The 57,671-nt window shown below is 39.6% G+C and carries 58 protein-coding genes and 1 riboswitch (1 of these 59 running past the window's edge); of the genes, 29 read left to right on the top strand and 29 right to left on the bottom strand.

The window, feature by feature from the left end; translation table 11 throughout:
- The 9 genes from IE199_RS20535 to IE199_RS20495 form a co-directional block, all read left to right on the top strand.
- A protein-coding gene (locus IE199_RS20535) for an isovaleryl-CoA dehydrogenase (RefSeq protein WP_189774524.1) crosses the window boundary here: on the top strand, window positions 1-207 show its final stretch. Its footprint begins 963 nt before the window's first position; 207 of the gene's 1,170 nt are visible here — the last part of the coding sequence; its start codon lies off the left edge, out of view; its stop codon occupies window positions 205-207.
- A gap of 76 nt (window positions 208-283) precedes the next feature.
- Window positions 284-1,891, top strand: a complete 1,608-nt coding sequence (locus IE199_RS20530) for a carboxyl transferase domain-containing protein (RefSeq protein ID WP_189774521.1) — start codon at window positions 284-286, stop codon at window positions 1,889-1,891.
- Window positions 1,892-1,899: 8 nt separating this feature from the next.
- Entirely contained in the window at window positions 1,900-2,718 is an 819-nt protein-coding gene (locus IE199_RS20525; RefSeq protein ID WP_189774519.1) for an enoyl-CoA hydratase/isomerase family protein, read from the top strand.
- A gap of 23 nt (window positions 2,719-2,741) precedes the next feature.
- Entirely contained in the window at window positions 2,742-4,769 is a 2,028-nt protein-coding gene (locus IE199_RS20520) for an acetyl/propionyl/methylcrotonyl-CoA carboxylase subunit alpha (protein ID WP_189774567.1), read from the top strand.
- A 3-nt stretch (window positions 4,770-4,772) separates the two neighbouring features.
- Window positions 4,773-5,675 carry a hydroxymethylglutaryl-CoA lyase gene (locus IE199_RS20515; protein WP_189774517.1) on the top strand — a complete coding sequence of 301 codons (903 nt, stop codon included), beginning with the start codon at window positions 4,773-4,775 and terminating at the stop codon, window positions 5,673-5,675.
- Window positions 5,676-5,718: 43 nt separating this feature from the next.
- Complete coding sequence (locus IE199_RS20510) at window positions 5,719-6,420, top strand: CoA transferase subunit A (protein WP_189774516.1); 702 nt, start codon at window positions 5,719-5,721, stop codon at window positions 6,418-6,420.
- 10 nt (window positions 6,421-6,430) lie between these two features.
- A complete protein-coding gene (locus tag IE199_RS20505; RefSeq protein WP_189774513.1) occupies window positions 6,431-7,087 on the top strand; it encodes a 3-oxoacid CoA-transferase subunit B in 657 nt (218 codons plus the stop codon).
- A 210-nt stretch (window positions 7,088-7,297) separates the two neighbouring features.
- A riboswitch (cyclic di-GMP riboswitch) is annotated at window positions 7,298-7,386 on the top strand.
- Between the two features lie 66 nt (window positions 7,387-7,452).
- Complete coding sequence (locus IE199_RS20500; RefSeq protein ID WP_229854886.1) at window positions 7,453-7,812, top strand: DUF3718 domain-containing protein; 360 nt, start codon at window positions 7,453-7,455, stop codon at window positions 7,810-7,812.
- A 267-nt stretch (window positions 7,813-8,079) separates the two neighbouring features.
- Complete coding sequence (locus IE199_RS20495) at window positions 8,080-9,183, top strand: patatin-like phospholipase family protein (protein WP_229854885.1); 1,104 nt, start codon at window positions 8,080-8,082, stop codon at window positions 9,181-9,183.
- Here the strand turns inward: IE199_RS20495 and IE199_RS20490 are convergent.
- Window positions 9,180-11,147: a monovalent cation:proton antiporter family protein gene (locus IE199_RS20490; RefSeq protein WP_189774509.1), complete on the bottom strand. Its 1,968-nt coding sequence runs from the start codon at window positions 11,145-11,147 to the stop codon at window positions 9,180-9,182. The genes IE199_RS20495 and IE199_RS20490 overlap by 4 nt on opposite strands.
- Window positions 11,148-11,398: 251 nt before the next feature.
- On the opposite strand from IE199_RS20490, the gene IE199_RS20485 reads away from it, so the two are divergent.
- Entirely contained in the window at window positions 11,399-12,292 is an 894-nt protein-coding gene (locus IE199_RS20485) for a GGDEF domain-containing protein (RefSeq protein ID WP_189774507.1), read from the top strand.
- 13 nt (window positions 12,293-12,305) lie between these two features.
- Here the strand turns inward: IE199_RS20485 and IE199_RS20480 are convergent, their stop codons facing one another.
- Window positions 12,306-12,959 (bottom strand): hypothetical protein, encoded by a 654-nt coding sequence (locus tag IE199_RS20480; protein WP_189774505.1) that lies wholly within the window; start codon window positions 12,957-12,959, stop codon window positions 12,306-12,308.
- Complete coding sequence (locus IE199_RS20475) at window positions 12,959-14,254, bottom strand: DEAD/DEAH box helicase (RefSeq protein WP_189774502.1); 1,296 nt, start codon at window positions 14,252-14,254, stop codon at window positions 12,959-12,961. The genes IE199_RS20480 and IE199_RS20475 overlap by 1 nt, the downstream gene beginning before the upstream one ends.
- Window positions 14,255-14,395: 141 nt before the next feature.
- Between IE199_RS20475 and IE199_RS20470 the strand changes: the two genes are divergently transcribed.
- Complete coding sequence (locus IE199_RS20470) at window positions 14,396-14,683, top strand: EF-hand domain-containing protein (protein ID WP_189774497.1); 288 nt, start codon at window positions 14,396-14,398, stop codon at window positions 14,681-14,683.
- A gap of 154 nt (window positions 14,684-14,837) precedes the next feature.
- On the opposite strand, the gene IE199_RS20465 is transcribed toward IE199_RS20470, so the two are convergent.
- The 13 genes from IE199_RS20465 to rnm all read right to left on the bottom strand — a co-directional run bounded on the left by IE199_RS20465 (window position 14,838) and on the right by rnm (window position 28,000).
- Complete coding sequence (locus tag IE199_RS20465; protein ID WP_229854884.1) at window positions 14,838-16,238, bottom strand: alanine/glycine:cation symporter family protein; 1,401 nt, start codon at window positions 16,236-16,238, stop codon at window positions 14,838-14,840.
- Between the two features lie 171 nt (window positions 16,239-16,409).
- On the bottom strand, window positions 16,410-17,813 hold the full coding sequence (gene pntB / locus IE199_RS20460) for a Re/Si-specific NAD(P)(+) transhydrogenase subunit beta (protein WP_189774495.1): 1,404 nt from the start codon (window positions 17,811-17,813) through the stop codon (window positions 16,410-16,412).
- Between the two features lie 9 nt (window positions 17,814-17,822).
- Window positions 17,823-19,367 (bottom strand): Re/Si-specific NAD(P)(+) transhydrogenase subunit alpha, encoded by a 1,545-nt coding sequence (locus IE199_RS20455; protein ID WP_189774487.1) that lies wholly within the window; start codon window positions 19,365-19,367, stop codon window positions 17,823-17,825.
- Between the two features lie 165 nt (window positions 19,368-19,532).
- The gene (locus tag IE199_RS20450; RefSeq protein WP_189774485.1) at window positions 19,533-20,999 is read right to left on the bottom strand and encodes an ABC transporter substrate-binding protein; all 1,467 of its coding nucleotides are present in this window, start codon (window positions 20,997-20,999) and stop codon (window positions 19,533-19,535) included.
- Window positions 21,000-21,008: 9 nt separating this feature from the next.
- Window positions 21,009-21,512: a YcgN family cysteine cluster protein gene (locus IE199_RS20445; RefSeq protein ID WP_189774483.1), complete on the bottom strand. Its 504-nt coding sequence runs from the start codon at window positions 21,510-21,512 to the stop codon at window positions 21,009-21,011.
- A 25-nt stretch (window positions 21,513-21,537) separates the two neighbouring features.
- Window positions 21,538-22,566, bottom strand: coding sequence for a lytic murein transglycosylase (locus tag IE199_RS20440; RefSeq protein WP_189774481.1), 1,029 nt, complete (start codon window positions 22,564-22,566; stop codon window positions 21,538-21,540).
- Entirely contained in the window at window positions 22,566-22,871 is a 306-nt protein-coding gene (locus IE199_RS20435) for a YcgL domain-containing protein (protein WP_189774479.1), read from the bottom strand. The genes IE199_RS20440 and IE199_RS20435 overlap by 1 nt, the downstream gene beginning before the upstream one ends.
- Window positions 22,872-22,915: 44 nt before the next feature.
- Entirely contained in the window at window positions 22,916-24,055 is a 1,140-nt protein-coding gene (rnd, locus tag IE199_RS20430; RefSeq protein ID WP_189774477.1) for a ribonuclease D, read from the bottom strand.
- Window positions 24,056-24,096: 41 nt separating this feature from the next.
- Window positions 24,097-24,960, bottom strand: coding sequence for a 23S rRNA pseudouridine(2605) synthase RluB (gene rluB, locus IE199_RS20425; RefSeq protein ID WP_189774475.1), 864 nt, complete (start codon window positions 24,958-24,960; stop codon window positions 24,097-24,099).
- Window positions 24,961-25,007: 47 nt separating this feature from the next.
- Complete coding sequence (gene scpB / locus IE199_RS20420; RefSeq protein ID WP_189774473.1) at window positions 25,008-25,604, bottom strand: SMC-Scp complex subunit ScpB; 597 nt, start codon at window positions 25,602-25,604, stop codon at window positions 25,008-25,010.
- Between the two features lie 6 nt (window positions 25,605-25,610).
- On the bottom strand, window positions 25,611-26,450 hold the full coding sequence (locus tag IE199_RS20415) for a segregation and condensation protein A (RefSeq protein ID WP_189774466.1): 840 nt from the start codon (window positions 26,448-26,450) through the stop codon (window positions 25,611-25,613).
- 17 nt (window positions 26,451-26,467) lie between these two features.
- On the bottom strand, window positions 26,468-27,088 hold the full coding sequence (locus IE199_RS20410) for an L-threonylcarbamoyladenylate synthase (protein WP_189774459.1): 621 nt from the start codon (window positions 27,086-27,088) through the stop codon (window positions 26,468-26,470).
- 39 nt (window positions 27,089-27,127) lie between these two features.
- Window positions 27,128-28,000: an RNase RNM gene (gene rnm / locus IE199_RS20405; RefSeq protein WP_189774457.1), complete on the bottom strand. Its 873-nt coding sequence runs from the start codon at window positions 27,998-28,000 to the stop codon at window positions 27,128-27,130.
- Window positions 28,001-28,330: 330 nt separating this feature from the next.
- Here rnm and aroF point away from each other — a divergent pair, with 330 nt between their 5' ends.
- From aroF to trpA, 7 genes are read left to right on the top strand one after another with little or no spacing between them, the layout of a single operon-like run.
- Window positions 28,331-29,347, top strand: a complete 1,017-nt coding sequence (aroF, locus tag IE199_RS20400) for a 3-deoxy-7-phosphoheptulonate synthase (RefSeq protein WP_189774455.1) — start codon at window positions 28,331-28,333, stop codon at window positions 29,345-29,347.
- Between the two features lie 5 nt (window positions 29,348-29,352).
- Window positions 29,353-30,963, top strand: coding sequence for an anthranilate synthase component 1 (locus IE199_RS20395; RefSeq protein ID WP_189774561.1), 1,611 nt, complete (start codon window positions 29,353-29,355; stop codon window positions 30,961-30,963).
- 2 nt (window positions 30,964-30,965) lie between these two features.
- Window positions 30,966-31,574 (top strand): anthranilate synthase component II, encoded by a 609-nt coding sequence (locus IE199_RS20390; protein WP_189774453.1) that lies wholly within the window; start codon window positions 30,966-30,968, stop codon window positions 31,572-31,574.
- A gap of 9 nt (window positions 31,575-31,583) precedes the next feature.
- Window positions 31,584-32,600: an anthranilate phosphoribosyltransferase gene (gene trpD, locus IE199_RS20385; protein ID WP_189774451.1), complete on the top strand. Its 1,017-nt coding sequence runs from the start codon at window positions 31,584-31,586 to the stop codon at window positions 32,598-32,600.
- Window positions 32,600-33,991, top strand: a complete 1,392-nt coding sequence (trpCF, locus tag IE199_RS20380) for a bifunctional indole-3-glycerol-phosphate synthase TrpC/phosphoribosylanthranilate isomerase TrpF (RefSeq protein WP_189774450.1) — start codon at window positions 32,600-32,602, stop codon at window positions 33,989-33,991. Before trpD ends, trpCF begins: the two co-directional genes overlap by 1 nt.
- Window position 33,992: 1 nt before the next feature.
- Window positions 33,993-35,195: a tryptophan synthase subunit beta gene (gene trpB, locus IE199_RS20375; RefSeq protein WP_189774441.1), complete on the top strand. Its 1,203-nt coding sequence runs from the start codon at window positions 33,993-33,995 to the stop codon at window positions 35,193-35,195.
- 3 nt (window positions 35,196-35,198) lie between these two features.
- Window positions 35,199-36,026, top strand: coding sequence for a tryptophan synthase subunit alpha (trpA, locus tag IE199_RS20370; protein WP_229854883.1), 828 nt, complete (start codon window positions 35,199-35,201; stop codon window positions 36,024-36,026).
- 46 nt (window positions 36,027-36,072) lie between these two features.
- Here the strand turns inward: trpA and IE199_RS20365 are convergent, their stop codons facing one another.
- The 4 genes from IE199_RS20365 to IE199_RS20350 form a co-directional block, all read right to left on the bottom strand.
- Window positions 36,073-36,300 (bottom strand): hypothetical protein, encoded by a 228-nt coding sequence (locus tag IE199_RS20365; RefSeq protein ID WP_189774433.1) that lies wholly within the window; start codon window positions 36,298-36,300, stop codon window positions 36,073-36,075.
- 14 nt (window positions 36,301-36,314) lie between these two features.
- Entirely contained in the window at window positions 36,315-36,488 is a 174-nt protein-coding gene (locus tag IE199_RS20360) for a hypothetical protein (RefSeq protein WP_189774431.1), read from the bottom strand.
- Window positions 36,489-36,568: 80 nt separating this feature from the next.
- Window positions 36,569-37,222, bottom strand: coding sequence for a hypothetical protein (locus tag IE199_RS20355; RefSeq protein ID WP_229854882.1), 654 nt, complete (start codon window positions 37,220-37,222; stop codon window positions 36,569-36,571).
- On the bottom strand, window positions 37,222-38,070 hold the full coding sequence (locus tag IE199_RS20350; RefSeq protein ID WP_189774427.1) for a MipA/OmpV family protein: 849 nt from the start codon (window positions 38,068-38,070) through the stop codon (window positions 37,222-37,224). The genes IE199_RS20355 and IE199_RS20350 overlap by 1 nt, the downstream gene beginning before the upstream one ends.
- A 75-nt stretch (window positions 38,071-38,145) precedes the next feature.
- On the opposite strand from IE199_RS20350, the gene IE199_RS20345 reads away from it, so the two are divergent.
- From IE199_RS20345 to IE199_RS20335, 3 genes are all read left to right on the top strand, one after another.
- The gene (locus IE199_RS20345) at window positions 38,146-39,279 is read left to right on the top strand and encodes a sensor histidine kinase (protein WP_189774425.1); all 1,134 of its coding nucleotides are present in this window, start codon (window positions 38,146-38,148) and stop codon (window positions 39,277-39,279) included.
- The gene (locus tag IE199_RS20340; RefSeq protein ID WP_189774423.1) at window positions 39,276-39,932 is read left to right on the top strand and encodes a response regulator transcription factor; all 657 of its coding nucleotides are present in this window, start codon (window positions 39,276-39,278) and stop codon (window positions 39,930-39,932) included. The genes IE199_RS20345 and IE199_RS20340 overlap by 4 nt, the downstream gene beginning before the upstream one ends.
- 190 nt (window positions 39,933-40,122) lie before the next feature.
- Window positions 40,123-42,930, top strand: coding sequence for a bifunctional aconitate hydratase 2/2-methylisocitrate dehydratase (locus IE199_RS20335; protein WP_189774421.1), 2,808 nt, complete (start codon window positions 40,123-40,125; stop codon window positions 42,928-42,930).
- Between the two features lie 52 nt (window positions 42,931-42,982).
- On the opposite strand, the gene IE199_RS20330 is transcribed toward IE199_RS20335, so the two are convergent.
- From IE199_RS20330 to IE199_RS20315, 4 genes are all read right to left on the bottom strand, one after another.
- Complete coding sequence (locus IE199_RS20330; RefSeq protein ID WP_229854880.1) at window positions 42,983-43,912, bottom strand: serine hydrolase domain-containing protein; 930 nt, start codon at window positions 43,910-43,912, stop codon at window positions 42,983-42,985.
- A gap of 301 nt (window positions 43,913-44,213) precedes the next feature.
- Entirely contained in the window at window positions 44,214-44,999 is a 786-nt protein-coding gene (locus IE199_RS20325) for a peptidylprolyl isomerase (protein ID WP_189774411.1), read from the bottom strand.
- A 146-nt stretch (window positions 45,000-45,145) separates the two neighbouring features.
- The gene (locus IE199_RS20320) at window positions 45,146-45,460 is read right to left on the bottom strand and encodes a hypothetical protein (RefSeq protein WP_189774409.1); all 315 of its coding nucleotides are present in this window, start codon (window positions 45,458-45,460) and stop codon (window positions 45,146-45,148) included.
- A gap of 129 nt (window positions 45,461-45,589) precedes the next feature.
- A complete protein-coding gene (locus tag IE199_RS20315) occupies window positions 45,590-46,201 on the bottom strand; it encodes a hypothetical protein (protein ID WP_189774407.1) in 612 nt (203 codons plus the stop codon).
- Between the two features lie 237 nt (window positions 46,202-46,438).
- Here IE199_RS20315 and IE199_RS20310 point away from each other — a divergent pair, with 237 nt between their 5' ends.
- The gene (locus tag IE199_RS20310; protein WP_189774405.1) at window positions 46,439-48,127 is read left to right on the top strand and encodes a M1 family metallopeptidase; all 1,689 of its coding nucleotides are present in this window, start codon (window positions 46,439-46,441) and stop codon (window positions 48,125-48,127) included.
- A 129-nt stretch (window positions 48,128-48,256) separates the two neighbouring features.
- Here IE199_RS20310 and IE199_RS20305 read toward each other — a convergent pair whose 3' ends face one another.
- The gene (locus IE199_RS20305) at window positions 48,257-48,619 is read right to left on the bottom strand and encodes a DUF4870 domain-containing protein (RefSeq protein WP_189774403.1); all 363 of its coding nucleotides are present in this window, start codon (window positions 48,617-48,619) and stop codon (window positions 48,257-48,259) included.
- Between the two features lie 212 nt (window positions 48,620-48,831).
- The gene (locus tag IE199_RS20300; protein WP_189774401.1) at window positions 48,832-49,707 is read right to left on the bottom strand and encodes a DMT family transporter; all 876 of its coding nucleotides are present in this window, start codon (window positions 49,705-49,707) and stop codon (window positions 48,832-48,834) included.
- A 145-nt stretch (window positions 49,708-49,852) separates the two neighbouring features.
- On the opposite strand from IE199_RS20300, the gene IE199_RS20295 reads away from it, so the two are divergent.
- From IE199_RS20295 to IE199_RS20275, 5 genes are read left to right on the top strand one after another with little or no spacing between them, the layout of a single operon-like run.
- Window positions 49,853-50,260 carry a thiol-disulfide oxidoreductase DCC family protein gene (locus IE199_RS20295; protein WP_229854878.1) on the top strand — a complete coding sequence of 136 codons (408 nt, stop codon included), beginning with the start codon at window positions 49,853-49,855 and terminating at the stop codon, window positions 50,258-50,260.
- A 7-nt stretch (window positions 50,261-50,267) separates the two neighbouring features.
- Complete coding sequence (locus IE199_RS20290; protein ID WP_189774399.1) at window positions 50,268-50,969, top strand: SDR family NAD(P)-dependent oxidoreductase; 702 nt, start codon at window positions 50,268-50,270, stop codon at window positions 50,967-50,969.
- Window positions 50,963-51,556: a CIA30 family protein gene (locus IE199_RS20285; protein WP_189774397.1), complete on the top strand. Its 594-nt coding sequence runs from the start codon at window positions 50,963-50,965 to the stop codon at window positions 51,554-51,556. The genes IE199_RS20290 and IE199_RS20285 overlap by 7 nt, the downstream gene beginning before the upstream one ends.
- Before the next feature lie 2 nt (window positions 51,557-51,558).
- Window positions 51,559-51,774 carry a TIGR02450 family Trp-rich protein gene (locus IE199_RS20280; RefSeq protein ID WP_189774395.1) on the top strand — a complete coding sequence of 72 codons (216 nt, stop codon included), beginning with the start codon at window positions 51,559-51,561 and terminating at the stop codon, window positions 51,772-51,774.
- Window positions 51,771-52,424: a flavin reductase family protein gene (locus IE199_RS20275; RefSeq protein WP_189774392.1), complete on the top strand. Its 654-nt coding sequence runs from the start codon at window positions 51,771-51,773 to the stop codon at window positions 52,422-52,424. The genes IE199_RS20280 and IE199_RS20275 overlap by 4 nt, the downstream gene beginning before the upstream one ends.
- Window positions 52,425-52,496: 72 nt before the next feature.
- On the opposite strand, the gene IE199_RS20270 is transcribed toward IE199_RS20275, so the two are convergent.
- From IE199_RS20270 to gshB, 3 genes are all read right to left on the bottom strand, one after another.
- Entirely contained in the window at window positions 52,497-52,928 is a 432-nt protein-coding gene (locus tag IE199_RS20270; protein WP_189774390.1) for a hypothetical protein, read from the bottom strand.
- Window positions 52,929-53,004: 76 nt separating this feature from the next.
- On the bottom strand, window positions 53,005-54,996 hold the full coding sequence (locus IE199_RS20265; RefSeq protein ID WP_189774388.1) for a flavohemoglobin expression-modulating QEGLA motif protein: 1,992 nt from the start codon (window positions 54,994-54,996) through the stop codon (window positions 53,005-53,007).
- Window positions 54,980-56,026: a glutathione synthase gene (gene gshB, locus IE199_RS20260; protein WP_189774386.1), complete on the bottom strand. Its 1,047-nt coding sequence runs from the start codon at window positions 56,024-56,026 to the stop codon at window positions 54,980-54,982. Before gshB ends, IE199_RS20265 begins: the two co-directional genes overlap by 17 nt.
- 241 nt (window positions 56,027-56,267) lie before the next feature.
- On the opposite strand from gshB, the gene IE199_RS20255 reads away from it, so the two are divergent.
- Both IE199_RS20255 and IE199_RS20250 read left to right on the top strand, forming a co-directional pair.
- The gene (locus IE199_RS20255; protein WP_189774384.1) at window positions 56,268-57,095 is read left to right on the top strand and encodes a LysR family transcriptional regulator; all 828 of its coding nucleotides are present in this window, start codon (window positions 56,268-56,270) and stop codon (window positions 57,093-57,095) included.
- Between the two features lie 16 nt (window positions 57,096-57,111).
- Window positions 57,112-57,543, top strand: coding sequence for a GNAT family N-acetyltransferase (locus IE199_RS20250; protein ID WP_189774383.1), 432 nt, complete (start codon window positions 57,112-57,114; stop codon window positions 57,541-57,543).
- Window positions 57,544-57,671: the final 128 nt, after the last annotated feature.

Genomic DNA, 57,671 nt, shown 5'->3' with positions numbered 1-57,671 from the left:
GATGCTGCCGGTGTAATTTTATATACCGCAGAACTTGCAACTAAAATGGCATTAGATGCGATCCAATTACTTGGCGGTAACGGTTACATCAATGAGTTTCCAGCAGGTCGTCTACTTCGTGATGCCAAACTGTACGAAATTGGGGCGGGCACCTCTGAAATTCGTCGCATGTTAATTGGCCGCGAATTATTCAACGAAAGCAAATAACTGTGACAGGCCGCTAACATAGCGGCCTGTATTTCAACCTTATTTTCACAGCGAAGTTAACTAAAAAGGTAACACTGTGGCTAAAATCATTTCAAAAATTAACACCCGAAGCCAAGAGTTCATTGATAATGTTGAACATATGCAGCTTCAAGTTAACGATTTAAAAGAAAAATTAGAACAAATTAAACTTGGTGGTGGCGAGCGAAGCAGAGAACGACATCTATCACGCGGCAAGTTACTACCTCGTGATCGAGTCAATGCGCTACTTGATCCAGGCTCACCGTTTTTAGAGTTGTCGCAATTAGCGGCGTTTGATGTTTACAAAGACAACGTACCAGCCGCAGGTATTATTACCGGCATTGGGCGTGTTGGTGGACAAGAATGCATTATTGTTGCCAATGATGCCACCGTTAAAGGCGGTACTTATTACCCGCTTACTGTTAAAAAACACCTGCGCGCACAAACTATCGCACAAGAGAACAATCTACCCTGTATTTATTTAGTTGACTCTGGCGGTGCCAACTTACCTAATCAAGACGATGTTTTTCCTGATCGTGAACATTTTGGTCGAATTTTCTTTAATCAAGCCAATATGTCGGCGCAAGCTATTCCACAAATTGCAGTAGTGATGGGCTCATGTACGGCAGGTGGTGCTTATGTGCCCGCCATGGCTGACGAATCTATCATAGTCAAAGAACAAGGTACTATCTTCTTAGCTGGCCCACCTTTAGTTAAAGCAGCCACTGGCGAAGTCGTATCAGCAGAAGATTTAGGCGGTGCTGACGTGCACTGTCGCACCTCTGGTGTTGCCGATCACTACGCTCAAAACGATCATCATGCCCTTGAACTCGCTCGAACCGCAGTTAAAAACTTAAATCGCGTAAAGCCAGTGAGTGTCAATATCGAAGCGGTACAAGAGCCCGCTTATGAAACCTCAGAAATTTATGGTGTTATTCCTAAAGACAGCCGTCAGCCTTTTGATATTCGAGAAGTCATCGCACGTATTGTTGATGGCAGTGAATTTGATGAATTTAAAGCGCTATATGGCACCACTTTAGTGTGTGGTTTTGCCAGAATATTTGGCTATCCGGTAGGTATTGTCGCTAACAACGGTATTTTGTTTGGTGAATCTGCGCAAAAAGGTGCGCATTTTATTGAGCTTTGCGCACAGCGTAAAATTCCACTGGTGTTTTTACAAAACATCACTGGCTTTATGGTAGGACAACAATATGAAGCCGGTGGCATCGCAAAACATGGCGCCAAAATGGTTACAGCTGTTGCCACCGCCAATGTGCCCAAATTTACCGTATTAATCGGCGGCAGTTTTGGCGCTGGTAACTATGGCATGTGTGGCCGAGCCTATGACCCAAGATTTTTATTTATGTGGCCAAATGCGCGTATTTCAGTAATGGGCGGCGAACAGGCTGCTGGTGTGTTAGCACAGGTAAAACGTGATCAAAAAGAAAAACTCGGCGAATCTTGGTCAGAACAAGAGGAAGCCCAATTTAAGCAACCGATCATCGATACCTATGAACACCAAGGTCACCCATATTATGCGTCTGCTAGGCTATGGGATGACGGAGTGATTGATCCTGCCGATACACGCCAAGTATTAGGGCTTGCCATATCTGCATCTTTAAACAAAACGATCGAAGATACCAAGTTTGGTATCTTTAGAATGTAGGAGGCAACATGAGTTTAACGACAGATTCTGTGTTATTTGAAGTAGACCGATATGGTGTTGCCACCGTGACACTTAATAATCCAGACAAACACAATGCCTTTGATGACAACATCATCGAACAACTACGCCAACTCTTTATCAATATTGCAGCCAGACGTGATATTCGTATTGTCATCCTTGCTTCAACCGGAAAAAGTTTTTCAGCAGGTGCTGATTTAGCTTGGATGAAGCGTATGGCTGGTTACAGTTATGAAGAAAACTTAAACGATGCCAATGCCCTTGCACAAATGTTAAAAGCGCTAAACTTTATGCCGCAAACTACCATTGCTAAAGTTCAAGGCGCTGCGTTTGGTGGCGCAGTTGGATTAGCAAGCTGTTGCGATATTGTTATCGCCAGCGACAAAGCCAGCTTTTGTTTAAGCGAAGTAAAACTTGGGTTAATTCCAGCAACCATTAGCCCTTATGTTGTCGCCGCTATGGGACAAAAAGCCTGTCGCCGTTATTTTCAAACGGCAGAGCGCTTTTTTGCAGACAAAGCGATGTCGTTAGGTTTAGTTGACGAAGTCGTTGCACTAGAAGAACTAGACTCTGCTGTCAACGCTATGGTACGTACATTACTGGCTAATGGCCCAGAAGCTGTACACCAAGCCAAACAACTCGCTTTAGATGTAGCAAACAGAGAAATCGATGAAGAGATCATTGGCATTACCAGTGAACGAATTGCCGCCATTCGAGTATCAGAGCAAGGACAAGAAGGTTTAACTGCCTTCTTCGAAAAGCGTTCTCCACAATGGATCACAGAAATCTCACCGGATCGCGAGAGCTAATACACATGACAATTTCAAATAAAATGTTCAGCAAAATTCTTATCGCTAATCGCGGTGAAATAGCGTGTCGAGTGATAAAAACGGCTCGTAAAATGGGGATCAGAACGGTAGCGGTTTATTCTGATGCCGATGCCAATGCACTGCATGTCAGCATGGCAGATGAAGCCGTATATTTAGGCCCTTCTCCTTCACGCGAAAGTTACTTACTCAGTGAAAAAGTTATCGCTGCTGCCAAGAAAACAGGCGCTCAAGCTATTCACCCTGGCTATGGTTTTCTTTCAGAAAATGCCGATTTTTGTCGTCTTTGTCAGCAAGAAAATATCACCTTTATCGGTCCACCTGTTGGCGCGATTGAAGCCATGGGTTCCAAATCAGCTGCAAAAGCCATCATGGAAAAAGCACAAGTACCACTGGTACCAGGCTATCATGGTGATGATCAGTCAGAAGCTGTGATTAAAAAAGCGGCCGATGACATGGGCTACCCTGTACTGTTAAAAGCAACCGCAGGTGGCGGCGGTAAAGGGATGCGCCAAATTTGGAGTGAAGCTGAATTTGCGGATGGTTTTGCCGCAGCCAAGCGTGAAGCAAAGTCGTCTTTTGGTGATGACACTATGTTAGTTGAAAAATACTTAACTCAGCCTCGCCATGTCGAAATACAAGTATTTTGTGACAATCACGATAATGCGGTCTATTTGTTTGAGCGTGACTGTTCAGTTCAACGTCGTCATCAAAAAGTGATTGAAGAAGCACCTGCCTTTAAGATGAGTGAACAGTTGCGTGCACAAATGGGTGAGTCGGCGATAAAATCGGCCAAGGCCATTGGTTATCGTGGCGCTGGTACAGTAGAGTTTCTTCTAGACGTGGACGGTTCATTTTATTTCATGGAAATGAATACCCGTTTACAAGTTGAACACCCAGTGACTGAATTAATCACAGGGCAAGACTTGGTAGAGTGGCAACTCCGTGTTGCTGCGGGTGAAAAATTACCTAAATCACAAGATCAACTTGCTATTCACGGCCATGCTTTTGAAGCTCGTATTTATGCTGAAGATCCTAACAATGATTTTCTTCCAGCTACCGGTACGTTAAATTTTTTACAACCGCCTGAAGAATCTCAACATGTGCGTGTTGATACTGGTGTAAGACAAGGTGACGACGTTAGCGTTTATTACGATCCTATGATCGCCAAACTTATCGTTTGGGACGAAAACCGTGAAAAAGCGTTACAACGTTTAACCAAAGCGTTAACCGAATATCAAATAGACGGTGTTACCACCAACATCGACTTTTTATATAACCTAGCCACTTGCCAATCATTTGTTGACCAAGAAATTGACACTGGTTTTATTGAGAAACATCACGACGAAATTTTTCATGACGACCAAGTGACGCTAAACGACGAATTACCAATGGCCGCTTTGTATGTTGTATTATCACAAGCAGAGCAAGCTAAACAACAAGCCGTTGATAGCGCTGATCCACATTCACCATGGAATCAAACCAGCGCTTGGCGATTAAATGAAGCACATTTGCATAAAATCACCCTCGCACACAATGAGCTTGATTATCCAATTACCATTGAGCAAAAACGCGGTGGCACAAGTAGTTATTATTTGATCTCGATCGACCACCCTGCTTTTAATGGTAAAGTGACTGATTGCCAGGGACGTATCGAAAATAACACCTTAAAAATCAGTATTGACGGCTACCAAAGTCAAGCGACTATTTCGCGTAATGGCGACAACATTAGCTTGTATCGCCCCAATGGTGTATTTAATTTTACATTGGTGCGTCCAGATTGTGGCTTAACCGATTTGGATGATAATCACGGTGGGTTAACTGCGCCAATGAACGGTACTATGGTCAGTGTACTTGTTTCAAAAGGCGATAAAGTAACAAAAGATCAGCCACTGATGATCATGGAAGCGATGAAAATGGAGCATACCATTAAAGCGCCAAGTGATGGCGAGATTGACGATGTATTTTATCAAGCGGGAGACATGGTTGATGGTGGCAGTGAACTGGTTAAATTCACGGCTATGGAGGATTAGACCATGTCATTACCTAGTAGCGTTAAAATCGTTGAAGTAGGCCCTCGTGATGGTCTACAAAACGAAAAAACCTTGATCAGCGCCGATGATAAAATAGCACTCATCAACAAATTAGCTGACGCAGGTCTCAGTTATATTGAATCTGGCAGTTTTGTTTCACCTAAATGGGTGCCACAAATGGCGACATCTTCTGATGTATTTAAGGGTATTAACAAGCAAAGCAGCATTACCTATGCGGCACTTACACCTAATATGAAAGGGTTTGAAGCCGCCATTGATGCCAAAGCTGATGAAGTGGCCATTTTTGGCGCAGCCTCTGAAGCTTTTAGCCAAAAAAATATCAACTGCTCTATCGCTGAAAGTCTAGCTCGATTTGAATCAGTGATTGAAGCGGCAAAGGCCAACAACATTAAGGTTAGAGGTTACGTATCTTGTGTCGTTGGTTGCCCGTATGATGGTGATATCGCACCAGAGCAAGTTGCTGATGTTGCTGAAAAATTATACCAAATGGGCTGCTATGAAATATCGCTTGGCGATACGATTGGTGTAGGCACCGTAGACAGTGTACAAAAGATGTTACAGGCAGTTAGCGCCCGTATTCCCAAGCAACATTTAGCCGTGCACTTTCACGACACCTATGGTCAGGCGTTAACAAATATTTACACTGCATTACAACACGGTATTTCTGTCGTTGATAGTGCCGTTGCTGGATTAGGCGGATGCCCTTATGCTAAGGGCGCTTCAGGCAATGTAGCAACCGAAGATGTTGTTTATTTATTGAATGGTTTACACATCAAAACTGGCGTAGACTTCGAAAAATTATTAGCAGCCGGTTGGTTTATTAGTGATAAATTAGGCAAATCGCCTGTATCAAAAGTTTCCAATGCATACCGAGCAAAAGTGTAAGTACACGTTTGCTTGATAATATTTATTTACCAAGGAGTAAATCATGGCGGGTTTTGACAAAGTAGTCTCTAGCTATGAAGAAGCACTAGCAGGTTTAGAAGATAACATGACTGTTATCGCTGGCGGATTTGGCCTTTGTGGCATTCCAGAAAACCTGATAGCAGAAATTAAACGCAAAGGCACAAAAGGCCTAACTGTTGTGTCAAATAACTGTGGTGTTGACGATTTTGGTTTAGGTGTTTTATTACCCAACAGACAAATTAAAAAAATCATCGCATCATATGTTGGTGAAAACGCCGAATTTGAGCGCCAAATGATGAATGGCGAGCTTGATGTAGAACTAACACCACAAGGCACTTTAGCAGAAAAAATGCGCGCTGGTGGTGCTGGTATCCCTGCATTTTTTACCGCTACCGGTTACGGTACACCAGTTGCAGAAGGTAAAGAAGAGCGTGAATTTAATGGTCGTCACTTTATTTTAGAAGAATCAATTACTGGTGATTTTGCTATTGTAAAAGCTTGGAAAGCTGACCGTTATGGCAACTTAGTATTTAGGAAGACAGCAAGAAACTTCAACCCTATGGCTGCTACAGCTGGCAAAATTACCGTGGTAGAAGTTGAAGAAATTGTCGAGCCTGGCGAGTTAGATCCTGATCAAATTCACACACCAGGTATTTATGTTAATCGTTTGATTCAAGGCACGTTTGAAAAACGTATTGAACAACGCACAACAAGAAGCGCATAAGGAGACACTCATGGCATTATCAAGAGAACAAATCGCGCAGCGTGTTGCTCAAGAACTACAAGACGGTTATTACGTTAATTTAGGCATAGGTATTCCAACGTTAGTTGCTAACTACGTGCCAGAAGGCATGGAAGTGATGCTTCAATCTGAAAATGGCTTACTAGGTATGGGACAATTTCCAACTGAAGAAGAAATTGATGCAGATCTAATTAATGCTGGCAAACAAACCGTTACTATGGCTAAAGGTGCTTCAATTTTTGATTCAGCAGAATCTTTTGCCATGATCCGCGGTGGTCACGTAGATTTAACCGTATTAGGTGCTTTTGAAGTCGATGTTAACGGCAATATTGCTTCGTACATGATCCCTGGCAAGCTTATCAAGGGTATGGGTGGTGCAATGGATTTGGTCGCCGGTGCCGATAATATTATCGTTACTATGACCCATGCATCTAAACATGGCGAGTCTAAACTTCTAACAGACTGTACTTTACCGCTAACAGGTAAAGGCTGTATTAAAAAAGTTTTAACTGATCTTGCTTTTATTGAAATTAAAGACGGCAAATTCCACTTGCTTGAACGCGCACCTGGTGTATCAGTAGAAGAGATTCAAAAGTTAACTGCAGGTGAGTTGATTGTGCCAGAACATGTCCCTGAGATGACATTTTAAGCCACAATAAATAGAAATAAACTAAGGGGCAGCTTGCCCCTTTTTTCTTTATTAACCTAAAAAATGTAAACTTTCGGCGCCGATTACACTGTTCAAGATGTTGTTAAATAATTGTTATATCAGCACATTAATGTATATCTACTGTTTTTATAACCAGACAAACTTACACAATACTTGATTTTGACACACTATTTCGCGATACTGAAAGAGACAAAGAAAAGGCAAAACACGCGAAAACGTGTTACGCAAAACCACCGGTCTAAGGGTAATTTATTACCTATGACAGCGGAGTTACCGAGTTCAATTAGGTACGTCCTGTGGTTTTTTCTTTTAATAAACTCATTAATGCATTTAAGGTTATTAAAATGAAAAAATTATTACTAGTTTCTACTATTACTGCTTTAACAATGACGTCTATTGTTTCTGCGCCGAAAGCACAAGCTAACAATGTAGCGCAAAGCCTATGTGAATACGTGGCTGCTGACGACAAAAAGCGTATGCGTACATTTTTAAAGACAAATAAAATTAAAATCCGTTCGGTTTTTAATGGTATTGAATGTAATGGTAAAAACTTACTGGTATTTGCATCAGAAAGAGGTTCTGTTGAAACAGGTTCTTTGATTGTAAGTAAATTACCGAAGAAGATTGTTTCTGACAATCTCGCAGATATCCAAAATGGAGCGCAACCATTGATAGATGCAGCTAACGAACGCGTTAGCAGCTAAAATTATTTTTTAGTAGGCGTTATTTGATTTCAAGTAATTTGTTTTACTAGCTAATAATTCTTCTGTCGAACCAAAAAGCCAGCGTTTACGCTGGCTTTTTTTATCCATTTAATTGCTTGGTTTTAAGCGCTTTTCACTCTAAAATTAAGGTAAGTGTGTTGAGCTAAATTTGCGTTTTTGTTCTAAATTCACACGGTTGACAAATACTTATATGTAGAGATTGAAGCAATTAAATCACGTTACAATAACAATAAAAATGCCTTAGTATTGACAGGAGGTGGCGCTCGAGCTGCTTATCAGGTTGGAGTACTGAGTGCGATATCCAAATTTTATCCGAGGCATTACCCTTTACCCTTCCCTGTTATTTGTGGCACGTCAGCAGGTGCTATAAACTCAACTGCGCTTGCTTGTTATGCATCATGTTTTCAATTGGGCACTAAAAAGCTTGAATGGGTGTGGAAAAACCTCACAACCGAACGCATCTACCATAGCGATCCTATTCGAGTATTTGGCCATATATTCAGAGGCTTTCTCGCAGGCTTTCAAGCCGATTACGCCAGTAAAACTGCCAGGAGCTTGCTAAACAATACCCCGCTAAGACAACTATTAGGAGAGGTTTTAGACTTTAAACGGATAGATACCAACATCATCAACGGTTATTTAAACGCTTTATCTATCACTACGTCGAGCTATACAACGGGTGACTCTATCAGTTATTACCAGTCTGATGCTCTTATTCCCCCATGGTTTCGAGCTAAAAGGCGTGGAGTACCAAGCCATATCACCTTTGAACATTTGATGGCTTCTTCGGCCATTCCAATGATCTTCCCATCAGTAAGGATACGCAACGAACATTTAGGTGACGGATCAATTCACCAATTATCGCCTTTAAGTCCAGCAATTCATTTAGGCGGTGAAAAGCTGTTTGTTATTGGCGTAACCCAGCCAAAAGATAAATTGCATCTGCATGAAAATAACCCTCATCCTCCAACGACCTCTACCATTGCAGGTCATTTGCTTGATGGTATTTTCGCGGATTCATTGCAAAGTGATCTGGAACGACTCAACCGCGTTAACCAAACGCTGTCAATGATCCCTGCAGATCAGAAGCGTCAAGAAGGATTAAAGCCCATTGAAACTTTTGTGATTAACCCTAGCCAAGATTTTAATACCATAGCAGTTGAACATTATTCACGTTTACCGCTAGCTATTAGAATGCTATTTCGCAGCATAGGTATCACAAATGACGCGGAATCAAGTTTTATTAGTTACCTGCTGTTTGATCACTCTTATTGTAAAGAATTGATTAACGTTGGTTATATGGATGCAATGAATCAAGAGCAGAAAATTAGGGAGTTTTTGTCAAGCTAACCACCTTCGTGCATATAGCGCTCAACTCGCTCTACACGTCTTGGCTTGCCTCGAATGACTAAAGTGTCTTGTGCCTGCAAAATAGTATTTTCATCTGGCTCTTCTGATTCATTACCATTTCGTCTTAACGCTACTATAACCACTCTACGAGCAACAAGGTTTAACGAACGAAGCGATCTTCCGACGGCATAAGAGTCGTCAGTTAAATTAATTGCATTGGCAAACTCAATTCTCTCGATCCCCTCAGGGCTCATGTCTGTATGTTCACCTTGGAAAAAGCCATGTAAATGACTGTAATGACTCTTACGTTCTTTTTGTACGCGCCTCATAATGCGAGAAAAAGGTACACCAGTAAGGGAAAGGACTTGTGAAACCAACATCAAACTGCCCTCTAGACTTTCAGGAACAACCTGATCAGCACCGGCATTTTGTAAGCTTTCCAATTGATCGTCATTACGTGTTCTTACTAAAATAGGTACGTTAGGTGATAAACTTCTTACCTTCTGAATCACTTCAATAGATTGTTTATCTTCGCCAAACGCAATAACCACTAACTTGGCTTTATGTAACTTTGCAGCTTCCAATAACTCTGTTTTTCTTGAAGAGCCAAATAGTACATTTTCGCCTGCTTCTCTGGCTTTAGTTGTTCTTAGCGGATCTATGTCAATTGCAACGAAGTCAATATTTTCTTGTTTTAAGAAACGACTAACCGTTTGACCAATGCGTCCAAAACCACAAATAATGACATGTTCATTAAGCTCGACGTTAGTGGGTAGCTCGTCTAATCCTTGAATATCAACCTGCTTTTCATTGCTCAGCCATTTTCCCCAATCTCTGGCATGTTCTACCATATAGGGTGTAATCGCCATACTTAATATACCTGCTCCCAGTAAAATAGATGCAATGTCGCTTGGAAGAACATTCAATTGTGTTGCAAGAGCGATTAATACAAAACCAAACTCCCCCATTTGCGCCAACATAATGCCACTAGCCCAACCATCTTTGGCAAGTTCACCTGCTTTGACGGCAAGCATTTTAATCACCAAGACTTTTACTAACATAAAGCCTGCTAGCAATGTAAACATTACAATTGGAGAAGAAAAAACTACATTAAGATCAAGCTTCATCCCTACTGTGATAAAAAATAGGCCTAATAAAATATCACGATATGGTCTTATATCTGCTTCTAGTTGATGTTTATATTGACTTTCGCCCAACATCATTCCCGCTAAAAAGGCACCTAGAGCCATAGATAACCCAAACCATTGCGTCAACGCTGACGCCACTAAGGTAACCAGCAGTGTGGTTAACACAAACAATTCATCCGTACGAACCTGTGCCACTAGATTAAATATTCTTGGCAAGATCCATTTACCTACAGACATCAATATACCAACTACAAAAACACCTTTTACTAAGGCAACAAGTAACGCTGACGCCATAGAGCCTTCTGTTGCTGGTGCTAACATAGGAATAATTATTAATAAAGGAACAACAGCAACATCTTGAAACAGCAAGATAGCAACCGAAATCTGCCCTGACTTTCGTTTCATCGCGCCAGATTCGCTAAGTTGCCGAATGACAATTGCAGTAGAGGACAATGCTAATATCCCGCCGATGACAAGTGCACTACTGAATGATTGACCCAAAAGCATTGCAACTAACGTAAAAAACAAAAGTGAAATTGCTACTTGTAAGCTACCAACCGACAAAACTAAATGGCGCATTGCCATCAATTTAGGTAGTGAAAACTCTAAACCTAAAGTAAAAAGCAAAAATACTATGCCAAGTTCTGCAAAATGCTCATAGTCGACATTTTCTTGGGTGAAGCCAAATCCATGTTCACCCACTAAAACACCAGCAACTAGATAGGCTAATATTGCCGGCAAATGCAGTTTTCGAAAAAGCCACACGATGAAGACAGCAGATGTTAATATTGCAACAATTTCAAGGTGAGTAGACACAAAAAACCTAATAAAAATAAAAACTAACTATAATTTATAGTATAGCCAAATAGTTGCTCTTACAAAGATAGTTTTAACGTTTTATTGTGCGGCAAATATTAACCGCCAAAAATTTGCCTTTTTCCTCTTGCAGCCCTTTAAAAATGTAAATGTCATGTATTCATAAAACCTAATTCTTTGTTAATTTTAGTTATTTAAAATTAGGCTTAATTTTTGCATTAAAAAATCGATGGTTTTTTTGAGGTATTCAAATGCAAACGCTTAATCTAGTTGAAAACAGCAATATTGATTTTAATGCATTTAAAATTTTTACAGAGCAAGACAAAGTTGCGACGGCACGCAAGCTTGCTTTAGCAGAGCAATTGCAAACGAGCTTAGAATTAAATGGATTACTCAATATTTTTTCAATGGAAGTAGCTAAGTATGCAGATTTTTCAGGGTTATATTTTAAAAATGATGAACTTAGTGCCGAAGCCCGTGGTAGTCATTTAGGTAAAAATGAGCGTAGATTTGAGTTACGCCTAAACAATGATTACATTGGCACATTAACTTATGCCCTGAATAGCCCTATTAGCCTAACAAACTTCGACATTTTAACCGAGCTGCATCAATTATTGATCCATCCGATAAACAATGCAGTGAAATATCAACAGGCGCTTAAAATGTCCATGCAAGATGCGCTGACGTCATTGGGAAATCGCCGATACTTTGACGAGCAGTTAAAACGTGCCATGCATCATGCAAATCGCCAAGGTTCAAAAGTGGCATTAATGATTGGCGATCTAAATAAATTTAAACAAATCAATGATACACATGGTCACCATATTGGAGACAATATTTTAAAACGTTTTGCTAGCGTATTGCGTCAAAGTGTACGTGATTCAGATAGCGTGTTTAGATTTGGTGGTGACGAGTTCGTTATTCTTATTGAAGATGCAGATACTAATTCAATGTCGATCATTTCACATAGAGTTCATTCACTCATCGCACAAGATTCATTGTTAGCACAATACCAAGTGTCAACTTCTCTTGGTGCAACTTTAATGACTCGATCTGATACTGAAGATTCATTTTTTGAACGCGCAGATCAGCAACTTTATGCTAATAAGATGGCGCAAGGAAATTCGGTTTATCAAATCAAATAAATGAGTAACAACCCTATTTTTGATTTAAGGCTAATAGCGCTAATTTTCGCTCACTGGGCGTCGCTCCAATTTGCAAACGGCAAAAGCGCACCGCTTTGGCAAATTGCTCTTTCCCCATAAACGACAGCACCTGGCTTAAATACTTTTTGTGAAGACCAAAGGTTCTAGAATAGTGACTGATCGCATCGTCTAGACAAGGAAACTCAACACCATCAAAGATAAATGGCTCCGGTACTAAATATTGAAGGTCATCAATATTGACCCCAGCGATTTCAATTGGCCAACCAATAAAATTTACTCGCTCTCGCGCTATTTCATACATCATCCATGCGGAGCGCTTAAAACTTTCGAAATTACCACCTTCAAATTCAGCTTCTTCTAACTCTTGTTCAGTCCAATTAATGCCTATAGCTAAATGATCGTGGTACTTTCTCATCAACCCCTGTTTGACGTCTAACCTTATATGCCAAATGTTTTCAGCCGTTGATTGGTTAGCGATGACCTTGCATTCTTTGCAAGTGTTAAGCGACAAAGCCGGATGGACTGGCTCTATGATGTAACGAGTTGACGGTGCAAATAAATAATTGCAGCAACTTGGCTCACCACAGAACCAACATACGTGCCGATATTCAAACGGAGTTTCAATTGGTTGGCAAACATTCATCATTATTTACGACGAGTTTTTTTCACCTGCGATTTTACTTTTCCCTTCGACGGAACGCTTTTTGAACTGCGCTTTTTTTCTATCGCAATATTTTTATCTCGCGTTTTTTGATAGCGATTTTTATCAGTATTAGGTTTAGCTTTTAACGGCTGTCTACTTTCTTTAGTAGCATCAAACTCATAACCAGGTACGATAATTCGCTGAAACTTGCGGCCGATCAATGACTCGATATTACCAAGAAACTTTTCATCTTTAGGGCTTACTAAAGAAATAGCGACACCTGATTTGCCAGCTCTACCCGTGCGACCAATACGATGCACGTAATCTTCGGCTAAAAATGGTAAATGAAAATTGACCACGTATGGCAGATCGGGAATATCTAATCCTCTCGCCGCTACATCAGTTGCAACCAATACTCTTACTTCACCAGAAGTAAACTGCTCTAGCGCTTTGTTTCTTGCACCCTGTGACTTTTCACCGTGACACAAGGCCGTTTTAATACCATCAAGCTTTAATTCTTTTGCCAGTTGATTGGCACTTTCTCTTGTCCCAGCAAACACCATGACTTGGCGCCAATTATTAACACCTATTAATTCACTTAGTAACTCTCGCTTTCTTTGTTCGCTAACCCAGTAAACATGCTGTTTTACTTTACCTGAGGTTGTATTTTGCTTAGCAACTTCAATCGTTTTGGGATGATGAAGAATTTGTTTTGCTAATGACGTGACTTTATGTGAAAACGTGGCCGAAAACATTAAGGTTTGCGGATGAACCTTAATGTGCTGAAAAATACGCTCTATATCAGTTAAAAAACCCATATCAAGCATACGGTCAGCTTCGTCTAATACAACATGCTTTACTTGTCCAAGCTGTACATTACGCAAAGCAACATGTTCTAGTAATCTGCCAGTGGTAGCAACTAGGATATCAACACCATCTTTTAACATATTCGCTTGTGTCGCCATTTTAGCGCCACCATAAATAACACCGGTTTTAATCGGCATAAACTGCGCGTACTTACTTATGTTTTCAGCAACTTGCATCGCTAATTCACGTGTTGGCGTTAAAATTAATGCACGAACCTGTCCGTCTGCCTTTTCTGATTTATTAACAATATCTAGTAAAGGCAAGGTAAATGCTGCCGTTTTTCCCGTGCCCGTTTGTGCACACGCTAATACATCTTTTCCAGAGCGAATCACCGGAATAGCGCTTTGCTGAATTGGTGTTAAGGTTTTATATCCACAAGCCTTTACACCCTCTAATAAATCAGCTGATAAGCCTATTGCATCAACACTCACACGTTCACCATTTATTTCAATTCAAATTGGCGCGAATTATAGCAAGATTATTCTCAATGTTTGCACATTTACGCCTAAATTCTTGAACATTTACGGCTTATCTTGTGTTTTAAACCAAGAAAACGCCATTTGGACTCCAGATTGAAAACGAAAATTTACTTACCGCTGAGTTTATTGACCTTATTGTTGATTTCAAACAGTGCATCATCTCAAGCGCATGAAGGCAAGTTACTGACGACCAACCCCATTGAGCTGTTTAAACAAATTGATATCAATGATGATAGTAAAATTTCACTAGACGAATTTAAAAAACACCATTTAAACGAACAACGTGTTGAGCGGCACTTTCAACATCTTGATAGCAATAACGAAGAAAATTGCAACCGCAAAAAGGTCAACCATGTCATCAATAAAACGCCTTATTTATAGGGCGCAAATGAAAATAAAAGCTTGGCGAGTTAACGGTAATTCGACCTTGAAACGATATGATGTTTTTAATGAGGTTTTAAAAAACTCAACAGGCATAGTTAATTTACCTGTTGAGTTAATAATTATCGAAATTAGTGAAAAGGAACTGAAATAATTACTGCCAAATTCCTTTTGTTAATCTCAACTTACTGTGTTCTTCTTTATTTGGCTGATAAAAAGGCAAGGTGTTGTTTTTCATTTGCTGATGATAATCTTTGGTAACACTGACGATAACTTTGGACAGCAAAAATAGTGCAGTCACATTGACAATCGTCATAAGACCTGTCGACATATCTGCTAATGCTATCACTTGCGGTAAACTAGCCACTGAACCAAAAACTAGCATAGCTAGAAAACCTAGTCGTAAAAACCAGTGCCCCAACATATTATCCATGTTCAAATACTTCAAGTTGTTGTCGGCATAGGCAAAGTTAGCAACTATTGAGGTAAAGCCAAAAAACAAAATAGCTATAGAAATAAAGTCACTGCCCCACGCCCCTACTTGAGCGGCTAAGGCTTGCTGGGTAAGTTGAATTCCTTCAAACCCTTGTCCACCATCGTCAAACAATAAAATTAGCAATGCAGTACAAGTACAAATAACAATGGTATCAAAAAATACCGCCAACATTTGTACATAACCCTGTGATGCTGGGTGTGGCGGATTTGGAATTGCTGCCGCTGCTACATTGGGTGAACTCCCCATACCAGCTTCGTTTGAGTACAGACCCCTTTTAACACCTTGCACTATCGCTGCACCAACTAAACCACCTCCAGCTTCTTGTAAACCAAATGCTGATTCTATGATGTTGATTAAGATCCCAGGCACTTTATCGTAGTTAATAAAAATAACGATCAGACAAATGCAAAAGTATGTGATCCCCATAAAAGGCACGGCTAATTCAGCAAAACGTGCAATATTTTTAAGTCCGCCAAATATTATCCAGGCGGTGGCAATGGTAATTATAATGCCTGTAACTAACGGTTCGATACCAAACGAACCAGCAAATGCATCAGTTATAGAGTTTGCTTGCACTGAACTAAAAACAAAGCCGTAACCAAAAAACAAACACAATGAAAAAGTGATTGCTAGTGGCTTACTGCCAAGCCCCTTACTCATGTAATACGCAGGACCACCTCTGAAATTACCATTTCGATCTTTTTCTTTATAAAGTTGCCCTAATAAACTTTCAGAAAAAGCCGTTGCCATACCTACTAGTGCAATTAACCACATCCAAAATACGGCGCCTGCGCCACCTAGTGAAATAGCAACGGCAACTCCCATAAGATTACCCGTGCCTATGCGAGCCGCTAATGATGTACACAACGCTTGAAAAGATGATATGCCATGGTTATTGCTTTGACGACTTGATTTAAGCAAAGAAAACATATGGAAGAAATGACGAAATTGAATGGCTTTTAAACGGAAAGTGAACCAAATACCACAACCAGTCAATAAATATATAAGAATGCTGCCCCACAAATAACCGTTAAGGGTGCTAACAAAATCAAAAATCACTTTTATTCTCTATAATAAGTTTGTTATAGCTTAACAAAATTCCACTTAACAATCATGATTGAAAGCACTCATCGGGTCACTTCACTTTATATCAGTTTCCAAACACGACAAACAAAATAAGTTAAGCGTAAATACTTAACTTATTTTGCTATACAATAAAGCTTTTGAGCACTAATCGAGCGACTGTATTATCTTTTCTACTGACGCTTTAGCATCACCAAAAAGCATCTTGCTGTTCTGCTTAAAAAATAAAGGATTTTGCACACCAGCATAACCCGTGCTCATTGAACGTTTAAACACTACAACGTTTTTAGCATGCCATACTTCCAATACTGGCATACCTGCAATTGGGCTACCAGGATCTTCCGCAGCTGCAGGGTTCACCGTATCATTAGCGCCTATCACTAGTACAACGTCGGTATTTTGAAAGTCCTCATTAATCTCTTCTAAACCAAGAACAATATCGTAAGGCACTTTCGCTTCTGCCAGCAATACATTCATATGACCTGGCAATCGGCCAGCAACCGGATGAATGCCAAATCTAACTTCTATGCCTTTAGCTTTTAATTTTTGTGTAAGCTCATAAACAGGGTACTGAGCTTGCGCAACTGCCATACCATAACCTGGGGTTATAATGACAGTTTTAGCGTGCGAAAGTATACTAGCTACCTCTTCGGCTTGTGCTTCTACATGTTTCCCGTAATCTTTATCTCCATCAACCACAACATTTGTGCCAAAGCCACCAGCGATGACACTAATAAAAGAGCGATTCATAGCCTTGCACATAATGTATGACAAAATAGCACCTGAAGAGCCAACCAAGGCCCCCGTTACAATAAGCAAGTCATTGCTTAACATAAAACCCGCTGCTGCTGCTGCCCAGCCAGAATAGGAATTTAACATAGAGACGACAACTGGCATATCAGCTCCGCCAATGGACGCTACTAAATGCCACCCAAATATCAAGGCAATGATTGTCATCAGGTACAGTGCGCTATCTGAGCCATGCTGCGCTATAAATACTATCATTAGCGCCAAACAGACAAGACCCGCTAGGAGGTTAGCTTTATGGCGGTGTGGTAACATCAAAGCGGCTGAATTGATCAACCCTCTAAGTTTGCCAAAAGCAACGACTGAACCCGTAAAAGTAACTGCCCCGATAAACACTCCAATAAATACTTCCCCTAAGTGAATCGCAGCACTAGTGCTTTGATGTGCAGTCAATTGGCTGACGGATTCCATATGCTCATAATAGCTGTTAAAACCGACCAATACGGCGGCTAAACCAACAAAGCTATGTAAGATAGCGACAAGCTCAGGCATTTGAGTCATTTCGACTTTTTTTGCCAAGTGCATTCCAATTGCGCCACCAATGACAATAGCCAAAATAATTAGTCCAGTGTTTTCAACATTGGGATCAACAATAGAGGCCAACAAGGCGATAGTCATGCCAATAATGCCATAGGTATTGCCTGATTGAGCCGTTTCTTGCTTACTTAGGCCTGATAGACTGAAAATAAAAAGTAACGCAGCAACAATATATGCCGCTGTAATTAAACCTGGTGAAAGTGTCATATCAAGCCCCTACTTCTTAAACATTTTTAACATACGTTTGGTCACTAAAAAGCCACCAAAAATATTAATTGACGCAATTAATATCGCGATAAAGGCAAGAAGTTGGACAAGAAGACTTTCAGAGCCAATCTGTAACAACGCCCCAACAACGATGATCCCTGATATGGCGTTAGTTACACTCATCAAAGGCGTGTGAAGTGCATGAGTAACATTCCACACAACGTAATAACCAATCACACAAGACAAAACAAAAACGGTAAAGTGTGACAGAAAATCACTAGGTGCAACGCTCGCTATCCACGCAAAGGCTGAAGCAGCTATTAACATGGCAATCGGTTTTGCCTTTGAATTGGAAGTTTCAACCTCAGCTGTTGCGTTTGCCGTGTTATTGTTTGCAGGTTCAACTTTTTTAACTGGCGCAGCACTGACTTGAATTGGTGGAGGCGGAAACATTATCTCTCCATCTTTAACCACCACCATGTTCCTTATGACAACATCTTCAGTATCTATCAAAACATTGCCTGGTTGGTCTGATACTAAAAGCTTCATCAAGTTAACGAGGTTATTGGCATAAAGCTGGGAAGACTGATTTGGTAATCTTGAAACTAGATCGGTATAACCGATTATTTTTACGCCATTTTCTGTCACCACTTTACCCGCTACCGTAAGCTCGCAATTACCACCTCCTGCAGCAGCCAAATCAATGATGACGCTGCCAGTTTTCATGGTTTTAACCATCTTTTCGGTAATAAGCTTAGGCGCTGGTTTTCCTGGTATCATCGCGGTAGTGATAATAATATCAACTTCTTTTGCTTGCTGTGCAAACAAAGCCATTTCGGCGTCAATAAAGGCTTTACTCATTTCTTTTGCATAACCATCACCTGAGCCAGTTTGCTCTGACTCTTGATAGTCCATCTCAAGAAACTCCGCCCCCATACTCTCTATTTGTTCTTTCACCTCTGGCCGAGTATCAAACGCTCGAACTACCGCCCCTAAACTACCAGCGGTACCAATGGCTGCTAAACCTGCGACCCCTGCACCGATTACCATAACTTTTGCTGGTGGTAAATTTCCAGCAGCGGTGATCTGGCCAGTTAAAAAACGTCCAAAATGATGAGTAGCTTCAATAACCGCTCGATAGCCAGCAATATTAGCCATGGAACTAAGCGCATCCAGTGATTGTGAACGCGTCATTCTAGGCACCATATCCATCGCCAATGTATCGATAGATTTAGCTTTTAGTGCCTCGATTAACTGTGGTGACTGCGCTGGTGCAATAAAGCTAACAAGTGTCGCTCCTTCATTCATTAAATCGACTTCTTCGAGTGTTGGTGCATTGACCTTAAAAATTATATCTGATTGCCAACATTTGCCCTTAGTTACAATTGTCGCACCAGCTTCTTTAAAGTCATCGTCAGAAAAGTCAGCCTTTTGTCCTGCTGTTTTTTGAATACATACCGTAAAGCCTTGTTTAATTAAAGCCTTAACACTTGTAGGAGATGCGGCTACTCTATTTTCACCACGAGTTGATTCTTTCGGAACACCAATGATCATCTTACACCACCCTGTTTTTCTTGTTATTGAATAAGGGAAATGATCTTTATGTCTTCATCACAGCCAAGATAGCATGTTATGACTATTTAAAGACAATAACAAAGATATACACCCTCCTAACAGTTAACCAAACTCTGGATATATATCAAGCACTTTGTTCATTTTTTATTCTTTCTTACTAATTTTACCTTGCATTCTTTCCAGTCTTTTTAGTTCCAACTCTTTGGTCACTTTATCTACATCGCGATGCTCTAAAAATCGAGCGAGCGCAGCTTTAGTAAACTCCGCCATTTCATAACTTAACTCCCTGTCTAAGAATTGAAAAACATGAGTTGCTTGAGATAGGGATTGGGCAGATTTTTTTACATGAACACTTGTCGTTTGTTCAAAATAAGACAAAGGAGAGATAGTAGACATCGCTTGATTAAGAACTTTTTGATGTGCTGGTTCAGCAAAAAATTCAATTAATTTAGCGCAGTATTTCTTTTGCTTTCCAGCTTTGGTTAAAGCGAGTACAGACATGGGCGCCAGAATACTATTCTCACCGGTGATATTCATTTCGGGAAAAGTAAAAAAGCCTATTTTGTCTTCTTGGAATGCTTTTAAATCACTTAAAGAGATGGTTCCTATTAAATTCATGCCAATAACATCCCTATATAGTAATGGCATCAAATTATCACCAGCATACTTAGCGTGTTCTTGGTAAAAATAGCCTTTATTAAGCATATTTTTCCAGTGTTCAAAAACACTTTTTACTTGTGGTGAAGTAAAAGGAAGATTTTCCTTTACAAGCAGCTCATAGGCATCGGGCCCATTAATGCGTAGCATTAAATAATCAAACCAACCCGCCACTTGCCATGGAGGATTACTGCCCAAGCCTATTGGTACAATGCCATTTTTCTGTAAGGTTTCTAACACCAAGTTAAACTGTTGCCAGTTTTCTGGGACATCGATATCCAATTTTTCAAATAGTGTTTTTTTATAGAATATCTTCCAAGTGTACAAACTTATAGGTAAACCATAAATTTCACGATCAAACAATACTTGCTGCTTAGTTGATTCTGGTAAAAGCACATCAAGATTTTGTGTGGTCCACAACGTTGAAATTGGCGATAATTCGCCTTCCTTAGCTAACATAAACAAACGTTTGCCAGCATACCAATTTAACACATCAACATTTGGCGCTATTTTTAAGAACTTTTGGTACAGCTCAGGGTAATTTCTAGCATTTAGAATACGCAAACGCACTTTAATCTGTTTGTTTTTTGCTTCAAATTTATTCAGTAAATTACGTATCGCCAACTCTTGCTCATCTGAGTGGGCCAACATGGCAAAATTGATCACCTCCTCTTCAGCATGTGCCTTTGAAATGTTGACATTAACAATCAGTGCAACCGACAAACATACTTGAAATAAGAAGTGTTTTTTAGAGTAGCTATTTTTGTTTTTAGCAAATTGAGCGAGTATTATACTCTTGTTTTGAGAACGTGAATTAAAGCAGAACAGATAGATAAAAGATAAAGATTTAAAACAGCAAAAACTTGCTAAAAGACTTGAAGATACTACACGTAAGCTAGTACATACAAAAGCAAACCTAGAATAACCTCTATAAACTTTGCTTTTGCATGTCATAGTTAATCCTTAATCAACACTGTTCAGTGGCCAACGAACAATATAGTCTTCAAAGAAATCGAGGTCAACTTCAGCATCTGAAATCACCTTCCCTCTTACCGACATACCAGCCTTATGCATGGCTGATTTTTTCCCTTTATGTAATAAAGGATGCCACGAGGGTAAACCCTTTCCTTCTTTAAGCCGTCTATACGTGCAACTTGGCGGCATAAAAAAAACATCATCCAGATTTTCCTGTGTTAATTGAACACAGTCTGGAACCAATTTAGTGCGTTGATTATATTTAGTACACTGACATGTTTTATCATTTAGTAAATGACAAACAATATTCGAATATACCATTTGTTCGTTATCAGCCATAAAATCGGTCGGTTGCAAATCATTGCCTTCATCGATATCTTCATCATCGATAAATTTATGTAAACAACATTTAGCGCAACCATCACATAAAGACTCCCATTCTTGTCGAGTCATTTCTGCGAGCGATTTAGTTTGCCAAAATGGATCAGTCATAATTTCTCCCTACCATTTACCTTGTCTATTTAATAGGAGGAAACTTAATGCGATCCGACAAGTGTCCTACTGAACTTACAAAATACAGAGACCAATTCCAGTGCATCAAACTTTTATAGTTATTGTAGGCCAAATATACACGACCATTTTCATCATCAGGGTAAACTAGCGCAGCTTTAATATCAACAGCAGGTAAATCTGTGCCATCAGCTCGTCGAATACCCAAAGCTTGCCACTGAGCCAAAGTTTTACGCTTCGTTTTCCAGTCTGCTTGCCACTTGCGCTTTCCACCCGATAAATTCATCGCGAGTTGGTGATCAAAGTTTTCAGGTAGCTTTACTTGCCGACCCCATGTGAAGCCGCCATTCCATCCCTCTTTAGATAGATAATTGGCAATAGAAGCAAACACGTCAGCCGTATTTGTCCAAATGTCTTTTTTGCCATCACCGTCACCATCAACGGCAAAGGTTAAAAAAGAGGTTGGCATAAATTGGTTTTGTCCCATTGCACCTGCCCATGAACCTTTCATATTGTCTGCGTCAATATGTCCTTCTTCTAGAATTTGCAATGCAGCCCACAGTTCTTTCTTGAAAAATGCTTCGCGACGCCCTTCGTAGGCTAATGTGCTCAAAGCTGATACAACATTAAAATTGCCAGTTATCTTGCCAAAATTAGTTTCTACGCCCCAAAGCGCAATAATAAATCTTGGTTGAACTCCATATTTAGCTTCTATTTGTTTTAACAAAGCTTCATGTTCTTTATAGCGAGCACGTGCCCTATCAACTTTCCATTGCGGCAAACGTTTTGGTAAATAGGTATCAAGTGTTTCTACACGTTCGGGTTGGTTTCGATCTGCTTTTACCGCACGTCTATATAACTTTGGTTGGCTAAATGCTTGGTTTACAGTTGCTTGTGAAAAACCTTTTGCCAGCGCTTCTTTTTTTAACGCTTGAACATAGTTCTTAAAGCCTTCGTCTGTGAGCTCTTTGGCTTCAATAGAAAATAGTGGGCTAGTAAAAGCAATAAAGCCCAACGACAGTAGTATCTTTTTCATTAAACTGAGTCATCTCCTTTATCTTGTTTTCCTTCCTGCTTCATCGCTGCTTTGTGCTCAGCAAGTAAATCTTCTTTAGGTGGCGGAAGTTGCAGATAAAAGCCATTATCAGTTAATTCTTGTTTAACTTTATCAATGTTGGCGATGGCTAATTTATTACGCGAAGCAAGATTAATCACTGTAACTAAGGTTGGTGTACCAAACATAGACATCAATGTCTCAGGTACGTCAGAAAAGTTGTCGCGTTGTTTAACATAAAGAAAAGTGCTCTCTTTTTTGGCACTCTTATATACAGCACATAACATAGTTAATCTCTTTAGCTTTTCATTAACGGTTAATTCAATTGTAACTAAGATAAGTTTGCAAATTGCAGTTTGGCTGACGCAATTAAAGCTTCACCTACAATGGCAAAACGCCAACCAGATAACAACTCAACATCTTTCTCTATGGTGTTTTGTTTATAATACCAAGACATAAATTGGTTGATCTGTTTTTTAGATGCTAAGTTTTCGGCTGGCAGATCTAGCTTGCTCGAAGTAGCGCCAACAAACTCTTTAATTTTTTTGTAGTTTTGTTTATAGCCGGGATATGCATCAATGCGTTTAATTCGCTGAGGGAAGTCGCTTTCAGTTACTTTTGCTGCTTGTCTTAACACCGACAAAATATTTTTACCACGATGGCGCACATCGAGTGTATCAACGCCATTCAACCTAGCCATAGCACCAATACTAATAGGCGCATATTGTGCGCAAGCGGTTAATGTTGCATCTTTGGCAACAAAACTTAGTGGTAAATCGCGCGACGTTGCTTGTTCAAAGCGCCATTTTGCTAAAAACTTTAAGTTGTTAAGTTGTGAAGGTTGAAGCTTCCACGCCATTTTCACTTGCGTATAAAGCGTTTCTATATCCACCGTTTGCATCTTTTTGTTAATTAGCAACTGTGTTTCTTCCATCACAGCATGTTGCCATTGCGTTTTTTCAAGGTCGGCCATTAATCGTGGGAATAACTGCACCAAATGAATAACATCTGCTTTGGCGTATTCCATTTGGCTCTCACTTAGAGGACGCTTGGTCCAGTCGGTACGAGAGTCAGATTTATCCAATGATAAACCAAGGTAGTGTTCTACCATATTGGCATAACCAAGGGATAATCCATGACCTAGAAAGCTCATCACGATTTGGCTATCAATAACACCTTTGGGGTTGCACTTCCCTTGTTGAATAAATATCTCAATATCTTCTGAACATGCATGAAGCACTTTAGTGATATCAGGATTATTGATGAGATCCCAAAATGGTGTGAGGTCGTCAATAGTTAAAGGATCAATGAGCACGACTTGCTCACCATCACTCACTTGAATTAAGCCAAGTTTTGGATAAAAAGTGCGAGTGCGTACAAATTCAGTATCCACTGCTAACACTTTTTGCTTGGAAAAATATTGGCAAATATCTATTAATGCTTGTTCATCTGATATGAAATGTTCTTTCACTCAACCACTCATTATTGTTTGCTCTAAGGGAGAAACGCAGATTAACTTCTGCGTCGTCTTGTTTGTTTTATTGTTCGTTGGTGATGTTTTTTAACACTGCGACGAATGCGACGTGCTTTAGCATTATCAATTGCTTTATCATCAACCTTAACTTTGGTTTTATCTTCAAATTTTAAATCAACTAACTTTCTGTAGTAGTTGACCTCGTTGAGCGGTAACTCAATCCAACCCCCCAGTGGCAACTGACGTCTTAATTCTAAATCGCCATACCTTACGCGGATAAGTCGACTTACTTGCACATCTTGGCTTTCCCAAAGTCGTCTTACTTCACGGTTACGACCTTCAGAAATGACCACATGAAACCAATGATTGCGACCTTCACCACCACGATAAAAGATCTGTTGGAATTTCGCTGGACCATCCTCAAGCTTAACACCATCTTTTAAGCGTTTTAACATAGCATCGTCAACTTCGCCAAATACACGCACCGCATATTCACGTTCAACTTTACGTGACGGGTGCATTAGACGATTGGCAAGTTCACCATCTGTGGTGAATAATAACATGCCTTGCGTATTGATATCTAAACGACCAACCGCTATCCAACGACCTGATTCCAGTGGAGGTAAACGATCAAATACTGTAGGCCTGCCTTCTGGATCTTTTCTTGTACACATTTCGCCTTCAGGCTTGTTGTACATTAAAATACGACAAACTTCCTGCTCGGCAGCTTGAACATTAACTGAATGACCGTCTAGTCGGATTTGTTCTGAGCCTTCAACTCGATCGCCCAATTTGGCTACCTTGCCATCTACACTTACTCGGCCAGCGCTTATCATGGCTTCCATTTCGCGGCGTGACCCTTTGCCCGCTCTCGCTAAGACTTTTTGTAATTTCTCAGACATAGGTTATTTCTCGTCGGCAGTAACATTCCCATTTTAGTTCAAAATGGCTAAGTCTCTGCCTCATTTTTCAAGGTTATTTGGTCGGCTATTATATCCTGCATCGCATCATCCATGATAGTAGAATCTGCAACTGGCATTAATTGTGGTAACTGTTTCAACGATTTGAGTGAAAAGTAATCAAGAAATTGCCCTGTTGTTGCGTATAGCGCAGGCCTACCAGGCACCTCTTTGTGCCCTACAGTTTTAATCCAGTCTCTTTCTTGTAAGGTTTTCATGATATGACTGCTGACTGCGACACCTCGAAGATCTTCAATTTCGCTACGAGTAATCGGCTGTTTATAAGCGATAAGCGACAAGGTTTCTAAAATAGCGCGAGAATACTTTGCTGGTTTTTCTTTGGTCACTTCGGCTAGATGTTCACTGACTTTTTCATTTGCCTGAAAACGAAAGCCAGTATTGACCTCAACTAAATTGACACCGCGCTTAGCATAGTCATTTTTAAGCTCGTCAATAATACTCAAAATAGTTGATGTGGTGACTTTTATGCCCGCCAGTGATTGCGATTTGATTCGGCTAATTGACAATGGTTTGTCGGCTGTAAAAATAGCTGCTTCAATTAAGTTTTTGATCTCTGAACTGTTCATACCCGCTTAAACCGCTTGTAAATTTTGTTTTAATCTCAGATGAATTTCACCAAATACTGACGCTTGTTGACACTCAATCAACAGTTCCTTGATTAACTCTAACATAGCTAAAAACGTAACTACAACGCCGTGTTTACCCTCGCTAACCTCAAACAATTGACTAAATGGCAGAAAGCTTTTTTCTTCAAGTTGCCCTAATTGAGTTAAAATTTGTGACATGCGTTCGCGGGTTGATAAAGACTCTCGTGTAATATGATGATGTTCAAAGGCTTGACTGCGTTTAAGTACATCTTGAAATGCCAACACTAATTCTTTTAATTCAACATCAGGATGATTTTCAACCAAGTTATCAACATCTGCTAACGGCAACTCGACAACAAATACATCTCTATCAAGTCTTGGTAATTGGTCAAGATCTTCAGCCGCTTGTTTGTACATTTCATATTCTTGCAAACGACGAATTAGTTCAGCGCGAGGATCGTCTTCTACTTCTTCAACTTGTTGTTTTGGTAACAAAAGGCGTGATTTAATTTCAGCAAGAATTGAGGCCATGACTAGGTATTCAGCCGCCAACTCCATATTGAGGTCTTTCATCAACTCAACATATTGCATGTACTGCTCAGTAATGGGGGCAATTGGTAAGTCTAAAATGTCGAACTTTTGTTTTTTAATCAAATACAGTAATAAATCAAGTGGCCCTTCAAATGCTTCAAGGATCACTTTAAGCGCATCAGGTGGAATAAAGAGATCTTGTGGTTTCTCTACCATGGCTTCGCCACGAATAAAGGCTAGTGGCAACGACTGTTGTTGCATCTCTCCTAAACTAGGATTTTGAAAGTCTGCCATGATGCAATGCTCTGCTGCTATTCAAACGGCGTAGGGTCGCCTTCACCAACACGAATAACTTCTCCATCACCTTCAGAGAAATCAACCACAGTGGTAGGCTTTTCACCTAAGTGTCCGCCATGAATGATTAAATCAACTTGGTGTTCAAGATCATCACGTATTATTTCTGGATCATATTCTGCAAACTCTTTACCCGGCATAATGAGCGTCGTCGACATAAGGGGCTCTTCTAATGCTGCTAGTAAAGCTTGCGCGATATTATTATTAGGCACGCGAATACCAATGGTGCGCTTTTTAGGGTTCATTAAACGTTTTGGCACTTCTTTACTTGCTTTAAAAATAAAGGTGTAGGCACCAGGAGTGTTGTTTTTCAACAAACGAAAGGCTGTATTATCTACTCTGGCGTATTCTGACAATTCGGATAAGTCACGACACACTAAGGTAAAGTTGTGATCTTTATCAATGTTACGAATGCGACAAATACGATCAAGAGCCTTTTTATCGCCAATATGGCAACCAAGGGCATATCCAGAATCGGTCGGATAAACAATTACGCCGCCATTTTTAACAATATCAGCAGCTTGCTTCATCAAACGCCCCTGCGGGTTATCAGGATGCACGTAGAAAAATTGACTCATAGCAATTCCTTCACATTAAAAATGACAATAAACGTAGTTTTATTGCCACAACGTCCAGATGGGCGTTGATTTTTCGGGTAAGACGAGATTACGCCCCAAATCTGACCATTTACTTGGATAATGAAAATCAGATCCTAAGGACGCATGTAATTCATATTCTAAACAAAAGCTTAGCATTAAATCCCGCTGTTGGTTATTCATTTGTGGTAAAACAATTTCTAAACCATCACCGCCCGCTTGTTTAAATTCTATTACCAGTTTACGTAACCATTTCGTGGTCATGTCATATCGAATGGGGTGCGCCATCACAGCTGTCCCACCTGATTGATGGATAACGGCTATCGCCGTTTGAATATCACACCAATTAGGTTTTACGTAAGCTCTTTTACCCTTACCAATATATTTGTCAAACGCCGCTTGTAGATTATTTACCACTCCATGTTGATATAGAGCTTTAGCAAAATGTGCTCTGGTTATAGAGCCTTCACCCGCTAAGCCTTTTGCTTTTTCGTATGCCCAATCAAAACCACATTTTGTTAACTTATTACCGATATCAATCGCTCTTTGTTCTCGTGATGCTTGTTGCGAGGCAACCAAGCGTTTTAATTCATCACTATCTTTGTTGATATTTAAACCAACAATGTGGATTTCAAAATTGTGCCAACGGGTAGAAATTTCGATGCCGTCCACTAAAGTAATCGGATAATTTTTGTCTTTAATATAACTTTCTGCGATATCCAAGCCAGCGGTTGTGTCGTGATCTGTGATGGCTAAAACATCAATTTGAAAGTTAACCGCCCGTTCAATCAACTCTTGAGGAGTTAAGCCACCGTCGGAACAGTTAGTGTGGCTGTGTAAGTCAACTCGCCCATTAAACATTTCGGTAAAATTATCGGTTGACTTTAATGGCATAATGGGTTCTTCTATAGGGGATTTTTAGCAAACGCATTGTAAATGGGAAACGGCAATTAGCCAATCAAAATCATGAAAACAATGAAAACTACATTAACAAACATTTGGTGGTGGCATAACTCAACATAGTGGGTTGTGATCGTTTGCTATTATTTGCAAAAAATTTTTCGAAAGACCCGCATAGTTACGCTAAGCGGGTTTTTCATTTTATGGCTCAAAAACTTAAGAGAACATTCATGTTAACAACGAAAGTAAAAAGTTGGTTTATCTGGTGGCTTCAGCCAATTTACGCCGGTTGACCCTTGTATTATATAAATTAGGAATTTAAAAATGATAATTGTGTTAAAAGCAGAAGCATCTGAACAGGATGCTAACGAAATATTAGATAAAATTGCCAGTCTTGGCTTAAAGCCTCTCTATATGCCAGGTGTTGAACGCACCGTATTAGGCGCATTAGGTGACGAACGAGTGCTTCGTCAACTTCACTTAGACGCCTACCCTATGGTTGATGAAATCAAACCTATTCTAAGCCCATACAAACTTGTTAGCCGAGAGCTACAGGCTCACGACTCTGTAATATCAGTAGGTGGAGTTAAAGTTGGTGGCAATACTTTTTCCGTTATTGCAGGCCCTTGTTCTGTAGAAAGTGAAGAGCAGCTCTTTGGTATTAGTCAAATGCTCAAACAACAAGGCATTACTATGCTGCGAGGCGGCGCCTTTAAACCACGCACTAGTCCCTATTCATTTCAGGGGTTAGGTGTTGAGGGGTTAGAGCTACTAAAAGCGGCAAGAGAGGAATTTGGCCTTAAAATCGTTTCCGAAATTATCGATCCTAATGACGCTAAATTAATGCATGATTACATCGACTGTTATCAAATTGGCGCCCGTAATATGCAAAACTTTCGTTTACTTGAAGCCGTTGGAGAGCAATCAGACAAAGCCGTATTACTAAAACGAGGCATGAGCGCTACCATAGAAGAATTATTGTTGGCGGCGGAATATATTATTAATGCCGGTAATCCTAATGTTATTTTGTGTGAACGCGGCATTCGCACGTTTGAAACAGCAACCCGCAATACATTAGATTTAAATGCCGTTGCCTATTTAAAACAAAAAACGCATTTGCCTGTGCTTGTTGACCCGTCACACGGCACCGGTGTTAAATCGTTAATTAACCCTCTTTCAAGAGCATCGGTTGCAGTAGGTGCTGACGGTATTATTGTTGAGACCCACCTCAATCCTAAAGAAGCATTATCTGATGGCCACCAAGCCTTAACCGCCGATGACTTTGCGACTTTGATGGCTGACATTAAACCTTTTGTTGCTGCAACAGGTAAATCATTATGAAAGCTATGTTAAATCCAGCACATTTACAAAAAATTGGTAAGGTGACCACCTTAACCAGTAAAGCAAAGTATCAGCCTGATCCACTAACGCTATATAAAAAGCTATGTGGTAACAAACACAACAATTTATTACTGGAATCAGCTGAAATTGATAAAAAACATCAACTTAAAAGCTTATTATTGGTTGATGCAGCCGCTAAAGTAATTTGTCATGGCAATACGGTTACCTTCACGCCATTAACCGTTAATGGTGAATCAGCATTACTTTTTGCCGAGCAACAACTTAAAGATAAAGCAGATATTCAAGTTAAAGATAAAATATTAACGGCAACATTCCCTGCTGTAGATATTAATTTGGACGAAAAAAGCCGCTTAATGGCCACTAATGCTTTTGAAGGTCTAAGACAATTTACCCGAATCGACAACGACAGCCATCATCCATTTGCCGTGTTTTTAGGTGGCGCGTTTGCTTTTGATATGATCGCTAACGCTGAAGTTTTACCTGAGGTTGATAATGGACCAAACACCTGCCCTGACTTTGTGTTTTATTTGGCTGAAACCTTAGTGGTGATCGACCATGAAAAACGCTCAAGTGAAGTCATCGGCAATGTGTTTTCTGGCGAACATCAGCAAAAGTGTCACTTTGAAATTGCTAGACGGTTATCTGACATCAAAAACCTTGTTGAATCAGACATTGCACCACCACAAGTAGAAGAAGCACACGCTCGTGATATTGTGGTAGCCACTGATATTAGCGATGAAGCATTTTGCCAAAAAGTTGAACATTTAAAGGAACATATTCGCGCCGGTGATATTTTCCAAGTAGTGCCATCAAGAACGTTTAGTTTATTGTGCCAAGATACTTTCAATGCATATCTTTGTTTGCGAGAAAGCAACCCTAGCCCTTACATGTTTTATCTGCAAGATGAAGACTTTTGCATGTTTGGTGCATCACCTGAATCAGCCATAAAATATCAACAATCAACAAGGCAAGTGGAAATATACCCCATTGCAGGAACAAGGCCACGAGGTTTTACTGCCAATGGTCAGTTTTCCGCGGATTTAGATTGCAGAATCGAACTTGAACTTAGACAAGATCAAAAAGAATTAGCAGAACATATCATGTTGGTCGATTTAGCCCGCAATGACGTCGCTCGCGTTAGCAAACCGGGTACACGTCATGTGGCTGATTTACTTAAGACTGATCGTTATTCACATGTCATGCATTTAGTTTCTCGCGTATGTGGCGAATTATCCGATGATTTAGACGCCCTACACGCCTATCAAGCTTGTATGAACATGGGTACATTATCAGGAGCACCAAAAGTACGCGCCACTGAATTAATTCGTCAATATGAAGGCAAACGTCGTGGCAGCTATGGTGGTGCCGTTGGTTATATTACTGGCGAAGGTGATATGGATTCTTGCATCGTTATTCGTAGCGCCTTTGTCAAAGATAATGTCGCGCATGTGCAAGCCGGCGCTGGTGTAGTCTACGACTCAAAGCCTCAAGCGGAAGCTGACGAAACACGTCAAAAAGCCCAAGCGGTGATCAATGCTATTAAAAAATCGGCTCGATTAGTCAATGTATCGTCAAACACTAAGGTAGGAGCTTGATCATGACAGCTAAAGCAAAAATATTTATGCTCGATAACCTAGACTCTTTTACCTACAACCTAGTAGATGAATTTCAAGTATTAGGTTTTGAGCCGATCATTTATCGCAACACTATCAGCGCGGACTATATTTTGGCACAAATGGCAGCCTGTGAAGAACCCGTGTTGTTAGTGTTATCACCAGGGCCTGGTGAACCGAAAAATGCCGGTTGTTTAATGGAGTTAATTAACAAAGCGATTGGACATTACCCTATTCTTGGTATTTGTTTGGGGCATCAAGCACTTATTGAGCATTACGGCGGTGACGTTGTTCGAGCTCCTGAAATTGTACATGGTAAGGCGTCTAGCGTAACCCACAATAATCAGGGTGCCTTTGTCGATATTATTCAGCCATTACCTGTGGCTCGTTATCATTCATTAATTGGCAGCAATTTGCCTGTAGAACTTGAAACTACCGCATTTTATCAAACTGACCAAGGTGAAAAAATCCCTATGGCGATAAGCCATCAGCGCGATAAAGTGATTGGCTTTCAATTTCACCCTGAATCTATCTTAACAACATTTGGCAGCACTTTGCTTGCACAAAGCATCAATTGTTTAACCCAAGATTAAGGGCAGATCATGAATCAAGTATTACAACAATTAGTTGAAGGTAAACACTTAGAACAATCAAGTGCTGAGCAGTTTTTTGCTCAAGTGATGCAAGGACAGGTTGCACCTGAGCTATTAGCATCGGTTTTAACTGCGTTAAAAATTAAAGGTGAAACACCAGAAGAGATTGCCGGTGCTGCCGTTGCGGTACGCGAATATGCAACGCCTTTTCCTTTGCAGTCATACGGTGTTAGCGATTGCGTAGGTACAGGCGGTGATGGTGCAAATACCATAAATATCTCCACCACTGCTACTATTTTAGCGGCAGCGTGCGGTATTAAAATGGCAAAACATGGCAACCGCAGTGTATCGAGTATGTCGGGCTCTGCCGATTTATTAGAAGCCTTTGGTGTAAATTTAATGATGTCACCAGCGAGGGCAAGTCGTTGTATTGAGGAAGCAAACTTATGTTTTCTTTATGCACCAGCGTATCACCCTGGCTTTAAATATGCGGGTCCTGTTCGTAAAGCTATGGGTATTCGTACTTTATTTAACATTCTTGGCCCTTTGGTTAACCCTGCTAAACCTGAAGTTATGTTATTGGGTGTTTACACGCCAGAGCTGATTGAAACCATGGCAAAAAGTTTAATGTTAACTGGTGTTAAACGTGGGTGGGTGGTACACGGCAGTGGCCTAGATGAAATTGCCCTGCATGGTGAGACAACAATATGTGAGATAAAGGACGGAGTGCTTAATCATCAAACGATTTCTCCGGAAGATTTTGGTTTATCACGTTATACCTTAGAAGATATTAAAGGTGGTACACCACAGGAAAATGCCGATATCATTAAGGCCATTTTATCTGGTAAGGGTAAACCTGCTCACAATAGTGCAGTCATCATTAATTGCGCTGCTTTGTTGTACCTACACAATAAAGCATCAAGCTTAAATGAAGCAGCCGCGATTGCACGCGAAGTGTTAGCGTCAGGCAAAGCGTTACAAAGCCTTGAACAACTAGTTGCAATTTCAAATCAAGAGGATGCCTAATGGCCAATGTATTAGCAAAAATTGTTGCCGATAAACGTGAAGAAATTGCGCAGCTAAAAATTGATAAACCACTAGCAACCTTCGTTGATTTGTTAAAGCCTACTGAAAAAAACATGTATGCGGCTCTTGATAGACGCCAAGGTAATAACCATGCAGGTTTCATTTTAGAATGTAAAAAGGCCTCACCATCTAAAGGTTTAATTCGCCCAGACTTCGACGTTAAAGCAATTGCGCAAATTTACGATAAATATGCTGCTGCCATTTCGGTGCTTACTGATGAAAAGTATTTCCAAGGCAAGTTTGAATATTTGCAAACTGTCACGGCATCTGTAGATTGTCCAGTGCTTAACAAAGACTTTTTTGTCGACACGTATCAAGTGCACTTAGCGCGCTATTATGGTGCTGACGCTATTTTATTGATGTTAAGTGTGCTTAATGATGACGAATACAACGAATTGGCTGAAGTGGCCAAGCAATACAATTTGGCCATTTTAACCGAAGTATCAAACGACGAAGAGTTAGAGCGAGCGATAACACTCGATGCAAAACTCATCGGTATTAATAATCGTAACCTACGCGATCTTTCAACTGATATTTCACGTACTTTTGATTTTGCGCCAAAAATTCCAGACGATAGAATTATTATTTCTGAGTCAGGCATTTACACTAACGATCAAGTTCGAGAGCTTGCCCCAGCGGTACATGGCTTTTTAGTGGGCAGTTCGATCATGGCGCAAGATGATATTGACTTAGCTTGCCGTAAACTCATCTTTGGTGAAAACAAAGTTTGTGGTTTAACTGCCCCAGAATATGCACAAGCAGCTATTGAGGTTGGTGCGCAATATGGTGGTTTGATCTTTGCAGAAAAATCACCTCGTTACGTTACACCTGTGGACGCTGCCAATATCGTAGAAACAGCACCATCGCTAAATTATGTTGGTGTATTTGTTGATAGTGACATCGAGTTTGTTGTCGCCATGGCAAACAACTTAAACCTGTTTGCTGTGCAATTACATGGTAATGAAAACATCGAATACATTGAAAAGTTACGACAAGCTTTACCGGCACAATGCCAAATTTGGCGAGCGGTAAAAGTAGAACTTGATGTTCCGCCACTTAACAACTTACAGGTTGACCGCTATGTATTAGACGGTAAAAACCCTGGCAGTGGTCAGGCATTTTCATGGCAACTGTTAAATGACACTGAACAAGCGTTATCAACAAGTTTCCTTGCTGGCGGTTTAAATACAGAAAATATCGATCAAGCGATTGAACAATTAACCACACAAGAATTATTTGGTTTGGATATTAATTCGGGTGCCGAAACAAGTCCAGGCGTTAAAAGCCGTGAAAAACTACAAGAAATTTTCACGCAAATACGGAATTATTAACATGACTACAGAACAAAATAATAAGCAAATTTCTGCCTATTTTGGTGAATTTGGTGGAATGTTTGTTGGCGAGCTTTTGGTGCCAGCATTGGAACAACTTGAACAAGCATTTGTCGACTCTCAGCAAGACGAAGCTTTTTTAGCCGAGTTTAATGATTTATTGGTCAATTACGCTGGTCGTCCTACACCACTGACCTTAACTAGAAATTTATCTAACAACCCGTTAGCTAAAATTTACCTAAAGCGTGAAGACTTGTTACACGGTGGCGCGCATAAAACCAACCAAGTGTTAGGCCAAGCACTGCTCGCCAAACGCATGGGAAAAACTGAAATTATCGCGGAAACGGGTGCTGGACAGCACGGCGTAGCAACCGCAATTGCGTGTTCACTGTTAGGGCTTAAATGTCGCGTTTATATGGGCGCAGTTGATTGTGCACGTCAACAACCTAACGTATTTCGTATGCGATTAATGGGTGCTGAAGTTATCCCTGTAACAGCAGGAGCTGGCACATTAAAAGATGCGGTAAACGAAGCATTACGCGATTGGTCAGCAAATTATGACTCAGCGCATTATTTATTAGGCACTGCAGCAGGTCCTCATCCGTTCCCAACGATAGTACGTGAATTTCAAAAAATGATCGGCGAAGAAGCCAAAGCACAATTGCTAGAGCAAGAAGGTCGACTACCTGATTATGTACTGGCTTGTGTTGGTGGAGGTTCAAATGCCATCGGTATGTTTAATGATTTTATTAAAGAGCAAGACGTAAAACTCATTGGCGTGGAGCCAGGTGGTAAGGGTATTGAAACTCACGAACATGGTGCAACTATCTGTGCAGGTAGCAAGGGTATGTTACACGGCGCCTACACTTACATCATGCAAGATAAATTTGGTCAAATTGAAGAGTCGTATTCTGTGTCAGCTGGTTTAGATTATCCAGGCGTTGGCCCACAACACGCATTTTTAAAAGAAACAGGACGTGCTGATTATGTCGCGATTAACGACGATGAAGCATTGTCAGCTTTCCAAGCACTAGCGCGCAATGAGGGAATTATTCCAGCATTAGAGTCATCACATGCGTTAGCACAAGCCTTAAAAATGGCTGAAGAAGTTACCGAAGAAACCATATTTTTGGTTAACCTATCGGGCCGAGGCGATAAAGATTTGGCTCACGTTCACACCATTTTAAACGGCGATAAGGAGTAATTCATGAACATGACTGTAACGAAAGCAGGCCAACGATACGATCAATGTTTTGCTCAACTTGCTGAGAAAAATGAAGGGGCTTTTATCCCGTTTGTAACCATAGGCGATCCAAATAAAACACAATCAATAAAAATCATTAAAACCTTGATTGACGCCGGTGCTGATGCTCTGGAATTAGGCATTCCATTTTCAGATCCAAGCGCTGATGGCATTACCATTCAAGAAGCTGGCAAACGAGCACTAGCTGCCAATATTAATACCGATGTTTGCTTAGAAATTTTGGCTGAAATTCGCCAATATGCACCAGCGATCCCTATCGGGTTGTTACTATACGGTAACTTAGTGTTTGCTCGGGGTATCAAAAAGTTTTACCAAGATGTGGCTGACGTTGGTGTTGATTCAGTGTTGATTGCTGATCTACCTATTCGTGAAAGCCAGCCATTTATTGATGCGGCACTAGCAGCTAACGTTGCACCTATTTTTATTGCGCCGCCAAATGCATCAGAAGAGCGTTTAGCAAACATAGCACAAGCTAGCAAAGGATATACTTATGTATTAAGTCGTGCAGGTGTCACAGGTACTGAAACACGCGCTAGTACACCAGCGGAGCACTTAATTTCAGCCCTTGAAAAGCATCAAGCACCGCCTACGGTAATAGGTTTTGGTATATCAGAGCCAAGCCAAGTAAAAGATGCAATTGCTGCTGGAGCTAAAGGTGCAATTAGTGGTTCAGCCACCGTAAAGATTATTGAAAATCATCTAGATGATGAAAATGCCATGTTAGATGCCTTGCATCATTTTGTTGCTTCGATGAAAGCGGCAACAAAATAACGCAGTATTCGAACGAAATAAACGCAAACTTAAAGTTTGCGTTTTTTTAAAAGTCTTCGGGTTGTTGCCTCAGTGCAGTAAAACCTAGCGGCACTAAAATCAGCACCAAACTCATCGATAACAATTTGCTGAGCACTCCATATTGATCGATTTCACTATATGGAACTAGTTCTACTATCAACAATACAATATTGGCAGTAGTTCCGGCCCAAAGGTGCAGAAAAATACTCAAAGCCAACATAAGCAATGATGTACCAAATATTCTATCTAACACGATTCCAATTCCCTTTATTTTGGGTAATAAACTAAAAACGTAAAAAATATCGCAGCGAAAACTATCGCTATAGCAACCATGACCTGAAGTGTTCTTGATTTTGCCAGCGCTTGTAAAAAGGCAAATTCAGTTGCAAATCCTACCAACCACGGGTTTTCTGATATCTTTTTCTCGAATTTATCCATCATTCATCCCTAATTTTCGCTAATCGCAACATCTAGTCTGCGCATTCATTATTTTCTTACGTTTTATTTGAAAATAATTCGCATTATTTTTCAGGTACTATTAACGTGCGATTGTCATCAAGAATGACTAAGTAACTTTTTCCGTAATCACCATCACATAAATCCACTTCAACACCATTAAAAAATACACTAGTTGCACAATTTTCAATACGAAATTGCTCACTAATGTCTCCCCTAACCATGTTAAAATTACCCTCTGGTGTTTCCAACAATCCGTTTTCAACAACGCTTATTACTCTTAACGTGATTTTATCGTCTTTGTGGTTGTCTCTTCGTTTATAAAAACGGTGATTTAAATTTTCACCTTGTTGCCAAACAATGAGGTGATAATCTCGATTGTAATCAACAGAGTATTCTTGATAAGTTTGATTTGCGTCATCATAAGAAAAACTCGCTCCAATGTTGATCTGCGTTGTGTAGTTATGGCGATAGCTAAACTCTTTTTGTTGGCCATCTGACAATTGTTTCAGTTTGCGATACTTTGATTTAAACGGATTACGTTTATCACCGTCATAGTCAGAGCTTCTTATATAAACATCTATATCTTCACCAGTGAGATTACTGACCCGATAATAGTTTTTATTAAATCCGTCATCGTAATCGAGAAACTCTTCAACATCATCAGAATCACATCCCAATAATAAAACCGAGCAGGCTACCCAAAACATAGTTCTCATCATAGTCCCTTATATGTAAGTAATAACATCATTGAATAACTGACATCTTCATCAACCAGCGGACTGTTTGCGATTTCATCGGCAATATGTTCTGCTTTCGTTGAACTAATTAATGTCCAGTTTTTGTTGAAGGCATAAATCAAGTCGATGCTTGCATAACCATTAGTTGCAGCTTCACCTTGATAGAAATAACGCCCTACCCTTAAATTGCTATTTTCTTGCGAAACGCCATAGATATAATCAACGTAATTTTCATCGTAATAACGTGCGCCTGCTTTTGCTTTGATAAAGAATTGTTGAGTAACCGGGATATCAAGAAATTGATAACTAATATCTGCAACATACCCTTCTGAATGGTTGGAAAAATCTTGCTCAAAATTTAGCGCAAGGTCATGCCATTGCATACTCACGGTATAGGTGAAATCAGTATCACCGGCTTTGTATCCGTTAAAAACTCTATCGTCTGATAAATCGGAATCACGCATAAAAATGCCACCGTAAGTTTCATCTCTTATACCTAACCCTACCCAGGTTTGAAAGGATGAATCTTTGTCAAACAAACGATAACGAAACAATCCATGTTTCATTCCAAGTGACCAACGGCCGTATTCTGCATTGATATACGGCAATCCAAGTAATGTGCCATCAACACCTGTAAATAAACTAGATTGATAAAATCCACCGCCACCAACTTCTAATTGCCACTGCTGTGCAATGACATTGTTTGACAGCATTAAACCAATGCATGCGATAATCTTCTTGTCAAATAACATAGTTAACATCACTCCTTGCTTTAGTGATGCATAGGCTAAAGACTTGAGCTTTGCTCTGCATGTGTCAAATGTCACGGTTTTCTAAAACCTGTCACAAATCATGACATTTGTTCTATTGGACATGTCAAAATCACGTGAGAAAATGCCCACATGAACATACGTAAAATAAAACAACTCGACCCTGAAATTCTTATTGGCTTTTGTACTTGGGCAATTGTTGCAGGTATTAGCTTGTATCAATGGTATAAAGGCACCACGATTCTAGAGCCTATTTTTGCTTTTTCTTACACAGGTTTAGTAATAGCGATAGCGTGTTTTGCAATTTATGTAGTTGGCTTTTTATTGATTCACACCAAACGTAATATCCTTGTTGGTTTTATTTGTAGTGGTATTTCGTTAATCGTTTTGATGGTGCAATTTAATAATGGTTTAATTTTGATCCTTGCCATTATTTTTGTTTCAGATCTTGCCGAACATGTACCGCTTAGGCGCGCTATCATGTTAGGTGTAGCAATTCCTTTTAGTTACTTTCCACTCATTTTGGATGAAGGTGCTTTGATCAACGCTTGTTTATTCTCCGCGTTCAATTTATTTGCGATTTACATCATTCATCGATTAAAAAATGAAAAAAAAGCCAGAGAAAAAGCGTCTCATTTAGTCCGAGAGCTTAAGGCCACTCAACAACTGTTAACAGCAACTGCCAAACGTGATGAGCGTATGAAAATAGCTCGCGATTTACATGACGCCATGGGGCATCACCTTACCGCCTTAAGTTTACAACTTGAAGTAGCAAAACAAGTCGTTAGCCAGCAAGGGCAAGAAAATATTAGCAGAGCACAAAATATTACTCGCATGTTACTTAGTGATGTACGAGAGGCGGTAAGTGAACTTAGGCATGAAAAACCTTTAGAAGTTGTCGATGCAATTGAGCAACTAGTTTCAGACATAGAAGCGATTGACATTAAGCTTACTATTGCAGAAAAATTTACCACTCACGATGCTCGTGTAGCGGAAGCTACTTTTAGATCTGTGCAAGAAGGCATTACCAACATATTAAAACACAGTAACGCTGACTCATGCGAAATCAACCTGCACAGAACAGAAGATCAAGTACAACTTAGCATTAAAGACAATGGAATAAATAACCATGGTATTCAACCAGGCCATGGTTTAACAGGCATGAAAGAGCGCATTGAAAAGTTAGATGGAAACTTTGATATCACCATCAACAAAGATGGCTGCCGGTTATTGATCAACTTACCCGATTCTCAGGAGTATATATGAGCATCTCAATCATGTTAGCTGACGACCAAACCTTGGTCCGCGAAGGGATCCGAAGTTTATTACAGCTTAATGCTAACCTAAATGTTATCGGCGAAGCCGCCGATGGCAAAGCGCTGATATCATTGTTAGAACAACAATTACCTGATGTTTTACTTTTAGATATACGCATGCCAGTGATGTCAGGTGTCGACGTGCTCGAATATTTAACTAAACATCAAATTGAATTACCTGTCCTAGTGTTGACCACGTTTGATGATCATGATCTCGTATTAAATTGTATTAAACTGGGGGCGCGAGGTTATTTGAGAAAAGATGTAAATTTTGATGATTTAACCTGCGCCATTGAAAAATTGGCTCAAGGAGAAACGTGGTTACAACCTGCCATGTCAGAGCGCGTTAGCAAACTTAGTAAAGACCTTTCTTCAGAATTGGTTAATGATACTTGGCAACATGATTACTTACCAAGCCTAACTAAAATTGAGGTACAAGTCCTCAAATTGGTAGCTGCAGGCTATTCAAATCATGAAATAGCCGACGCACTGTATAAATCAGTTGGGACAGTACGAAACCAAGTATCATCTATACTCACCAAACTTGATGCCAGAGACCGAACTCGAGCTGTTCTTAAGGCATTAGACTTAGGCCTTATTTAGGCTATGCTTACAATCTAACCAATAGATTGCGGATCCTTTATATCAATAACCTTATGGATTTGATATTCACTATTTCTTTTGGAAATAGTGACCATTCACGTTGTTTTTCAGCGAACTATTACCAGTCGCCTTAAAATTATGTAGAATAGCGGGATAACTATAATTCGTATCACAGAGCCGAGAGGATTGAATGAGTTTGTATTCAGATTACATGGCAGAAATCGCAACCCGCAAAGCGGAGTTAGGTTTAAATCCAAAGCCAATCGATAGCGCTGATTTGCTATCTGAAATTATTGAGCAAATCAAAGACACAACTAACGAGCATCGCGAAGATTCTCTAAAATTCTTTATCTACAACACCCTTCCTGGTACTACAAGTGCAGCTGGCGTTAAAGCAAAGTTCCTAAAAGAAATCATTTTAGGTCAACAAACTGTTGCTGAAATTTCGTCTGAATTTGCATTTGAGTTACTTTCTCATATGAAAGGTGGTCCTTCTATTGAAGTATTACTTGATTTAGCGCTAGGCGACGATGAAAGCGTTTCACGACCTGCCGCTGACGTGTTGAAGACTCAAGTATTTTTATACGAAGCTGACACAGATCGTTTATCAGTTGCATTTAAAAAGGGCAATGCAATTGCAAAGGAAATTTTAGAAAGTTACGCACAAGCAGAGTTTTACACTAAGTTACCTGACATTGATGAAAAAATTGACGTAGTTACTTATATCGCTGGTGAAGGTGATATTTCTACTGACTTATTGTCGCCAGGTAACCAAGCTCACTCTCGTGCTGACCGTGAACTACACGGCAAATGTATGATCACACCTGAAGCTCAACAAGAAATTACTGAACTTCAAAAACAACATCCAAATGCAAAAGTCATGCTTATCGCTGAAAAAGGCACTATGGGTGTTGGTTCATCACGTATGTCTGGTGTAAACAACGTGGCACTTTGGGCAGGTAAACAAGCAAGCCCATACGTTCCTTTTGTTAATATCGCTCCTGTAGTTGCCGGTACTAATGGTATCGCCCCTATCTTTTTAACGACAGTTGATGTAACGGGTGGTATTGGCCTTGACCTGAAAAACTGGGTTAAGAAAGTAGACGCTAATGGCAATACGGTTACTGATGAAAACGGCGACCCAGTGCTTGAAGAAGCTTACTCAGTCGCTACTGGTACATTATTAACCATTGATACTAAAGCGAAAAAACTTTACAAAGGTGATGAAGAATTAGTTGATGTTTCTTCAGCTTTCACGCCACAAAAAGTTGAGTTTATGAAAGCTGGTGGTTCATACGCAGTAGTATTTGGTAAAAAACTACAAACGTTTGCAGCTTACACTTTAGGTGTAGAAGCGCCACAAGTTTATGCACCTTCAAAAGAAATTTCTCACGCTGACCAAGGTTTAACAGCGGTAGAAAAAATCTTTAACCGCAATGCAGTAGGTGTTGCCTCTGACACACCACTTCACGCAGGTTCAAACGTACGTGTTAAAGTTAACATTGTAGGTTCTCAAGATACAACAGGGCCAATGACGGCTCAAGAACTTGAAGCGATGGCTGCATCAACTATTTCACCTATGGTTGACGGTGCGTATCAATCAGGTTGTCACACAGCTTCAGTTTGGGACGCAAAAGCGCAAGCTAACATTCCTAAATTAATGGCCTTCATGAATAAATTCGGTTTGATCACTGCACGTGATCCAAAAGGTGTTTACCACTCAATGACCGACGTTATTCACAAAGTGTTAAATGACATTACTGTTGATGACCGTGCGATTATTATCGGTGGTGACTCACATACTCGTATGTCAAAAGGTGTCGCTTTCGGTGCTGACTCAGGTACTGTTGCGCTTGCATTAGCTACGGGTGAATCGGCAATGCCAATTCCAGAGTCAGTTAAAGTAACGTTTAAAGGTAACATGGCTAAACACATGGATTTCCGTGATGTAGTACATGCAACTCAAGCACAAATGCTTAAGCAATTTGGCGGTGAAAACGTGTTCCAAGGTCGCATCATTGAAGTACACATCGGTACGTTAATGGCTGACCAAGCGTTTACCTTCACAGATTGGACTGCAGAAATGAAAGCAAAAGCTTCGATCTGTATTTCAAACGACGAAACCTTAATCAAGTCAATTGAATTAGCGAAGAGCCGTATCCAAATCATGATTGATAAGGGTATGGAAAACGAAGCGAAAACTCTACACGGCTTAATTAAGCTTGCGGATGAGCGTATCGCTGGTATCAAGTCTGGTGAGCAACCGCCACTAGCACCTGATGATAATGCAAAATACTATGCAGAAGTACTTGTTGATTTAGACCAAATCGCTGAACCAATGATCGCTGACCCTGACGTAAACAATGAAGACGTTTCTAAGCGTTATACTCATGATGTTATTCGTCCAGTATCATATTACAACGACAAACCAGTAGATTTAGGTTTTGTTGGTTCATGTATGGTGCACAAAGGCGATTTCCAAATTATCGCAAAAATGTTGCGTAACCTTGAACAACAAAATGGCTCTGTTACTTTTAACGCACCATTAGTTGTTGCAGCGCCAACTTATAACATTGTTGATGAGTTAAAAGCTGAAGGCGACTGGGAAATTCTTGCTAAATATGCAGGTTTTGAGTTTGACGATGCAAACCCTAAAACAGCGGCTCGTACTAAATATGAAAACATTTTATATCTAGAGCGCCCAGGCTGTAACTTGTGTATGGGTAACCAAGAAAAAGCTGAACCTGGTGATACTGTAATCGCAACATCAACTCGCTTATTCCAAGGTCGTGTTGTGGCTGACTCAAGTGAGAAGAAAGGTGAATCTTTACTTGGCTCGACTCCATTAGTAGTACTTTCTACTGTGTTGGGTCGCTTCCCTTCAATTGAAGAATACAAAGCTGCCGTTGAAGGTATTGATTTAACACGCTTTGCTCCTCCTACAGAGGAACTAACGACTAAATATACTGGTCAAGCGGTACCTGTAAAGGTTATCTAATGTGATAAAACATTAAGCTTTTATCTTAAAAAGGCGGTATATACCGCCTTTTTTATTGTTCAGCTTTAGCTAAAATTTTCACCACCCTATTGTAAACTACTTGCGATAAATTCCATTCGTAACCTGATAAATCTGTAGTATTGATAAATTGAACAACCACAGCGTCGATTTCTGGGTGATAAAAAGCCAAGCTTTGATAACCAGGCATCAATCCGCCGTGTCCAAGGGGATAAAGTGACTCATATATACTTTGCTCATCGTCAGTAAATAACGAGCCATCATTCAACGCTTTAATAAATCGACCAACATCGGTAACAGTAGCGATCATCGCACCATAATTGTTTGATTTAATATCAGGCTCAACCCCAACGTAATAACCACTCATCAAGTCGGGTAATGCAATATCTGACAAAGAAAAATAAGTATGCTCTAATTGCACAGGCTTTAATATTTGCTCGGCTATATATTGAAAATCACTATACCCGACGATTTTTTCAATTAGCATGGCGAGTAGTAAATAATTAGAGTTTGAGTACTGGTAACTTTCTCCAGGTGAAAAACTCGCAGGGGCATCCAAGATTAAACTCAGTTTATATTGCCTATCTTTTTGTGGGATGTTCCAAAAATCTATTGTATCTGTATAGTTTGCTATGCCACTTTTATGTTGCACCATCTGACGAATAGTTATCTGCTGTGCATTTTCAATTCGAGAACTAAGTTCAGGAAAATATTGGGCAAGCGTTGCGTCTAAATCTATTTCACCACTAGCAGCAAGCTTAGTAATTGCCGCTGCAATATACAGTTTATTAATACTGGCAATTTTAAACAGTGCATCTGCTCTTGCCGGTATTTTAGCGTCACGATCATGCCACCCTGCGGTATAAATTTTTTCTGGTTTGTTAGCTTTTTGAACATAAACAATAATGCCATCAAAGCCTAGGTTAAGCGCTTGTTCTAATTGTGCATCTATCGTTTTTGGCAAGGGTAATATCCAAGCTTTAACAATGATCCAAGGGACAAAAAATAGCGAGATAATTGTGCCTAGAAGCAACAATAACCTTAACAAGTTTTTTTTCTGTTTATTAAACAATTGACAGTGCTCAGAGTAGCTTACGTATCTAAGCATTATGAAAGGAAAGTAAAAAAGATAACAGGGGAAAAATAGTTAATTCAATTGCTTTAAAAGCAAAAGAAGCAGATAACGTTAAATATTTAAGTTATCTGCTTTTGTTTATGCCTGTAATTACAGAACACCACGGGCATGCTCGGGGAATCTACAAAATTTATTTCTTAAACCTACGAAACGCTAGAGGTAACGCACACAGTAATAACGTTGCCCAAGTAAATGAACCACCACCGCCGCTGGATTTGGGCTTATCAGGAACCGCTTTATATAAAGTGTTTTTCGTTGGAGACAAGTCGGCTGCCGTGTTAACCGTGCTATCGTAAATCACAACATTGTACACAGTAACGAAGTTTTCTTGGCCTGGTATCGCACTAGTGTCTCCACAAGAGTCTTTATAATCTGGCATAGGCAACTCTCTAAATCCAGACAGTTTAGTGTCACAACGCTCTACTTCAGCAATGGCATTAACAATATCCATGCCATCTTCAATGACTTCACCAAAAACGGCATATGCACCACCACCATAGGGATCAACCGGGTCGAGTACTGACGCGTTGTTTTTTAAATTAATAAACCACTGACTAGATGCGCTATTTATCTTGCCACCTTGCTTGGCCATAGAAATGGTCGCTTTTACATTTGAATAAACAGGTTCATTGATAATAGTACCTGTTGTTTCTATCCATTTTGGTGGCAGAGCGCCTTCAAACTTAGCACCACCACCTTGGATAACAAAGTCATCAACGGTACGATGAATAATCGTATTATCGTATTTACCTTCCGTGACATAACTTAAAAAGTTCTCAACCGTTTTAGGTGTACCTTCATCATATAAATTGATTTTGAAGTTACCGTGAGAAGTTTGAAATTCGACAATTGTTGCTTGGCTTGCCGCACTGACTAAACCAAGCGCTAATGTTAACGCGGAGAGAGTTTTATTCATAAGTTTTTATAACTGGCTATATTTAGCGGAAAATATTATGAGTCAACTCAGTAAACAACAAGAAATTAAATGTTATCTTATGTAATTTACAGCTACCCCCTATAACTACAATTAACAAGATAACAATAGCTTTAAAGCTGAAATGCTTACCAATACACTTGTTGAACGACACAAATCAGTGCGATCAATAAGCCAGTGAATAAAATCATTTGTTGTAGTTTGCTATTGATTATAGTTTCAGGTTTATAAGTGAGGGAAAACAACTGTTTAAAGGGGGTAAAAAACACTTTAGGTGACAAACCAGTGCCGAGAAAAATAAGGGAAACTGCTAACACGTTAACAAACTCCCATACAGCGAGTTCATTGGCAACGAATTTAAATATTCCATTTCCTAAAAGTAAAATCGCGATTAACGTAAAAACAAAAAACACTATCTTTTCTCTATGAGTAAACGAATTCATCAAAAAAACCTTATTAATTAAAATTAAATAGTTAGCTGCTCTAAAAGCAGCCACTACTGCTTAGTATTACCTGCCTTTCACTAGTATGATTAACAACAGTACTAAGTGCTTAACGAGATTATTAAAAATTTACCAAGATGATTTAGTACCTAAAACCAATTTCATCATACTGCCAAACAATAGCCCTGCTATCGTGCAACCAATTCCAATAGTTAAAAGCGAATGTCCCGCTAGATTATCAGTAATTGACAATGGTATAGCTGCAAAAACAAACATACATACGCCAAACAACAACCCCATTTTAAGCCATGAAACTTCTTTTGCTTTTGCATTTTCAAATGGTTTCATGTTCGCATATTGACGTAATTTAAATTTTTTCCATCGCGCTTGCATAGGATGTTTAAACCACCCCCAAATTGGGAAAGTAATAGCCAGTATGATTAAACTTGTTAGGTTCCAAAGGCAAGGAATAGTCTTTTCACAAGAAGGACAGATGATGCCAAACCAATTTTGAAATGATGCTTGTTTGCTCCATCTAGCCGTTGCATGAATCGCTTGGCAATGTGGGCATGGTAGATATTGCCTTTCCATCAAAGGTTCATCACTCGTTTGGTCAATCAACATCACTTTCGGTAGCCGTTGCCCAAGTATTAATTCATTAAACGCTAAACCTGGATTAAGTACCCAATGGAGAATCATCAGATTAGGTAATTTAATTTCTTTGTATTTTTCTTTGTTCATCTATTTTAATCCTTATTTCATACGCTAACGCTGGATTGTTTCTAACAGTCATCCGTACTGATTTTTTATTACAAATATTTAACAATTAAATGCTTCCGTCATTCAATAAAGGTTTTTCTCGCTGCCACTGGCAGCTTAATTTCCCCCACTAATCGAAATTAGCTTTCGTCGCATTGCTAAACCAGATAGTTTTATTGTTACGAGGTTGCATTGTTAAAGTAAAAGATGAGGTTTTTAATGTCGCGATTTTTACAACAAATGCTTTTTACACTGTTGGCTGTTGGCTCCAGCGTAAATGCACAAGAGCGAAGCCAGTTCACCATGAAGAGTGACGGTCCACTACCCATTTCGCAACAAGGATTAACGGTAGAACATGCAGATTTAAGCTTTACTATTTACCCAAAAGACAAAACCATATCAGGCATAGGAAAGCTAACTCTAAACAGCAAGCAACAAAGAAATTATCTCGGTATTAACTTAGATAATTTATTTACCATTGATAAAGTCCAAATTAACGGTGAGCTTGTAAACAAAAATCAATACGCTAATCCTGAAGGTTTATTATTGATAAATTTACCTAACGCGGTTGCAGGCCAATTTACCGTTACAATTCACTATTCAGGCTCTCCAAGGGAAGCGGTAAAAGCCCCTTGGGACGGTGGGTTTGTTTGGTCAAAAACACCAAACAACAAAGATTGGATAGCAACGGCAGTACAAGGCGAAGGTTGTGATTTATTTTGGCCATGTATTGATAACCCCATTGGTGAACCAAAAACCACGACCATGCATATTACTGTTCCCAAAGGTTTAGTTGCAGCGGCTAACGGAAAGTTAACTTCTATCACCGACAACGGCATCAGTTCAACCTATCATTGGCATAGCGATTCTCAACTGAACACCTATGGTGTTGCATTAAACATTGCACCATATGAAGTAATCAAAACCACATTTAACAGTCAGTACGGAAATAATATTCCCTTGGCGTTTTATCATTTACCGGGCAATAAAGATAAAGCACAAAAGCTTGTTGATGAATTGATCGCCATGACACAGTTTTTTGAGCGACTTATAGGCCCATACCCATTTTCACAAGATAAAATAGGCATTGCAGAAACGCCACATTTAGGCATGGAGCATCAAACTATAAATGCCTATGGTAATCAATATAAGGCGGACAAATATGGTTTTGATTGGTTAATGTTTCATGAGTTTGCTCACGAATGGTTTGCTAATCAGTTAACCAACAAAAACGCCAATGCCATGTGGTTACACGAAGGGTTTGGTGCCTACATGCACCCTGTTTATGAACAATATTTATTGGGTGATGCTGCTTACATGTCGCATATGTACGATATGAGACTTAAAATAAGGAACAAAGCGCCTATCGCCAGTAAAGAGCTTATGACTGTTGAAGGCGTGTATCAGGAAGAGCTTGGCGGACCTGGCGCCGATATTTATGCTAAAGCACCTTGGGTTTTACATACTTTGCGCAATATGATTGGCGACACACATTTTTTTCAAGCAACACGTGAGCTAGTGTACGGAACAAGCAATCCTATTCCAGGTAACATAAAACCTGTATTAGCCGATACCAATGACTTTTTACACATTGTTAATCGTATTACCGGGCAAGACTTTACTTGGTTTTTTGATGTCTATTTTTATCAGGCAAAATTACCCAAAATAAAAATGACCAGAACGGATACTAGCGTAACGTTGTATTGGCAGACACCTAATGATTTACCCTTCAACATGCCTATAGATATTGCAATCAATGGTAAAATTACAAGGTTAACCATGGAAAAAGTGCATACGATTGCCGTTTCAAAATACGATCTAGTGACCATAGATCCAAAGAGCAAAGTGCTATTTGAGTTACCTCATGTGGCTGATTATCAAACTTATATGGAAAAGTTAAATAACTAGACGTAGCTTGCAAACGAAAAGCAATCTTTATTTGATAATAAAGAATATTTGGCGTAATAAAGTGGCTGTTAGATTTGTTTAATAAAGTATTATTTAAAAGAACAATTAACAGCCATTTATGATTAAGGTTTATTTTAAGAATTTAAAACTGAAAGGATATTCCCAAAGCTCACCATTGTTTGCTTTAATGGCAGCAATAATGGCAAAAACAAAATTCACAACTGCTAATAACACAAAACCAAAAAGACCAATGATAATAATGCTTAACACACCACATATCACAGAATAAATTAGTAAACTAATCAACCAATTAACGGTCACTTTTCCATGCCTGTCTATACTTTCACTGTCATCTTTGTTTGCAGCCCACATGACAATAGGCAAAATCAGCCCTAAACCTGGCAAAATAATACTAGTCAACTGACTTAAATGGATAAGCATGCAATAGGTACTCTCTGGCATGCCCCAATATTCTTTTGTATTTTCAGTCATTAAACATCCTTATATTTGTGTCAATTTTACTCCCAATAAAACTAACATATTCAACAGCACCCGTCATACAATTTCAATTCGGTTAAAGTATTAGCGTTAGTTTTTTTGTTGTAAAAAGAAAACGATACTAACTAATGAGGTGTCAGTCCAATAAGAACAATGTATAAACAAGTTAACATCAATGAAAAAAACAATACCAATTAAAACTAAGCCTAGCCAGTTTTTACACTTGATTTGTTAGTGTTCATCAACCAATACACACTTAAAGCGCAGACAATCATTCCTGAAATACTTAAGAGCGATAGTTTTTCATCAAATAATAACCAAGCTTCAACAGCAGTCACTGGTGGAACCAAGTACATATAGGCGGTCACTTTTGACGCCTCACCCTGCTCTACCATATACATAAGTAGTAATATAGCGACAACAGATAAGCCTAAAACCAACCAGGTTAAGGTAGCAACAAAAGTTAAATTCCATTGCACGGGCTTTACTGGTTCTAAAAGAGCGATAGGCAAAAATACCAATAAACTAGCAACATATTGCCAAAATACTGATGGCAACAACGCTTGTCCTTGGCAAAATCGCTTTTGATACATAGTACCTATGGTAATGCCAACAAGCGCAACTAACGTAAAGGTAATGGCAAATGCTGATATTCCTGTTAGCGTTAACGAGCTACCTAATACCAATACAAGACCAACAAAACCGAAAAACAGTGCTAGCCACTGGACTCTAGTCACTGTTGCGTTAAACACTGCAATTGCAAGCAACGCGGTAAGTAGCGGCTGTAATCCTACAATAATTGCCGTTAAACCTGCAGGAATGCCAAGCTCAATAGCACAAAAAACCCCACCGAGATAAGCCCCATGAATTAAAGTCCCAGTGACCCCAGCGTGAAGTATTTGTTTTCTATTTAATTTGGGTGCCTTAATAACAAGTAAAATGATAAAAATAATAACCACATTGGCTAATGCTCGTATCGACAAAAAATCGCCCGCAGACGCATACGGCAACCCCATTTTGGTACCAATAAAACCGGTGCTCCACAATAATACAAAAAATGCAGGTATATAACGTTTCAACATGTTTCCTCCTAGGCGGAGTCTAACGACAGTTACCATACTTGAACAGCTACAATTTTTGGGTTTATTCACCTATACAGTTTTAATAACACAGATCCTCGCACTTGTTTTAAACGTATAAGCAACTATCAAGAATAAGGGGATAGCTTTGAACGAGTCACTCACCATTTTTTATGATGGGCAATGTCCACTTTGTGTCACTGAAATGCGAGCATTAAAGCGTTTAGATCGCCAGCAACGCATCAATTTGGTCGACCTACATCAAGATAATTTTCAAAGCATTTGGCCAAACATTGATAAAAGCCAAGCGATGAAAAAAATACATGGGCAATTAAATGGTCAAGTCATCACAGGACTAGATGTTACCTACCATGCATGGCGATTGGTGGGTAAAAAGTGCCGAGTTGTTTGGCTAAACTGGCCATTAATCAGGCCATTGGCCAACCGAGCATATACTGTTTTTGCCAAACATAGACACCGTATCTCTACATTACTTTCACCTTGGTTACCATCAGTTAACCATGAGTGTGATGTATGCCAAAACAAACATAAGTGAATCAATTATGGTACTCATTATTGGCGCATCAAGCGTTATCGCCCAAGATCTCATCGCTCATTATTGTAAACAACATCAAGTTATCGCGGTATCACGAACAATAAATGTTCCTGCTGGCGATAACCTAACTTATATAAAGTCTAACTACGACGAACACGACATTTCTACTATCACCAAAGAAATTTTTCAGCAATATGGTGCACCAGCATTAGTGTTTATATGTTTGGGGACATTGCACTGCGACAATTATTTTCCAGAAAAACGCCTTGAAGATATAAGTGCTGACTATCTTGAGCATAGCCAAAAGGTAAATTTTATTATTCCAGCGCTTTGGATGAAAAATATCTGCGCATTATTACCCAAGTCGGCGACAACCACACTAACAACCTTTAGCGCTCGAGTAGGCAGTATTGAAGATAATCATTTAGGGGGTTGGTATGCGTACCGAGCGAGTAAAGCAGCATTAAACATGTTCATTCAAACGCTTTCTATTGAAATGGCTCGGCGCGCCAAGTTGGTAAAGCTTATCGCCTTTCATCCTGGCACCACTGACTCTCCTTTGTCTAAACCGTTTCAAGCGCGTGTCCCTAAAGATAAACTATTTTCACCTGATTTTGTCGCCATGCAATTGGCCAATATCATAGATAATACAGAGTATCAGGGAACTGCTAAGTTTATTGACTGGGCAGGAAAACCAATACCATGGTAAACCCAATTGTATTGATCGCACCAGCCAGACACAAACACTGTGCAAAAGTCATTTACATTATTTTACTTGTACTTGCCGGAGGTTTTATGACAACAACAAATGCTGTGCCAGTCAAAGATGCAAACTGGATATTACAAGCCAACTGGCGAGTAATAAATGATGCCGTGATGGGCGGCATGTCTCAAAGTACGATAAAACAACATAAAAACCACCTTAATTTCAGCGGAATAATTTCATTAGAAAACAATGGTGGGTTTGCCTCTACGCGCAGTGAATTAACGTTGGATACACACAAAAAGGATAAATTAAATATTACTGTAAAAGGCGACGATAAGGTGTATCAACTTAGGCTCAGAGTTGACCGTTATTTTGACGGCCCCGCTTTTGTTGTCGAATTTATAGCCAAATCTAGTCAGTGGACTAGTTACGAATTTTCCGCAGATGACTTTACTTTGCAGTTTCGAGGGAAACCATTTGCGTCTGATTACCAATTAAATTTTAGCGATTTAACCACGATTGGATTTTTAATATCCAGCCAACAACAAGGCGAATTTTCGCTGAACATAAAAAAAATAACGTTCGATTAACCATGAATAAAATATCACCTAAAAAACTGCTGCATTCTAAATGGACCAAAGTCATCGTTTCAAACAAAGAAAAACACTTTGTGGTTTCTTGTGTTGAGTTTGATGAAAATCATTCTGTTATCGAGTGCATTATCACGGCAGTAATAAACAACAATGAATATCAAATTAACTGGCGAGATTTAAAAGATCCACGTCAATGGAAAACGGGATGGCAATGAATAATTTACTCCAACATATTAGTCGGCAACAACTCGATAGCTTCGAGCAGCGCTACCGAGCTAAATTAGTTAACTCGTTATCGGGTTTTAAAAGTGCTAATCTCATTGGTACCAAATGCAAAGCAGGTATCGAAAATCTGTCCATTGTAAGTTCAGTGTTTCATTTAGGTGCTAATCCACCACTTGTAGGCATGATTAATAGACCTGATACGGTAAGACGAGACACCTTAAGTAATATCAAAGCGAATCAAGAGTTTAGCATTAATCATGTCAATGCAAAAATTTGGCAACAAGCCCATCAATGCTCTGCTCGATACGATAAAACAATTAGTGAATTTGAAGCGGTTGGCTTAAAACCTCAATACATCAACAACTTTAACTGCCCATTTGTACATGAAAGTGAAGTTAAATATGGCGTTTCCTTGATTGAAATAGTAGATATTAAACATAATGGTACAACGATGATCGTTGGAGAGATTCAAGATATATTTGTAAACGAAAAAGCCCTGTTAGATGATGGCTTTATTGATATAGAGTTGCTTGAGACTATCGCCGTTTCAAGCCTAGATAGTTATCATTTAACAACTAAGCTCGGCAGGTTGGCTTACGCTAAACCGGAACGAGCGGTAACACCTTTACAAGGCATATAACATAGACGAAAAAGCCCGCATTTTGATTCAGCGGGCTTTGCTTATCCTAGGTTTAAGTTGATCAGGTAGTAGCTACTTTATAAAAACGACGTCATTTGATAAGTGTGTTTTTAAATATGCTTTAAACTCTTGAGCTTTATCAGCTGAAAAAACCATATTGGGAATTTCCCCAAGTTTTACGTGATTGTATGGCAATGAAAAATAAGCGTCTTGTTCAACAGTTTCTAAAGCGACTTTGCGAACCTCTGACACCCTTACTTTTGCATCACCAATATACATGTCTCCCTTGATAAACCTGACATGATTTTTTGGCTCCACCACCCTATTTTCAGGCAGTTTTGAGCGCTTAAATAGGCTAGGAAATATCGCGATGTTAGATATTGCCAGTAACCATACCATTTCAAGTTTGCTATCTGTGATAAACACAAATAATAAATAGCTACATATACTCAGCAACCACAGTAGAAAAATTGATTTCTCGCTAATCGTAAACTTATTCAACATTACTGCTTCCTCATGTTGATATTAAACTAAAGGTTTAACTAGTCAGCGTGCAAACAAAAAAATTACAAGATGTTGATTATTTAAGTGAATCTACAACAAAATCAAGAATATTATTACCACTAGGCGCAAAATCTAAATTAAACAATGGCGTAGGTTTAGTGATCATTTGTCTTTCAACTAATTCATTGGTAATGTCAAAATCCAATAAACCAGTTTTACCTACCAGCAGATTATCGATACTGCCCTGTTTAGCTAAATTAAACACATCAACAAAGCCCTTTAGGTACAAATAATCTTTAGTAAAACCACCACCGCGATAAACACGGGTTGTTAACGTAAATGCGGTGAGTTTATCCAAAGAAAACTCGTTAAGTAACGCATGATAGGTTTTAACAAAATCTCGATGCGCTAACATATACTGCACAGCGATAACTCTTAAAGCGATGGTTTGCAGCCTTTTGATGGTCAAACTACCCGAGCAATATTCGCTGTATAGTGCCAACCCCTCCTGCGTATAGGTGTTGCCTGGCAACCCTAAACTAAATACTTTTAGTGGGTGTTTTTTAGCATTAAGGGTAGTCAACATGTGTATGCCCAATTCATGAAAGGCAAAAGCATGTGCTTCTTTTTCACTAAAGCTGGCTTCTTTATTGATTAACAGCTGGGCTTTTTCGTTGTTAACCATAGCTTTAGCGACAATTTTGCTCGACTTTTCAACTTTACACTTCAGTCCCCATTCGCTGGCCTGAGCTTTGAAATAGTCTACTGCTTCATTGGCATTTAGCTTTATCTCGTCTTGAAAGTCTGGCTCACTCGTTAAGTGCAGCAAAAACTTAGCATTTGCCATATCTTTCTGATCTGGCTCACCATAATACTTTAAAGAGTTATAAACAAAGTCATCGGTACCTATGCTGGTTAATAGATCAATTTTATTCGCTAAATTATCAATAACATGACGGTAAAGCTGACTAATACTTGCATCGTTAATGCTATCAACCGGTAACTTGTATAACTGCTCGCGAAACTTATACGGATTTATGTCTAGTTGTTTATAGGTAAAACTAGGTTGAACATAACTGTTTCGTTTCAAAAACTTATTACGTTCCGCTGATAAGTTGACCGGGTTAATAAAATTTAAAGTTTCAATGTTTTTACATAATGAAAATAACTGTTTGTCCAAACTCAACACTTCAGGGCTTATTGTTGAAGACAAAATATCGGCTTTTTGTGTACGTTTCTTTTTACCGTAGCGGCGGACAAAATATGCTGCCGTTTCCGAGATAGCCTCTTTAAAGTTTGTTTTAAGCTCTTCTAAAACTAGCGGGTAAACATCACCTGAAGCTTCATCCATAAAGACCTTTTTGACTTCCGTTGGTAATACTAACGTATTGTCGAAATGAGAATTAACATGGGTGATCAAATAACCTCGACCATGAAATACTTCATCCGTTGCAGCGCGTACATCTATGTTTGGCAAAGAAATTTTGTTTAGTTGTTTTTCAAAGTGATTGACCACTTGCCCCCAGCGCTCTATGTCAATTTGCCCTGCGCCAATATTGAACGTTGGTGTATCACGCTCTATGCGTTGGTAATTGTAAGAGTGGATATCAAAAACAATCGCATTGCTAAACTGCTGCTCTACAACACTAATAACCGCCTCTAACACATTATAAAAAGCTTGGTGTTTTTGATGACTTATCGCGCGCTGCTTTGGGCTTAGCGGCTTTTGCCAAACTTGTTTGTTCCAAGCAGTTTTAAAATAAGTCGACAGGGTTTTTGCTCGATTTAAGTCGTACTCAAATCTAGAGTCATTGCCAATTAACTTGATTGGAAAAGAAGAAATGAGCTCGTCAGTATAAGGATCTTCTTCATAAAAACGCTCTTGTTTACTCAACAAAAACGTTTTATTAAGTTCCTCTCGAAGCTGATGACCATTGTGAATCGCCGCACAAATGATGGGGGAATATTCGTCTATCTTAATAATAAATGAACCGCCAGCAACTTCAGCGTGAAAACATTCCAGTCGCTTAATGCGGTCAATACATTCCTGCTCAGACAGCGTTAGCATCTTCGATCACCTGTCTAAATTCAGTTTTACGACTTCTCACTAACTCTTTTGCATGTACAACACTTTCGACAAAGTCTATGACTTGTGTTTGCAGTTTGACGCGGTTTAATTTGTTAATACGAACGATGCCACCTGGGCTTAACACGTTCACTTCAATTAATTTACCGCCGATAACGTCAATACCAGTAAAATACAAACCATCTCTAACTAGTTTAGGCCCAATATATTTGCACAATTTTTTCTCTTGTGACGACAGTTTATGTTTAACTACAACACCACCAGCATGAACGTTTGCTCGAACATCGTCTGACGCAGGGATCCTTTTCATTGCACCAATTGGTTCACCGTTAAGCATTAAAATGCGTACATCACCTTCTTGAGCACCTGGCACATAATCTTGCAAGATCACGTAATTGCTACCTTTACCGTGCTCGTCGCCACCAATATAAAAATCTAATAATGACCTGAAACTTTGTTGTGCGCTTTTTTCTAAAACGATAACACCACGACCACCGTATCCATCAAGAGGTTTTAAGATCATACGATCGCTACTTGACTCTTTAAAAATGCGCTCCAAGTATTCACGATTTTTAGACACGTGAGTAGCTGGTATAAATTCACTTTCAGTATCCTGGAATGACGCTGTATATATTTTGTTGTTAGCAATACGTAATCCATCTAGATCATTCATGATAAATGTATCGCCGCGAACAGAGTCTAAAAAGTTTAATGCCAAGGCATCAAGCGGAGGATTGGCACGCATAATAATGGCGTCAAATCCAGCTAATGGTAGCTGTACTCGTTTAAAAACAGCTTGTTTATAAAAGCTGGGAATATTATCTGAACATTTGCTCTTTTTGGTAAACACGTCACAAAATGCGCTGGCAACACTATCTCTGATAGTTAAATTATTTACGGTAGACAATGCAACGGTGTGGCCTCGTTTAACACACTCGTGAATAAGACGGAGTGTAGAGTCCGATTCAGGGTCAACGTGTGCCCACGGGTACATAATAAAGCAAATTTTCAAGGGTGCTGCCTCAAGAGTTTTTGGTAGAAATTTTTGAGCGGAGGATATAGAAAAGAAAGGGATGAATCTTGCAAAATATTTTTGTCGTAGCGAAAAAAATTCGTTATCGAGCCCATTGCAACGTATCATATTGAAGCCAGTGGCTAATTTAGGTGAGTTTTTTAACTAAATACAGCAAAAAATATTTGTCGGTGAGACAATATTCATTTACATTTCAGCTGTCTTAATTGGGTATATATTTATGGATATAAGAGTATTTAAAACTTTCATTGCTGTTGCTGAAAATAAACACTTTGGCCGCGCCGCTGAAACACTGTACATCACGCAAGCTGCTGTTAGTGCCAGAATCAAACAGCTGGAAGAATACTATGGTACCCAACTTTTCATTCGCGATAAAAACAACCTCCGTTTAACACCAGCAGGAGATTCTTTATATTCTCATGCTCATTTAATGGTGAGCCAAATGGAGCAATCTAAAATTGCCGTTTCTATTGCCGATAAGCAACGTGTTTCATTTAATATTGCCGCAACACCTAATGTATGGGACGCTTTTTTCAGTAGTCGCATTCATGAAGTACTTGAATTATATGAACACCTTTCACTTAATACTGAAATTTCAGTTCGTGAAGCCATTCAACGTAAGCTTGATGATAGAACACTTGATGTTGGCCTTTTAACTGATCCAATCAAAGATGATGATTTTAATAATGAGCTCATAGGCCACTTTGACTTATCGCTTGTGGGTAGCCGCCCAGACTTTGACGCCAAAACTGAAGACTATATTTTAGTTGATTGGGGCATTACCTTTCATAAAGAGCATGCTTTACACCATAAAGTTGTCCCTAGCTTTAAAACCTCAGCTGCCATGATTGCATTAGAAGTTATTTTAGCCAAAGGTGGCTTTGCTTATTTACCCTCTATGTTAGTTGATGAATTAATAGACCAACAAACCTTGTTTTCCGTTGAATCACCTCTTCAGGTTAATCGCCCAATTTATATGGTATCTCGTAAAAATGGTGCCAATGAAGATGTCGTTCAACAGTTTAGGTTGTTATTCAACCGCGCGTAACTTATACGTGTGTTCTATGGAAATAACTCAGGCGACAAAACCAGATAAAAAGGCGGTTTTACGCTTTTACAAATCACAACAATATTCGGCAAGATTTATTGGCTTTGACCGTTGTTACATTATGCGACAAGACGACACTATTTTCGCCAGTGTTATCGTCTCAGCCGTAGAGCCCAGCAGTGAGCAATACTTATTACATGCCTTAGTGAGCGATAAACACTATCGCGGACGGGGTTTAGCGAGCTCTCTTATAAAACATTGTCTAAGCCAGCATACGCAACTGGTATGTTTTTGTCAGCCAAGTTTAACCACACTTTATACGCAGCATGGATTTAAGCGGTTGTCTGAAAACGACGTTGAGTTAAAGCTTAATAGACATTTGCAGATGCGCTTTAGCCAGTATCGTAACAAATACAGTACGTTAGAAGCTTTGATTTACGAAGATTAGGCAGTAGATTCCCCCGGGCATGCCCGGGGTACTTACTGTTACAACTCCATTCGGAGTTGATCTGAATCCTTACGACCTTGATACTCAACGTAGTTCCGTATTACTGCTTCGTCTACACCTACGCTACT

The sequence above is a fragment of the Thalassotalea marina genome, from assembly GCF_014656435.1.
Taxonomy (GTDB): Bacteria; Pseudomonadota; Gammaproteobacteria; order Enterobacterales; family Alteromonadaceae; genus Thalassotalea_C; species Thalassotalea_C marina.
Note: the sequence above shows the minus strand (reverse complement) of the source record. Positions and strands in the feature narration are given on the sequence as shown.

What these genes read in the sequence shown, in the direction of transcription:
- IE199_RS20525 (WP_189774519.1), top strand. Translation starts at nt 1,900, where the DNA reads ATGAGTTTAACGACAGATTCTGTGTTATTTGAAGTAGACCGATATGGT.
- IE199_RS20520 (WP_189774567.1), top strand. Translation starts at nt 2,742, where the DNA reads ATGTTCAGCAAAATTCTTATCGCTAATCGCGGTGAAATAGCGTGTCGA.
- IE199_RS20515 (WP_189774517.1), top strand. Translation starts at nt 4,773, where the DNA reads ATGTCATTACCTAGTAGCGTTAAAATCGTTGAAGTAGGCCCTCGTGAT.
- IE199_RS20510 (WP_189774516.1), top strand. Translation starts at nt 5,719, where the DNA reads ATGGCGGGTTTTGACAAAGTAGTCTCTAGCTATGAAGAAGCACTAGCA.
- IE199_RS20505 (WP_189774513.1), top strand. Translation starts at nt 6,431, where the DNA reads ATGGCATTATCAAGAGAACAAATCGCGCAGCGTGTTGCTCAAGAACTA.
- IE199_RS20500 (WP_229854886.1), top strand. Translation starts at nt 7,453, where the DNA reads ATGAAAAAATTATTACTAGTTTCTACTATTACTGCTTTAACAATGACG.
- IE199_RS20485 (WP_189774507.1), top strand. Translation starts at nt 11,399, where the DNA reads ATGCAAACGCTTAATCTAGTTGAAAACAGCAATATTGATTTTAATGCA.
- IE199_RS20480 (WP_189774505.1), bottom strand. Translation starts at nt 12,959, where the DNA reads ATGATGAATGTTTGCCAACCAATTGAAACTCCGTTTGAATATCGGCAC.
- pntB (WP_189774495.1), bottom strand. Translation starts at nt 17,813, where the DNA reads ATGACACTTTCACCAGGTTTAATTACAGCGGCATATATTGTTGCTGCG.
- IE199_RS20455 (WP_189774487.1), bottom strand. Translation starts at nt 19,367, where the DNA reads ATGATCATTGGTGTTCCGAAAGAATCAACTCGTGGTGAAAATAGAGTA.
- IE199_RS20450 (WP_189774485.1), bottom strand. Translation starts at nt 20,999, where the DNA reads ATGACATGCAAAAGCAAAGTTTATAGAGGTTATTCTAGGTTTGCTTTT.
- IE199_RS20445 (WP_189774483.1), bottom strand. Translation starts at nt 21,512, where the DNA reads ATGACTGATCCATTTTGGCAAACTAAATCGCTCGCAGAAATGACTCGA.
- IE199_RS20440 (WP_189774481.1), bottom strand. Translation starts at nt 22,566, where the DNA reads ATGAAAAAGATACTACTGTCGTTGGGCTTTATTGCTTTTACTAGCCCA.
- IE199_RS20435 (WP_189774479.1), bottom strand. Translation starts at nt 22,871, where the DNA reads ATGTTATGTGCTGTATATAAGAGTGCCAAAAAAGAGAGCACTTTTCTT.
- rluB (WP_189774475.1), bottom strand. Translation starts at nt 24,960, where the DNA reads ATGTCTGAGAAATTACAAAAAGTCTTAGCGAGAGCGGGCAAAGGGTCA.
- scpB (WP_189774473.1), bottom strand. Translation starts at nt 25,604, where the DNA reads ATGAACAGTTCAGAGATCAAAAACTTAATTGAAGCAGCTATTTTTACA.
- IE199_RS20415 (WP_189774466.1), bottom strand. Translation starts at nt 26,450, where the DNA reads ATGGCAGACTTTCAAAATCCTAGTTTAGGAGAGATGCAACAACAGTCG.
- IE199_RS20410 (WP_189774459.1), bottom strand. Translation starts at nt 27,088, where the DNA reads ATGAGTCAATTTTTCTACGTGCATCCTGATAACCCGCAGGGGCGTTTG.
- rnm (WP_189774457.1), bottom strand. Translation starts at nt 28,000, where the DNA reads ATGCCATTAAAGTCAACCGATAATTTTACCGAAATGTTTAATGGGCGA.
- aroF (WP_189774455.1), top strand. Translation starts at nt 28,331, where the DNA reads ATGATAATTGTGTTAAAAGCAGAAGCATCTGAACAGGATGCTAACGAA.
- IE199_RS20395 (WP_189774561.1), top strand. Translation starts at nt 29,353, where the DNA reads ATGTTAAATCCAGCACATTTACAAAAAATTGGTAAGGTGACCACCTTA.
- IE199_RS20390 (WP_189774453.1), top strand. Translation starts at nt 30,966, where the DNA reads ATGACAGCTAAAGCAAAAATATTTATGCTCGATAACCTAGACTCTTTT.
- trpD (WP_189774451.1), top strand. Translation starts at nt 31,584, where the DNA reads ATGAATCAAGTATTACAACAATTAGTTGAAGGTAAACACTTAGAACAA.
- trpCF (WP_189774450.1), top strand. Translation starts at nt 32,600, where the DNA reads ATGGCCAATGTATTAGCAAAAATTGTTGCCGATAAACGTGAAGAAATT.
- trpB (WP_189774441.1), top strand. Translation starts at nt 33,993, where the DNA reads ATGACTACAGAACAAAATAATAAGCAAATTTCTGCCTATTTTGGTGAA.
- trpA (WP_229854883.1), top strand. Translation starts at nt 35,199, where the DNA reads ATGAACATGACTGTAACGAAAGCAGGCCAACGATACGATCAATGTTTT.
- IE199_RS20360 (WP_189774431.1), bottom strand. Translation starts at nt 36,488, where the DNA reads ATGATGGATAAATTCGAGAAAAAGATATCAGAAAACCCGTGGTTGGTA.
- IE199_RS20355 (WP_229854882.1), bottom strand. Translation starts at nt 37,222, where the DNA reads ATGAGAACTATGTTTTGGGTAGCCTGCTCGGTTTTATTATTGGGATGT.
- IE199_RS20345 (WP_189774425.1), top strand. Translation starts at nt 38,146, where the DNA reads ATGAACATACGTAAAATAAAACAACTCGACCCTGAAATTCTTATTGGC.
- IE199_RS20340 (WP_189774423.1), top strand. Translation starts at nt 39,276, where the DNA reads ATGAGCATCTCAATCATGTTAGCTGACGACCAAACCTTGGTCCGCGAA.
- IE199_RS20335 (WP_189774421.1), top strand. Translation starts at nt 40,123, where the DNA reads ATGAGTTTGTATTCAGATTACATGGCAGAAATCGCAACCCGCAAAGCG.
- IE199_RS20325 (WP_189774411.1), bottom strand. Translation starts at nt 44,999, where the DNA reads ATGAATAAAACTCTCTCCGCGTTAACATTAGCGCTTGGTTTAGTCAGT.
- IE199_RS20320 (WP_189774409.1), bottom strand. Translation starts at nt 45,460, where the DNA reads ATGAATTCGTTTACTCATAGAGAAAAGATAGTGTTTTTTGTTTTTACG.
- IE199_RS20315 (WP_189774407.1), bottom strand. Translation starts at nt 46,201, where the DNA reads ATGAACAAAGAAAAATACAAAGAAATTAAATTACCTAATCTGATGATT.
- IE199_RS20310 (WP_189774405.1), top strand. Translation starts at nt 46,439, where the DNA reads ATGTCGCGATTTTTACAACAAATGCTTTTTACACTGTTGGCTGTTGGC.
- IE199_RS20305 (WP_189774403.1), bottom strand. Translation starts at nt 48,619, where the DNA reads ATGACTGAAAATACAAAAGAATATTGGGGCATGCCAGAGAGTACCTAT.
- IE199_RS20300 (WP_189774401.1), bottom strand. Translation starts at nt 49,707, where the DNA reads ATGTTGAAACGTTATATACCTGCATTTTTTGTATTATTGTGGAGCACC.
- IE199_RS20290 (WP_189774399.1), top strand. Translation starts at nt 50,268, where the DNA reads ATGGTACTCATTATTGGCGCATCAAGCGTTATCGCCCAAGATCTCATC.
- IE199_RS20285 (WP_189774397.1), top strand. Translation starts at nt 50,963, where the DNA reads ATGGTAAACCCAATTGTATTGATCGCACCAGCCAGACACAAACACTGT.
- IE199_RS20280 (WP_189774395.1), top strand. Translation starts at nt 51,559, where the DNA reads ATGAATAAAATATCACCTAAAAAACTGCTGCATTCTAAATGGACCAAA.
- IE199_RS20275 (WP_189774392.1), top strand. Translation starts at nt 51,771, where the DNA reads ATGAATAATTTACTCCAACATATTAGTCGGCAACAACTCGATAGCTTC.
- IE199_RS20270 (WP_189774390.1), bottom strand. Translation starts at nt 52,928, where the DNA reads ATGTTGAATAAGTTTACGATTAGCGAGAAATCAATTTTTCTACTGTGG.
- IE199_RS20265 (WP_189774388.1), bottom strand. Translation starts at nt 54,996, where the DNA reads ATGCTAACGCTGTCTGAGCAGGAATGTATTGACCGCATTAAGCGACTG.
- IE199_RS20255 (WP_189774384.1), top strand. Translation starts at nt 56,268, where the DNA reads ATGGATATAAGAGTATTTAAAACTTTCATTGCTGTTGCTGAAAATAAA.
- IE199_RS20250 (WP_189774383.1), top strand. Translation starts at nt 57,112, where the DNA reads ATGGAAATAACTCAGGCGACAAAACCAGATAAAAAGGCGGTTTTACGC.